This window comes from Sphingomonas trueperi, from assembly GCF_011927635.1.
GTDB classification, from domain to species: Bacteria; Pseudomonadota; Alphaproteobacteria; order Sphingomonadales; family Sphingomonadaceae; genus Sphingomonas; species Sphingomonas trueperi.
The window spans coordinates 226,013-278,730 of record NZ_JAATJB010000005.1; the positions used below are offsets into that span (position 1 = coordinate 226,013).

67 protein-coding genes and 2 other RNA genes (2 of these 69 running past the window's edge) are annotated in these 52,718 nt (G+C 67.9%); 43 read left to right on the forward strand and 26 right to left on the reverse strand.

What is annotated here, in order from left to right:
- Positions 1-1,311, reverse strand: the 5' portion of a protein-coding gene (locus GGR89_RS10595; protein ID WP_125977356.1) for a sensor histidine kinase. 258 nt of this gene lie to the left of the window's left edge; 1,311 of the gene's 1,569 nt are visible here — the first part of the coding sequence; it begins with the start codon at positions 1,309-1,311; its stop codon lies off the left edge, out of view.
- A 12-nt stretch (positions 1,312-1,323) separates the two neighbouring features.
- Positions 1,324-1,494: a NepR family anti-sigma factor gene (locus tag GGR89_RS22785; protein ID WP_164521757.1), complete on the reverse strand. Its 171-nt coding sequence runs from the start codon at positions 1,492-1,494 to the stop codon at positions 1,324-1,326.
- Positions 1,495-1,767: 273 nt separating this feature from the next.
- Here GGR89_RS22785 and GGR89_RS10605 point away from each other — a divergent pair, with 273 nt between their 5' ends.
- From GGR89_RS10605 to GGR89_RS10640, 9 genes are all read left to right on the forward strand, one after another.
- Positions 1,768-2,565: a response regulator gene (locus GGR89_RS10605; protein WP_125977357.1), complete on the forward strand. Its 798-nt coding sequence runs from the start codon at positions 1,768-1,770 to the stop codon at positions 2,563-2,565.
- Positions 2,566-2,628: 63 nt separating this feature from the next.
- A complete protein-coding gene (locus tag GGR89_RS10610; protein ID WP_164521758.1) occupies positions 2,629-2,766 on the forward strand; it encodes a hypothetical protein in 138 nt (45 codons plus the stop codon).
- A gap of 96 nt (positions 2,767-2,862) precedes the next feature.
- Positions 2,863-3,513, forward strand: a complete 651-nt coding sequence (locus GGR89_RS10615; RefSeq protein WP_125977358.1) for a sigma-70 family RNA polymerase sigma factor — start codon at positions 2,863-2,865, stop codon at positions 3,511-3,513.
- An 80-nt stretch (positions 3,514-3,593) separates the two neighbouring features.
- The gene (locus GGR89_RS22665) at positions 3,594-3,722 is read left to right on the forward strand and encodes a hypothetical protein (protein ID WP_277600117.1); all 129 of its coding nucleotides are present in this window, start codon (positions 3,594-3,596) and stop codon (positions 3,720-3,722) included.
- Positions 3,723-3,768: 46 nt separating this feature from the next.
- An RNA gene (gene ffs, locus GGR89_RS10620) (signal recognition particle sRNA small type) lies at positions 3,769-3,866 on the forward strand.
- Positions 3,867-3,956: 90 nt separating this feature from the next.
- Positions 3,957-4,790 (forward strand): CPBP family intramembrane glutamic endopeptidase, encoded by an 834-nt coding sequence (locus GGR89_RS10625; RefSeq protein WP_125977359.1) that lies wholly within the window; start codon positions 3,957-3,959, stop codon positions 4,788-4,790.
- Positions 4,791-4,801: 11 nt separating this feature from the next.
- Positions 4,802-6,463: a DNA polymerase III subunit gamma/tau gene (locus tag GGR89_RS10630; protein ID WP_125977360.1), complete on the forward strand. Its 1,662-nt coding sequence runs from the start codon at positions 4,802-4,804 to the stop codon at positions 6,461-6,463.
- The gene (locus GGR89_RS10635) at positions 6,460-6,783 is read left to right on the forward strand and encodes a YbaB/EbfC family nucleoid-associated protein (protein WP_125977361.1); all 324 of its coding nucleotides are present in this window, start codon (positions 6,460-6,462) and stop codon (positions 6,781-6,783) included. The genes GGR89_RS10630 and GGR89_RS10635 overlap by 4 nt, the downstream gene beginning before the upstream one ends.
- 71 nt (positions 6,784-6,854) lie before the next feature.
- The gene (locus tag GGR89_RS10640) at positions 6,855-7,115 is read left to right on the forward strand and encodes a hypothetical protein (RefSeq protein ID WP_125977362.1); all 261 of its coding nucleotides are present in this window, start codon (positions 6,855-6,857) and stop codon (positions 7,113-7,115) included.
- 125 nt (positions 7,116-7,240) lie between these two features.
- Here the strand turns inward: GGR89_RS10640 and mtgA are convergent, their stop codons facing one another.
- From mtgA to GGR89_RS10655, 3 genes are all read right to left on the reverse strand, one after another.
- Positions 7,241-7,984, reverse strand: a complete 744-nt coding sequence (gene mtgA, locus GGR89_RS10645) for a monofunctional biosynthetic peptidoglycan transglycosylase (RefSeq protein ID WP_125977363.1) — start codon at positions 7,982-7,984, stop codon at positions 7,241-7,243.
- A gap of 61 nt (positions 7,985-8,045) precedes the next feature.
- A complete protein-coding gene (gene rpoH / locus GGR89_RS10650) occupies positions 8,046-8,951 on the reverse strand; it encodes an RNA polymerase sigma factor RpoH (protein WP_125977365.1) in 906 nt (301 codons plus the stop codon).
- A 60-nt stretch (positions 8,952-9,011) separates the two neighbouring features.
- Positions 9,012-9,968 carry an RluA family pseudouridine synthase gene (locus GGR89_RS10655; RefSeq protein WP_125977366.1) on the reverse strand — a complete coding sequence of 319 codons (957 nt, stop codon included), beginning with the start codon at positions 9,966-9,968 and terminating at the stop codon, positions 9,012-9,014.
- Positions 9,969-10,022: 54 nt separating this feature from the next.
- Between GGR89_RS10655 and GGR89_RS10660 the strand changes: the two genes are divergently transcribed.
- Positions 10,023-10,388, forward strand: coding sequence for a M67 family metallopeptidase (locus GGR89_RS10660; protein ID WP_125977393.1), 366 nt, complete (start codon positions 10,023-10,025; stop codon positions 10,386-10,388).
- A gap of 45 nt (positions 10,389-10,433) precedes the next feature.
- Here GGR89_RS10660 and GGR89_RS10665 read toward each other — a convergent pair whose 3' ends face one another.
- Both GGR89_RS10665 and GGR89_RS10670 read right to left on the reverse strand, forming a co-directional pair.
- Entirely contained in the window at positions 10,434-11,312 is an 879-nt protein-coding gene (locus GGR89_RS10665) for a hypothetical protein (protein WP_125977367.1), read from the reverse strand.
- An 85-nt stretch (positions 11,313-11,397) separates the two neighbouring features.
- Positions 11,398-12,048 carry a DsbA family oxidoreductase gene (locus tag GGR89_RS10670; protein ID WP_125977368.1) on the reverse strand — a complete coding sequence of 217 codons (651 nt, stop codon included), beginning with the start codon at positions 12,046-12,048 and terminating at the stop codon, positions 11,398-11,400.
- A 137-nt stretch (positions 12,049-12,185) separates the two neighbouring features.
- Between GGR89_RS10670 and GGR89_RS10675 the strand changes: the two genes are divergently transcribed.
- From GGR89_RS10675 to GGR89_RS10730, 12 genes are all read left to right on the forward strand, one after another.
- Positions 12,186-12,329 (forward strand): lmo0937 family membrane protein, encoded by a 144-nt coding sequence (locus tag GGR89_RS10675; RefSeq protein WP_121078233.1) that lies wholly within the window; start codon positions 12,186-12,188, stop codon positions 12,327-12,329.
- Positions 12,330-12,572: 243 nt separating this feature from the next.
- On the forward strand, positions 12,573-13,217 hold the full coding sequence (locus tag GGR89_RS10680) for a histidine phosphotransferase family protein (RefSeq protein ID WP_125977369.1): 645 nt from the start codon (positions 12,573-12,575) through the stop codon (positions 13,215-13,217).
- A gap of 80 nt (positions 13,218-13,297) precedes the next feature.
- Entirely contained in the window at positions 13,298-15,616 is a 2,319-nt protein-coding gene (locus GGR89_RS10685) for a chemotaxis protein CheA (protein ID WP_125977370.1), read from the forward strand.
- Complete coding sequence (locus GGR89_RS10690) at positions 15,616-16,044, forward strand: chemotaxis protein CheW (protein ID WP_125977371.1); 429 nt, start codon at positions 15,616-15,618, stop codon at positions 16,042-16,044. Before GGR89_RS10685 ends, GGR89_RS10690 begins: the two co-directional genes overlap by 1 nt.
- Before the next feature lie 76 nt (positions 16,045-16,120).
- Positions 16,121-16,486, forward strand: coding sequence for a response regulator (locus GGR89_RS10695; RefSeq protein ID WP_125977372.1), 366 nt, complete (start codon positions 16,121-16,123; stop codon positions 16,484-16,486).
- 133 nt (positions 16,487-16,619) lie between these two features.
- Complete coding sequence (locus tag GGR89_RS10700; RefSeq protein WP_241218045.1) at positions 16,620-17,597, forward strand: chemotaxis protein CheB; 978 nt, start codon at positions 16,620-16,622, stop codon at positions 17,595-17,597.
- Complete coding sequence (locus GGR89_RS10705; RefSeq protein WP_241213408.1) at positions 17,594-18,445, forward strand: CheR family methyltransferase; 852 nt, start codon at positions 17,594-17,596, stop codon at positions 18,443-18,445. Before GGR89_RS10700 ends, GGR89_RS10705 begins: the two co-directional genes overlap by 4 nt.
- A 43-nt stretch (positions 18,446-18,488) precedes the next feature.
- Positions 18,489-19,190, forward strand: a complete 702-nt coding sequence (locus GGR89_RS10710; protein ID WP_125977396.1) for an N-acetylmuramoyl-L-alanine amidase — start codon at positions 18,489-18,491, stop codon at positions 19,188-19,190.
- 81 nt (positions 19,191-19,271) lie between these two features.
- Positions 19,272-19,853: a hypothetical protein gene (locus tag GGR89_RS10715; RefSeq protein WP_241213409.1), complete on the forward strand. Its 582-nt coding sequence runs from the start codon at positions 19,272-19,274 to the stop codon at positions 19,851-19,853.
- Between the two features lie 41 nt (positions 19,854-19,894).
- Positions 19,895-20,273: RNase P RNA component class A (gene rnpB, locus GGR89_RS10720), an RNA gene on the forward strand.
- A 58-nt stretch (positions 20,274-20,331) separates the two neighbouring features.
- Positions 20,332-20,868 carry a J domain-containing protein gene (locus GGR89_RS10725; protein WP_125977374.1) on the forward strand — a complete coding sequence of 179 codons (537 nt, stop codon included), beginning with the start codon at positions 20,332-20,334 and terminating at the stop codon, positions 20,866-20,868.
- Positions 20,865-21,164 (forward strand): (2Fe-2S) ferredoxin domain-containing protein, encoded by a 300-nt coding sequence (locus GGR89_RS10730; RefSeq protein ID WP_125977375.1) that lies wholly within the window; start codon positions 20,865-20,867, stop codon positions 21,162-21,164. The genes GGR89_RS10725 and GGR89_RS10730 overlap by 4 nt, the downstream gene beginning before the upstream one ends.
- 178 nt (positions 21,165-21,342) lie before the next feature.
- Here GGR89_RS10730 and GGR89_RS10735 read toward each other — a convergent pair whose 3' ends face one another.
- The 9 genes from GGR89_RS10735 to pspA all read right to left on the reverse strand — a co-directional run bounded on the left by GGR89_RS10735 (position 21,343) and on the right by pspA (position 24,911).
- On the reverse strand, positions 21,343-21,747 hold the full coding sequence (locus GGR89_RS10735) for a SufE family protein (RefSeq protein WP_125977376.1): 405 nt from the start codon (positions 21,745-21,747) through the stop codon (positions 21,343-21,345).
- A gap of 149 nt (positions 21,748-21,896) precedes the next feature.
- Positions 21,897-22,145 (reverse strand): hypothetical protein, encoded by a 249-nt coding sequence (locus GGR89_RS10740; RefSeq protein ID WP_125977377.1) that lies wholly within the window; start codon positions 22,143-22,145, stop codon positions 21,897-21,899.
- 24 nt (positions 22,146-22,169) lie between these two features.
- Positions 22,170-22,448 (reverse strand): hypothetical protein, encoded by a 279-nt coding sequence (locus GGR89_RS10745; protein ID WP_125977378.1) that lies wholly within the window; start codon positions 22,446-22,448, stop codon positions 22,170-22,172.
- Between the two features lie 197 nt (positions 22,449-22,645).
- Positions 22,646-22,915, reverse strand: coding sequence for a hypothetical protein (locus GGR89_RS10750; protein WP_125977379.1), 270 nt, complete (start codon positions 22,913-22,915; stop codon positions 22,646-22,648).
- A gap of 10 nt (positions 22,916-22,925) precedes the next feature.
- Positions 22,926-23,255, reverse strand: a complete 330-nt coding sequence (locus GGR89_RS10755) for a hypothetical protein (RefSeq protein WP_125977380.1) — start codon at positions 23,253-23,255, stop codon at positions 22,926-22,928.
- Between the two features lie 17 nt (positions 23,256-23,272).
- Positions 23,273-23,563 (reverse strand): hypothetical protein, encoded by a 291-nt coding sequence (locus GGR89_RS10760; RefSeq protein WP_125977381.1) that lies wholly within the window; start codon positions 23,561-23,563, stop codon positions 23,273-23,275.
- 30 nt (positions 23,564-23,593) lie between these two features.
- Positions 23,594-23,965, reverse strand: a complete 372-nt coding sequence (pspC, locus tag GGR89_RS10765) for an envelope stress response membrane protein PspC (protein WP_125977383.1) — start codon at positions 23,963-23,965, stop codon at positions 23,594-23,596.
- A gap of 1 nt (position 23,966) precedes the next feature.
- The gene (gene pspB / locus GGR89_RS10770) at positions 23,967-24,239 is read right to left on the reverse strand and encodes an envelope stress response membrane protein PspB (RefSeq protein WP_125977384.1); all 273 of its coding nucleotides are present in this window, start codon (positions 24,237-24,239) and stop codon (positions 23,967-23,969) included.
- Between the two features lie 3 nt (positions 24,240-24,242).
- Positions 24,243-24,911 carry a phage shock protein PspA gene (gene pspA, locus GGR89_RS10775; protein WP_125977385.1) on the reverse strand — a complete coding sequence of 223 codons (669 nt, stop codon included), beginning with the start codon at positions 24,909-24,911 and terminating at the stop codon, positions 24,243-24,245.
- Between the two features lie 221 nt (positions 24,912-25,132).
- Here pspA and GGR89_RS22670 point away from each other — a divergent pair, with 221 nt between their 5' ends.
- Positions 25,133-25,264, forward strand: a complete 132-nt coding sequence (locus GGR89_RS22670) for a hypothetical protein (protein WP_277600119.1) — start codon at positions 25,133-25,135, stop codon at positions 25,262-25,264.
- Positions 25,265-25,315: 51 nt separating this feature from the next.
- On the forward strand, positions 25,316-26,362 hold the full coding sequence (gene pspF / locus GGR89_RS10780) for a phage shock protein operon transcriptional activator (protein ID WP_125977386.1): 1,047 nt from the start codon (positions 25,316-25,318) through the stop codon (positions 26,360-26,362).
- Positions 26,363-26,424: 62 nt separating this feature from the next.
- Here pspF and GGR89_RS10785 read toward each other — a convergent pair whose 3' ends face one another.
- A complete protein-coding gene (locus GGR89_RS10785; protein ID WP_164521759.1) occupies positions 26,425-27,210 on the reverse strand; it encodes an alpha/beta hydrolase family protein in 786 nt (261 codons plus the stop codon).
- Between the two features lie 289 nt (positions 27,211-27,499).
- Here GGR89_RS10785 and GGR89_RS10790 point away from each other — a divergent pair, with 289 nt between their 5' ends.
- On the forward strand, positions 27,500-28,567 hold the full coding sequence (locus GGR89_RS10790; protein ID WP_125977389.1) for an extracellular catalytic domain type 2 short-chain-length polyhydroxyalkanoate depolymerase: 1,068 nt from the start codon (positions 27,500-27,502) through the stop codon (positions 28,565-28,567).
- 9 nt (positions 28,568-28,576) lie between these two features.
- Here the strand turns inward: GGR89_RS10790 and GGR89_RS10795 are convergent, their stop codons facing one another.
- Positions 28,577-28,978: a winged helix-turn-helix transcriptional regulator gene (locus GGR89_RS10795; protein WP_125977390.1), complete on the reverse strand. Its 402-nt coding sequence runs from the start codon at positions 28,976-28,978 to the stop codon at positions 28,577-28,579.
- 102 nt (positions 28,979-29,080) lie between these two features.
- On the opposite strand from GGR89_RS10795, the gene GGR89_RS10800 reads away from it, so the two are divergent.
- Positions 29,081-29,857, forward strand: a complete 777-nt coding sequence (locus GGR89_RS10800) for an SDR family oxidoreductase (RefSeq protein WP_125977398.1) — start codon at positions 29,081-29,083, stop codon at positions 29,855-29,857.
- Between the two features lie 291 nt (positions 29,858-30,148).
- On the opposite strand, the gene GGR89_RS10805 is transcribed toward GGR89_RS10800, so the two are convergent.
- Both GGR89_RS10805 and GGR89_RS10810 read right to left on the reverse strand, forming a co-directional pair.
- Positions 30,149-31,228, reverse strand: coding sequence for a 1,9-bis(guanidino)-5-aza-nonane synthase (locus tag GGR89_RS10805; protein ID WP_125977391.1), 1,080 nt, complete (start codon positions 31,226-31,228; stop codon positions 30,149-30,151).
- 201 nt (positions 31,229-31,429) lie between these two features.
- The gene (locus tag GGR89_RS10810; protein ID WP_125978408.1) at positions 31,430-32,656 is read right to left on the reverse strand and encodes a type III PLP-dependent enzyme; all 1,227 of its coding nucleotides are present in this window, start codon (positions 32,654-32,656) and stop codon (positions 31,430-31,432) included.
- Between the two features lie 154 nt (positions 32,657-32,810).
- Between GGR89_RS10810 and GGR89_RS10815 the strand changes: the two genes are divergently transcribed.
- The 4 genes from GGR89_RS10815 to GGR89_RS10830 all read left to right on the forward strand — a co-directional run bounded on the left by GGR89_RS10815 (position 32,811) and on the right by GGR89_RS10830 (position 35,246).
- Positions 32,811-33,779 (forward strand): threonine ammonia-lyase, encoded by a 969-nt coding sequence (locus GGR89_RS10815; RefSeq protein ID WP_125978406.1) that lies wholly within the window; start codon positions 32,811-32,813, stop codon positions 33,777-33,779.
- Positions 33,751-33,963 carry a hypothetical protein gene (locus GGR89_RS10820; RefSeq protein ID WP_125978404.1) on the forward strand — a complete coding sequence of 71 codons (213 nt, stop codon included), beginning with the start codon at positions 33,751-33,753 and terminating at the stop codon, positions 33,961-33,963. Before GGR89_RS10815 ends, GGR89_RS10820 begins: the two co-directional genes overlap by 29 nt.
- Positions 33,945-34,133, forward strand: coding sequence for a hypothetical protein (locus GGR89_RS10825; protein ID WP_125978402.1), 189 nt, complete (start codon positions 33,945-33,947; stop codon positions 34,131-34,133). The genes GGR89_RS10820 and GGR89_RS10825 overlap by 19 nt, the downstream gene beginning before the upstream one ends.
- Before the next feature lie 225 nt (positions 34,134-34,358).
- Positions 34,359-35,246 carry an alpha/beta hydrolase gene (locus tag GGR89_RS10830; protein WP_125977432.1) on the forward strand — a complete coding sequence of 296 codons (888 nt, stop codon included), beginning with the start codon at positions 34,359-34,361 and terminating at the stop codon, positions 35,244-35,246.
- Between the two features lie 13 nt (positions 35,247-35,259).
- Here GGR89_RS10830 and GGR89_RS10835 read toward each other — a convergent pair whose 3' ends face one another.
- Entirely contained in the window at positions 35,260-35,916 is a 657-nt protein-coding gene (locus GGR89_RS10835; RefSeq protein ID WP_125977433.1) for an alpha/beta hydrolase, read from the reverse strand.
- Between the two features lie 92 nt (positions 35,917-36,008).
- Between GGR89_RS10835 and GGR89_RS10840 the strand changes: the two genes are divergently transcribed.
- From GGR89_RS10840 to GGR89_RS10850, 3 genes are read left to right on the forward strand one after another with little or no spacing between them, the layout of a single operon-like run.
- Positions 36,009-37,085: a cysteine desulfurase family protein gene (locus GGR89_RS10840; protein WP_125977434.1), complete on the forward strand. Its 1,077-nt coding sequence runs from the start codon at positions 36,009-36,011 to the stop codon at positions 37,083-37,085.
- Complete coding sequence (locus GGR89_RS10845) at positions 37,082-38,200, forward strand: cysteine desulfurase family protein (protein ID WP_125977435.1); 1,119 nt, start codon at positions 37,082-37,084, stop codon at positions 38,198-38,200. The genes GGR89_RS10840 and GGR89_RS10845 overlap by 4 nt, the downstream gene beginning before the upstream one ends.
- Positions 38,197-38,529 (forward strand): 2Fe-2S iron-sulfur cluster-binding protein, encoded by a 333-nt coding sequence (locus tag GGR89_RS10850; protein WP_125977436.1) that lies wholly within the window; start codon positions 38,197-38,199, stop codon positions 38,527-38,529. Before GGR89_RS10845 ends, GGR89_RS10850 begins: the two co-directional genes overlap by 4 nt.
- Positions 38,530-38,532: 3 nt before the next feature.
- Here the strand turns inward: GGR89_RS10850 and GGR89_RS10855 are convergent, their stop codons facing one another.
- Positions 38,533-38,715, reverse strand: a complete 183-nt coding sequence (locus GGR89_RS10855; RefSeq protein WP_125977437.1) for a hypothetical protein — start codon at positions 38,713-38,715, stop codon at positions 38,533-38,535.
- Positions 38,716-38,814: 99 nt separating this feature from the next.
- Here GGR89_RS10855 and GGR89_RS10860 point away from each other — a divergent pair, with 99 nt between their 5' ends.
- The 8 genes from GGR89_RS10860 (at position 38,815) to GGR89_RS10895 (ending at position 46,099) form a co-directional block, all read left to right on the forward strand.
- Positions 38,815-41,490: a bifunctional [glutamine synthetase] adenylyltransferase/[glutamine synthetase]-adenylyl-L-tyrosine phosphorylase gene (locus GGR89_RS10860; RefSeq protein ID WP_241218055.1), complete on the forward strand. Its 2,676-nt coding sequence runs from the start codon at positions 38,815-38,817 to the stop codon at positions 41,488-41,490.
- Between the two features lie 13 nt (positions 41,491-41,503).
- A complete protein-coding gene (locus GGR89_RS10865; protein WP_125977438.1) occupies positions 41,504-41,974 on the forward strand; it encodes a peroxiredoxin in 471 nt (156 codons plus the stop codon).
- A complete protein-coding gene (locus GGR89_RS10870) occupies positions 41,971-42,774 on the forward strand; it encodes a ferritin-like domain-containing protein (RefSeq protein WP_206431153.1) in 804 nt (267 codons plus the stop codon). Before GGR89_RS10865 ends, GGR89_RS10870 begins: the two co-directional genes overlap by 4 nt.
- Positions 42,775-42,897: 123 nt before the next feature.
- The gene (locus tag GGR89_RS10875; protein ID WP_125977439.1) at positions 42,898-44,073 is read left to right on the forward strand and encodes a M23 family metallopeptidase; all 1,176 of its coding nucleotides are present in this window, start codon (positions 42,898-42,900) and stop codon (positions 44,071-44,073) included.
- A gap of 40 nt (positions 44,074-44,113) precedes the next feature.
- On the forward strand, positions 44,114-44,458 hold the full coding sequence (erpA, locus tag GGR89_RS10880; protein WP_125977440.1) for an iron-sulfur cluster insertion protein ErpA: 345 nt from the start codon (positions 44,114-44,116) through the stop codon (positions 44,456-44,458).
- A 10-nt stretch (positions 44,459-44,468) separates the two neighbouring features.
- On the forward strand, positions 44,469-45,239 hold the full coding sequence (gene xth, locus GGR89_RS10885; protein WP_125977441.1) for an exodeoxyribonuclease III: 771 nt from the start codon (positions 44,469-44,471) through the stop codon (positions 45,237-45,239).
- Between the two features lie 222 nt (positions 45,240-45,461).
- On the forward strand, positions 45,462-45,740 hold the full coding sequence (locus tag GGR89_RS10890) for a hypothetical protein (RefSeq protein WP_125977442.1): 279 nt from the start codon (positions 45,462-45,464) through the stop codon (positions 45,738-45,740).
- Between the two features lie 95 nt (positions 45,741-45,835).
- Positions 45,836-46,099: a hypothetical protein gene (locus GGR89_RS10895; RefSeq protein WP_125977443.1), complete on the forward strand. Its 264-nt coding sequence runs from the start codon at positions 45,836-45,838 to the stop codon at positions 46,097-46,099.
- A 48-nt stretch (positions 46,100-46,147) separates the two neighbouring features.
- Here GGR89_RS10895 and GGR89_RS10900 read toward each other — a convergent pair whose 3' ends face one another.
- Entirely contained in the window at positions 46,148-47,305 is a 1,158-nt protein-coding gene (locus GGR89_RS10900) for an N-acetyltransferase (RefSeq protein ID WP_125977444.1), read from the reverse strand.
- 152 nt (positions 47,306-47,457) lie between these two features.
- Here GGR89_RS10900 and GGR89_RS10905 point away from each other — a divergent pair, with 152 nt between their 5' ends.
- Together GGR89_RS10905 and GGR89_RS10910 are read left to right on the forward strand one after the other, a co-directional pair.
- A complete protein-coding gene (locus GGR89_RS10905; protein WP_125977445.1) occupies positions 47,458-48,564 on the forward strand; it encodes a fatty acid desaturase family protein in 1,107 nt (368 codons plus the stop codon).
- Between the two features lie 125 nt (positions 48,565-48,689).
- A complete protein-coding gene (locus GGR89_RS10910; RefSeq protein ID WP_125977446.1) occupies positions 48,690-49,475 on the forward strand; it encodes a polysaccharide deacetylase family protein in 786 nt (261 codons plus the stop codon).
- A gap of 6 nt (positions 49,476-49,481) precedes the next feature.
- Here the strand turns inward: GGR89_RS10910 and GGR89_RS10915 are convergent, their stop codons facing one another.
- The 3 genes in view from GGR89_RS10915 to lptF are tightly spaced (at most 38 nt apart) and all read right to left on the reverse strand, a layout consistent with a single transcriptional unit that may run on beyond the window.
- Positions 49,482-50,576 carry a hypothetical protein gene (locus tag GGR89_RS10915; protein WP_125977447.1) on the reverse strand — a complete coding sequence of 365 codons (1,095 nt, stop codon included), beginning with the start codon at positions 50,574-50,576 and terminating at the stop codon, positions 49,482-49,484.
- 38 nt (positions 50,577-50,614) lie between these two features.
- Positions 50,615-51,712 (reverse strand): LPS export ABC transporter permease LptG, encoded by a 1,098-nt coding sequence (gene lptG / locus GGR89_RS10920; RefSeq protein ID WP_125977448.1) that lies wholly within the window; start codon positions 51,710-51,712, stop codon positions 50,615-50,617.
- On the reverse strand, positions 51,709-52,718 hold the 3' portion of the coding sequence (lptF, locus tag GGR89_RS10925) for an LPS export ABC transporter permease LptF (protein WP_206431154.1). 202 nt of this gene lie beyond the right edge of the window; the window shows 1,010 of its 1,212 coding nt (coding positions 203-1,212); its start codon lies beyond the right edge, outside the window; it ends in the stop codon at positions 51,709-51,711. The genes lptG and lptF overlap by 4 nt, the downstream gene beginning before the upstream one ends.

The window sequence follows — 52,718 nt, forward strand, 5'->3', positions numbered from 1 at the left end:
GGTGAGCAGGAAGGAGACGGCGATCGCCACGTCCTGCGTGACGAGCAGCGATTCGACTTCGAGCGTGATGCCCATCCCGCGCGCCTGCTCGGAGGCGGTGGCGCGCAGATTGGCGGCGAGCTCGCCGATTACCGAGCGCAGTTCCAGCCCGCGATTTTCCTCCATCTCGGCATAATGGTGGCGGTGGACCACCGCGAGCGCATCGACCCGGCGCTGGATCGAGGCATAGGCGTTGGCTGCCTCCTCGCCGCGGGCGGCGCGGGCGTGGAAGTTGATCAGGCTGGAGATCACCTGGAGGTTGTTCTTCACCCGGTGGTGGACCTCGCGGGTGAGGCGGGTCTGCTGCACGAGGCCCTTGGCGAGGTCGGCCTCGTGCGCCTGCACGGTGCGGCTGATTTCGCTGAACGTGTCGCCCAGCTCGCGGATTTCCTGCGCGGGGATGGGCCCCAGCCGCTCGGTATCGATCACGTCGCCCGGCTGATAATTGGCGACGCTGCTGCGCAGCTGGCGCAAGGGGCGGATCAGCAGGATGTCGACGACGAACCAGCCGATCGCGGCGGCGGCGATCCACATCACCACCAGCAGCACGGTCGCGATCACCAGCGGCGAGGTGATCGGTGCGCCGGGCATGGTGGTCTCGAGCGCGAGATCGTCGACGCCGAGGTTGCTGCGCACGCTCTTGCCGCGATCGAGCGGGCCGTTGTCCTTGAGGGCGCGGAGCGTCAGCCGGTCGCCATGGCCGATCAGCGCCGCGCCATATTCGGGGACGAAGCCGCTGGGGCGGGCGAGGCCGGCGAGCAGGTCGCGGGGATAATAGGCGGTGGCGGTGGCGCCGTCGCCACCGCTGATCCGGAGCAGCAGGCCGCCGGGCACGATTCGTGCGGCGACGTCGCTGCGGGGGGTGTCTACCATGCGGATCTGCTCGAACGCACGGCCGCACAGCGTGCGCCCTCGACGGTCGAGCACGACGAAATGCGCCCGGCCCTGCGCGGCATAGGTGCCGGCCAATCGGGTGCAGCTGGGGGCATCGTTCGGATCGCGTTCGAGCGCGGCGAGCGCCTCGCCGAGCTGCGCGACGTGATTGGCGAGCAGATTTTCGAGATTGCCCGCGCTTTCCTGCGCGGTGACGCTCAGCCGCTCGCGTGCCTCGTCATCGGCGCTGCGGGTGGTCTGCAGCGTAGTGAACAGCGCGATGAGCGCCAGCGGCAGCAGCGCGCCGACCAGAATCAGGAAAACCTTGGCGCCGGTGGGCAATCGCCCGAGCGCCGCCGAGAAGCCTCGGCCGCGGAGCGGAGAATCCAGGCCGTTCATGGGTGGATTCGTTTAATCGAGCTTCTTCAGCAGGTCGAGCAGGTCATCCGGCACCGACTCGTTCAGCGTCTCGTCATATGTACGGCGCAATACGTCACCCACATCGGCGCTGGGGCGCGGCTTCTTGTCGCTCCCCCGCTCCGGCTGCGGCTGCTTGCCCTGATCATCTTTAGCGGAATGCACCAATTCCCCCCTAAGGGTCCGGAAAATGTCCGGACACCCGGACGAATGAACGATGTGACCGCTACCGCGAATAGTGATAACGACGCCGAGTGCAAGCACCCGGCGTCGCGATAACCATCCACGCGGTCCGGACGATGAAACCAAAGAGCGCCTCGATTGTTCCACCACCGATGCGAAATCCGGGGAGGGGCTTCTTCGGGTGACGGAATCGATTGAAATACCGCCCGTCGGGGCCGACAAAGGCTCCCGAACCTGATGGAGAAAACACAGCTCATGTCGCTTGGTCAGCAACTCGCGCCGCACCTTCCGCTCCTGCGGCGCTATGCCCGTGCGCTCACCGGCAACCAGGCCGAAGGCGACCGCTATGTCCGCGCCGCCCTCGAAGCGATCGTCGAGGCACCCGATCAGTTCCCGCGCGACGTCGATGCGCGGCTCGGCCTCTATCGCACCTTCCAGGTGATCTGGCAGTCGAGCCAGTGGGACGACAGCATCGACGCGGTCGAACAGGGCAGCGATGCGGAATCGATCGCGCGCAAGCGGCTCGCGCGCCTCACCCCGCTGTCGCGCCAGGCGCTGCTGCTGACGACCGTCGAAGGCTTCCCGCCCGAGGACGCCGCCTATCTGATCGGCGAGCAGCCCGCCCGCGTATCCGATCTGGTCGCCGAGGCGGTGGCCGAGATCGAGCGTCAGACGCGTACCCGCGTGATGATCATCGAGGACGAACCGCTGATCGCGATGGATCTCGAGCAGATCGTCCGCGACCTCGGCCATGACGTGACCGGCGTCGCCGTCACCCGCGACGAGGCGGTTGCGCTCGCCATGGAGGACCGCCCGGGCCTGGTGCTCGCCGACATCCAGCTGGCCGACGACAGCTCGGGCATCGACGCGGTGAAGGACATCCTCGCCGAGTTCGCGGTGCCGGTGATCTTTATCACCGCCTTCCCCGAGCGTCTGCTCACCGGCGAACGCCCCGAGCCGACCTTCCTGATCACCAAGCCGTTCCAGCGCGAGACGGTGAAGGCGACGATCAGCCAGGCGCTGTTCTTCGACGAGGCGACCGTCCCCGCCTGAGGCTAAAAAGGGCGGGTTCCACCCGGTACGGACCTAAAACGGTTTTCGGGTGTTTAGCATGTTATGGCTGAGCAAGACGAACCCGCCCACCTTTCCACGGATCGTGCCCGCGCCGGCACCACCCCTGGAGTGACGCGCTACGTGCTGATCATCGGCACGCTGCTGGTTATTGTGATTTTTGCTGTTATCTTGTTGGTTTGACGAGAAATGCTGCACAGCACGGTGCTTGACATCAAGCCGTCCGACCCCAGCTTGCCAACGAACCGCGACGCCCTGCGCGCTAACGATCGGGATTGCATGACCGAAGCTACCCACACGGATCACGACGAACCGGGCACGCCTGCGGCCCCGGTGGAACATGTTTCGCTGTCGGATCCCGAATTCAAGACGCAGCTGGCACAGGTGATCCCGCACCTCCGCGCGTTCGGTCGCTCGCTGTCGGGCAGCCGCGATCTCGCCGACGATCTGGTGCAGGAAACGCTGCTCAAGGCATGGGCCGCGCGCAAGCGCTTCCAGGCAGGCACCAACATGCGCGCCTGGACCTTCATCATCCTGCGCAACCTCTATCTCAGCCAGATGCGCCGCGCGCGCTTCAAGGGGGAATGGGACGATCTGGTCGCCGATCGCCTGCTGGCGGCGCCGGCGAGCCAGGATCGCCATGTCGAGCTGGCCGACATGCAGCGCGCGCTGCTCCATTTGCCGCAGCCGCAGCGCGAGGCGCTGATCCTCGTCGGCGCGGGCGGCTTCGCGTACGAGGAAGCCGCCGAAATCTGCCAGGTGGCGGTCGGCACGATCAAGAGCCGCGTCGCCCGCGGCCGCGTCGCGCTCGAAGCGCTGATGTCGGAAGGGCAACTGCCTTCGCGCCGCTCGACCTCCCTTAACGAGGATGGCCGCACCGCGCTCGACACGATCATGGGCGAAGTCGAAGACCTCAGCCGCGAACGCTGAGACGCGCCTTCCGGCTCCGGAAGGCTACGGATATCCATAAAAGCCTCCGCGTGACACGCTCCTGTCATACGGAGGCTTTTATGCGACTCGACCGCTTCGACGACCACCAGACCGGCTTCGGCCCCTGCGTGGCGACCATGATGGCGCTGCTGGCGATCGGCGCGCTGGTGGGCGGCATTCTCGCCCGACTGGCCGTGCTGACCCACTAAGCATCGCAAGGCTCTTGCCACCCGCCTGCGCTTCCCCCATATGCGCCGCGGGAGTCGGGCGGACGGGATCGTCGCCAACCCGGTCAGGTCCGGAAGGAAGCAGCCGTAACGATTTCGTCCCGGGTCGTTCCGGCTCCCACCCATCACCCTGTATCGATGCATCCGTGAAGCTCCCGATGGCGCACCTGCGCCCTGGGCCGCTAAAGCCGTGCGTGCGGCAGCGGAGGGGCGGGCATGCTACGATCGAGCGGCGACATCGGGCGGTTCCTGCTGCTGGCATTCGGCTTTTCCTGGACGATCTGGATACCGATGGCGCTGCTCGGCGTGGTCGTGCGGCCGGGCACGCTGCCGACGCACTTCGGCGGCCTGCTCGGGCCCTGGGTTGCCGGCAGCGTGTGCATGCTGGCCTCGGCACCGAAAGCCGCGCGCGCGGCGTGGCTCCGCCGGCTGATTCGCCTGCCCCAGGGATGGTGGGGCTGGATGCTGGCGCTGACGCCCTTCCTGCTGATCGCCGCGTTTTTGGTTGCCGCTGCGTGGACGGGCCATCCGATCGCGCTGGGCGCGCTGCTGCGGTTCAGCGGGCTGCCGGTCCTCTCGCCCTTGGCATTGTTCGTGATCGTGCTGGTGGTGAACGGCTATGGCGAGGAGGCGGGGTGGCGCGGCACTCTGCTGCCGCGCCTGCAGGCACGCTATGGTGCGATCGGCGGCGTGCTGGCGCAGGCCATACTCTGGATCGCCTGGCACGCCCCGCTGTTCTGGATCGTCGCGACCTACCGCGGCATGGGGCCGGCGATGCTGGTGTTCGGCTTCGGCTTGGGGCTGGTGCTTGGCGGGTTCGTGCTGGCGCAGGTCAGCGCCGCCTCGCGCGGCAGCGTGCTGGCGGCGGCCTTGTGGCATACCGGCTATAATTTCGGCACGGCGACCGAGGGCGGGGCGCTGCTCCAGGCCGGGCTTTCCGCCATTGTGATGGTCTGGGGCGCGGCGCTGCTGCTCTGGGCGCTCGCCTCGCCCGCCGGTCGCCGCGCGATCACCGTGCCGGACTTCGACAAACGCCGCGCGGGACCCTAGATAGGATCGTGATGTCCGATTCCCTGCTTGGCCTCGAAGAACCGCCGCAGCCTGCGAAGGCCGAAGCCTATCGCGTGCTCGCCCGCAAATACCGGCCGCAGACGTTCAGCGCGCTGATCGGCCAGGATGCGATGGTCACTACGCTGGGCAACGCGATCCGTCGCGACCGGCTGGCCCACGCCTTCCTGCTGACCGGCGTGCGCGGGGTGGGCAAGACCTCCACCGCGCGGCTGATCGCCAAGGCGCTCAACTGCATCGGCCCGGACGGGCAGGGCGGTCCCACGATCGACCCGTGCGGCGTCTGCGAGCCGTGCCGCGCGATCGCCGAGGGGCGCCATATCGACGTGATCGAGATGGACGCCGCCAGCCATACCGGCGTCGACGACGTGCGCGAGATCATCGAGGCGTCGCGCTATGCGGCGGTTTCGGCGCGCTACAAGATCTACATCATCGACGAAGTCCACATGCTGTCGAAGAACGCGTTCAACGCGCTGCTGAAGACGCTGGAGGAGCCGCCGGGGCATGTGAAGTTCCTGTTCGCCACCACCGAGGTGAACAAGGTGCCGGTGACGGTGCTGTCGCGCTGCCAGCGCTTCGACCTGCGCCGCATCCCGGCCGAGCTGCTCGCCGAGCATTTCGCCAGGGTGTGCGCGGCCGAGCAGGTCGAGGCGGAGCCCGAGGCGCTGGCGCTGGTCGCCCGCGCGGCGGAAGGCTCGGCGCGTGACGGGCTGTCGATCCTCGACCAGGCGATCGCGCATGCGGGGCTGGAAGGCGAGGGGGTGAAGGCCGAGGCCGTGCGCCAGATGCTCGGCCTGTCCGATCGCGGCGCGAACCGGGCGCTGTTCGGCACGCTGGTCGAGGGCCAGGCACAGCAGGCGCTGGCGGGGCTGCGCGCGCAATATGATCTCGGCGTCGATCCGCTCGCGGTGCTCCGCTCGCTGCTGGAGACGGTGCACGGCGTGACGCTGGTCAAGCTCGGCACGCACCGCCTCGCCGGCCAGTCGACCGAGGAGCGCGAGGCGATGGAGGGCTGGGCGAGCCGGCTGTCCTTCCCGGCGCTGCACCGGCTATGGCAGCTGCTGCTGCGTGGGCATGACGAGGTCGCCAAGGCGGCGCTGCCGATCGAGGCGACCGAGATGGCGCTGCTGCGGGTGATCCACGCAGCGCAGCTCCCCGATCCGGGCGAGCTGGCCAAGCAGATCCTCAGCGGCAGCATCGCGGTGCCCGCCGGTGCGCCGGCCGCAGCTGCGCCTGCCGAGCCTACCGCGCCGGCGCCCGCGACGGTGCAGGAAACCGGGCCGGTGCTGCCGACCAACCTCGCCGAACTCGCCGAGCATCTCGAGGCGCATCGCCGCCTCCAGCTCGCGATGTTCGTCCGCGATTACATGCGGCCGGTGCGCTTCGAGGGCAGCGAGATCGATTTCGGCGCGGCGCGGCCGCTACCGCAGGATTTCGTGCGCGAACTGGGCGGGGCGCTCAAGGACAGCACCGGCGTGCACTGGAAGGTGACGCTGGTCGAGGGTGCCACCGCGCGGACGTTGCGCGAAGAACAGGCGGCGGCGGAAGCGGCCGAGCGCGAGGCGGTGCTCGCCTCGCCGATCGTTGCCGCGGCGATGCATGCTTTTCCTGAAGCCGAGTTGATCGGCTGGACCAAGACCGGGAGTGACGGATGAAGAGTCTCGAAGAAATCATGGCCATGGCGCAGAACGTCCAGGCCGAACTGACCAAGGCGCAGGCCAATCTCGACACGGTCGAGGTCGAAGGCGTGTCCGGCGGCGGCCTGGTCAAGGTGAAGGCCAGTGCCAAGGGCCGGATCATCGGCATCGCGATCGACGATTCGTTGGTCAACGTCGCCGAAAAGGCGATGCTGGAAGACCTGCTGGTCGCGGCGTTCAACGATGCACGCGTCAAGGCCGATGCGGCCTCGTCGGAAGCGATGAGCAAGATGACCAGCGGCCTGCCGCTCCCGCCGGGCTTCAAGCTCCCGTTTTGAGACAAGGGGTTAGGGAACCATAACTTCGTCCCCTCGGTTGCTGTCGCCAGACGAACCGAGGAGAGATGATCATGGCCGAACGTATCGTTGAAGACGGCGTGGCGACCGACCGCGCGAGCCACACCACGGTGATCGAGCGCCGCAGCGGCGGCGGTGCCGGCATGGCACTGATCGGGCTGGCGGTGCTGATCGCCGTGGTGATCGGCGCCTTCTACCTGTTCAACCAGAATGCCCGCGAGAACGCCAAGACCGACGCGGTGACCAGCGCGGCGAGCAGCGTCGGCGATGCCGCGAAGGATGTCGGCGACGCAGCGAAGGATGCGGCGAAGTAGGGGCTACCCCAACACTCGTCATCCCGGCGGAAGCCGGGATCCATTGGCTTCACCGCTACGGCTCATGCTGCTTCGGAGTGGCGAATGGATCCCGGTTTTCGCCGGGATGACTGCTTAGATGGCGCTCACTTCAGGCAGCGATCCAGCCCGTTCCCCGCCACCACGTTGATCCGCGCATTGATCTTGTTGCCATAGCGCCGGGTGAACCCGCGCGGGTCGATCGCGGCGCGCTTCTTGGGCAGCGGCAGCACCGCGGCGATCAGCGCCGCCTCGCGGTCCGAGAGCTGGGATGCGTCGTGGTGGAAGTAGCGCATCGCCCCGGCGTTGACGCCGTAGGTGCCGATGCCGGTCTCGGCGACGTTGAGGTATACCTCCATGATCCGCCGCTTCCCCCAGATATTCTCGATCAGCACGGTGAACCAGGCCTCCAGGCCCTTCCGGAAATAGCCGCCGCCCTGCCACAGGAACACGTTCTTGGCGGTCTGCTGGCTGATCGTCGAGCCGCCGCGAATCTTGTGCGTGCCTTGGGCATTGCGCTGATAGGCCTTCTCGATCGCGGCGAAATCGAAGCCGTTGTGCTGGCAGAAGCGTGCGTCCTCCGCCGCGATCACGGCCCGGGCCATGCTCGGATCAATGCGGCTCAGTGGCATCCAGTCCTTGGTCACGCCATGCCCGGCGAACACGTCGCCGATCATCGTCCAGGTGATCGGCGGCGGCACGAAGCGATAGACCGTCACCATCAGCAGCGACAGCAGCACGAAGCCGAAAACGAACTGGACCCCCAGCACGATCAGCCGGCGCCACCAGGGCTTGCGCGGGCGGGCCGAGGAACGGCGGGGGGAAGAGGGGCGGGCGCGATTCTTGCTCACGTACCCGCCATGCCCCAGCCGGGGCGGTTCCTGCAATCACCTGGCAGGAACCGCGGCGCGATCAGTGGGTGGCGAGCAGGCGGCGATCGCCCGCGAGGCGCATCATCGCCTTTTGCAGCTTCTCGAACGCACGCACCTCGATCTGGCGGACGCGCTCGCGCGACACGCCATAGACCTGGCTCAGCTCCTCGAGCGTCTTGGGATCGTCGGTCAGGCGACGCTCGGTGAGGATGTGCTTCTCGCGCTCGTTGAGGTCTTCCATCGCCGAGACGAGCATGTCGTGGCGGACGTCCGCCTCCTGCGCCTCGGCGACGGCCTCATCCTGCAGCGGGCCTTCATCGGCCAGCCAATCCTGCCACTGGCTCTCGCCATCCTCGCGCATCGGCACGTTGAGCGAGGTATCCCCGCCCATCGCCATGCGGCGGTTCATCGAGGTGACCTCTTCCTCGGTCACGCCCAGATCGGTGGCGATCTTGGCGAGGTTCTCCGGGGAGAGATCGCCATCCTCGAACGCGTCGAGCTTGGCCTTCATCCGGCGCAGGTTGAAGAACAGCTTCTTCTGCGCGGCGGTGGTGCCCATCTTCACGAGCGACCAGCTGCGCAGGATGAATTCCTGGATCGAGGCGCGGATCCACCACATCGCATAGGTGGCGAGGCGGAAGCCGCGATCGGGCTCGAACTTCTTCACGCCCTGCATCAGGCCGATATTGCCCTCGGAGATCAGCTCCGAGACGGGCAGGCCATAGCCGCGATAGCCCATCGCGATCTTCGCGACGAGACGCAGGTGCGAAGTGACCAGCTGGGCCGCCGCATCGGTGTCGCCATGCTCCTGGAAGCGCTTGGCGAGCATATATTCCTGCTCGGGGCTCAGGATCGGAAATTTCTTGATCTCGGCCAGATAGCGATTGAGGCTCGCCTCGCCGCCGAGCGCGGGAATCGTCGCGGGGACGTTGCTGCCGCTAGCCATGATCGTTTCTCCCTTTCCAACGGGCGCCGGTCCGAACGGGGGGACTCGGGCGCCCAAAACTCATACGAGAAGCTGGTTGAACAGTTCCTGCATGTCTGCAGGCATTACGCTATCGAACGCCAAAGCGTTACTTTTGATCGGGTGGATGAACCCGAGACGTGCCGCATGCAAGGCCTGGCGCTGGAAACCCAAGCTTGCCAGAAGTCCGCGGTGCGCGGAACGCATACTTCCATATAGAGGATCACCCACCAGCGGGTGGCCGATCGACGCCATGTGCACGCGTACCTGGTGGGTACGTCCTGTCTCCAGCCTGCATTCGATCAACGTCGCATCGCGAAGCTGGTTCAATCTTGTCCAGTGCGTGATCGCATGTTTGCCGTGGCCGGGCGCGCAGACCGCGATCTTCTTGCGGTTGCTTGGCGAGCGGGCGAGCGGCGCGTTGACCGTGCCCGAGGCGGCGAGCACCCGGCCGCTGGCGATCGCCTGGTAGCGCCGGTCGATGCTGTGCGCCTTGAACTGGGCGGCGAGGCCGACATGCGCGCGATCGGTCTTGGCCGCGACCATCAGGCCCGACGTGTCCTTGTCGATCCGGTGGACGATCCCCGGCCGCGCGACGCCGCCGATGCCCGAAAGCTGGCCGGCGCAGTGGTGAAGCAGCGCGTTGACCAGCGTGCCGTCGAGATTGCCCGCCGCCGGATGGACGACCAGCCCCGCGGGCTTGTCGATCACGATCAGATGCTCGTCCTCGAACACCACGTTGAGCGGGATGTCCTGCGCCTCGTTGTGCGCGGGCGCGGGATCGGGCACCACGACCTGGAAGACCGCACCGCCCACCGCCTTGCGGGCGGGGTCGCGGGCGAGCGCGCCGTCCGCGCCGGTGACGGCGCCGGAGGAAATCAGCGCCTTCACGCGTTCGCGCGACAGCGTCGGCAGCGCATCGGTCAAGGCACGGTCGAGCCGCCAGCCATGCGCCTCGTCCGCGATCCGCGCTTCTAAGATGGAAACCCCCTGCTTCATGTTTTACCGGAAATGGGCATGGGCGTTATGATTTCAAGATCTATACTGGCCGGTATGAAAAAAGCTGCGACGGCTGCGGCGCCGCGGGAAGCGTGCGGGCTGTTGCTGGGGGCAGGAGGCAGGATCGAACGCTTCACCGAATGCGCAAACGTTTCCGATGCGCCCGAGATCCGCTTCGAGATCGATCCCGCCGCGCTGTTCGCCGCGCTGCGGGCGGAGCGGGCGGGCGGGAATGCGCTGCTCGGCTATTGGCATTCGCATCCGAGCGGGGATGCGGCGCCCTCGCGCACCGATGCGGCGATGGCGGCGCCGGACGGGAAGCTGTGGGTGATCCTCGGCGGGGAGGACGTCACCTGCTGGCGGGCCGGGGATGCGGGCCGGTGGGACAAGTTCGCGGAAGAGGCACTGATCCTCGTTTAGAATCGGGAAGCGCCGCGTCCTCCCCCTGGCGTGGGGAGGATACGGTCAAGCGAGTTCTGGAGCGTGCTCCCCCGCTGCCAGCCCCGCAAGCACCAGCCGTCCGCAGGCGACCATCTCGCTGAGATGCGCGGCATAATGGTAGCGGATCGTCGGGAAGCCCTCGGGGTGGAACGCCCGCCGGCTAGGGCCGACGTGGAGCAGGAAGCGGTTCGCCTCGGCGCGCTTGAGCAGCCGGCGGACGTGCGGCTGCGACACGCCGAAGCGCCGGGCCAGTTCGGTGAGCGGCACGCTTGCGCCCGCGATCGGCACGAACGCATCGTCGGTGCAGGTCAGGGCCAGCGTGTGGAGGATGGCACAGCCGGCCAGCGGGTGCAGGAACGAGGCGCGGAGGCTGGGGAAGGGATCGGGCTCGCTCGCCAGCGCATAGAGCCGGCTCGCCTGGACACTGAGGAAATGCTGATAGTGCTTGGGGTCTTCCAGTGCTTCCGCAATGGCTGCCAGCGCCGGATCGAGCATCGCGGCGGGCTCCAGCGCTGCCTGGATGTGCCGGCACCAGGCGCGCTGGAAGGCGGGTGTCGTCCGGTACCCATGGTCGGCGGCGGGGGCGAGCACGCCGATATGCTGCATGAAGTCGATCAGCGCGGCGGCGCGGTTGGCGGTCAGCAGCCCGGTAGCTGCGCAGATCTGTCGGAGCAGGGTAAGGGTGAGGCCGCCGCGGGTGTCGAGATAGGCCGCCGACATCGCCGTTACATAATGGCCGGCATCCTTGAACACCGCGGCCAGCGTGCGATCGGACTCCGCAACCGCGAGGATGTTAGCGGCAAAACACCGCGCAGCTCTTCCGAAGTCCGGGTGCTGGGCGACCTCGATCCAGTGCGGGGGCAACGCCCCCGGATCCGTTGTTGCCGCCTGAAGCACCGTCATCGACCCTCAAATCTAGGTTGCACCCGCTAGCATGCGACTTTCGCCAAAAACAATTCGATTCCGTAACAAATTCGGGTTTTTCGCGTCAGTGCGCCTCTGCCGCGATCTGACGTAGTGCCTGCTCAAAGGCTTCCGGTGGCTGCCCACCGGAAATCAGGTAGCGCTGGTCGATGACGATGGCGGGCACCGACTGGATGCCGCGCGACTGCCACAGCGCCTCCTCGGCGCGCACTTCCTCGGCATAGCGGCCCTCGTCGAGCACGCGCGCGGCCTCCACCGCATCGAGCCCGGCCTGTTCGGCGGCGGCGAGCAGCACGTTCCGGTCGCCGGGGTTCTTGCCCTGGGTGAAATAGGCGGTGAACAATGCCATCTTCAGTCCGCGCTGGTCGCCGACCAGCCCGGCCCAGTGGAGCAGCCGGTGCGCGTCGAAGGTGTTGTAGATCCGGGACTCGTCGCCCATCGCCATGGTGAAGCCGAGTGCCGCGGCCCGCTCGCGGATCATCGCGCGGGTGCCGGCGGACTGTTCGGGCGTCGCGCCATATTTGCGGCCGATATGCTCGACGATGTTCTCGCCCTCGGGCGCCATTGCCGGGTTGAGCTCGAAGGGATGGAAGCGGATCTCGGCGGTGACCGCGTCGCCCATGCGGGAAAGCGCTTCCTCCAGCCCCTTCAGGCCGATCACACACCAGGGGCAGACGATGTCGGAGACGAAGTCGATCGTCAGGGTTCGGGCCATTGATGCGCGCTCCTGCAAGGCTGACGTTCGGCGCTAGACCAGACCGAAGCGTCTGAAAAGTCTGCGGTTGGCGCGCGCAGCCGGAACGATCCAGGCCTTCCTCACGTTAACCGGTCCGAATTTCAGGGAGAGATACAATGCTTTGGACGCTCGTCGTAATCCTGGTCATCCTGTGGTTGCTGGGCTTCTCGTTCCACATCGCCGGCGGGATCATCCACATCCTGCTCGTGATCGCGCTCGTGATCGGCCTGATCCAGCTGTTCACCGGTCGCAGGGTCTGACGCAGGGCCCGGCGGGACGCATCCGCCCCCGCCGGGCCGCCTAGGCGAAGAATACCGGGCCTCGCGCCCCCCCATGCTTTTCTACCCCGCCAGCAAGCGCAGCACTTTCGGCGCTTTGTATCGCGACTGCAGCGCACCCCTAGTCGTCCGACGAACGCCACCGATCGCGTGAGGATGCCGCCACGATGCTTGCAGCTTCCCATCCGCTGCGCCAAAGGGGATCCACAGCTGGAGCCTCAGAACTTGAATATCAGCCCTACCGAATTCGCGAGTCTGCTTTGTTCGCGCCTGTGCCACGACTTGCTGAGCCCCGTGGGTGCGCTCAACAACGGGCTGGAACTGCTTGCCGACGAACATGATCCGGAGATGCGCGCCCGCTGCCTGGAGCTGCTGGCGGAGAGCGCGCGGGCAAGCGCCAACAAGCTGAAGTTCTTCCGCCTCGCGTTCGGCGCCGCCGGCGGATTCGGCGAGACGGTCGACACGCGCGAGGCGCAGGCCGCGCTCGAAGGGCTGTTCGGCGACAATCACCGGGTGAAGATCGGCTGGATGGTCGAGGAGCCGGTGATGGCCAAGCAGGCGATCAAGGTGCTGCTCAACCTCGCGCTGATCGGCGGCGACGCGCTGGTCCGCGGCGGCCAGCTCGACATCGGCGCCGAGACCACCGAGGGCACGATCGAGATCGTGATCCGCGCCGACGGCCCGCGCATCGTGCTCGACCCCGAACTGCGCGGCGCGCTTGCCGGCGGCCGCGAGGAAGTGCCGATCACCCCGCGCGCGGCGGCGGCATTTCTCGCGCACGAACTGGTCGTCCAGCATGGCGGCCAGCTCCAGGTGAGCCCGCCCGATTCCGAAGTGCTGCTGTTCGGGGCGTCCTTCCCCGTAGGCTGAGCCGGGAAGGATCGAGCTCCATAACCGGGTATTAACCCTCGACCGCCATGGTGGCCCCCGGAAATTTCCACCGGGGCCCCATGGACGACCTGCTGCAGGACTTCATCGCCGAGACGCGCGAGACGCTCGAGGCGCTTTCGGGCGAGATCGTCGCCTGGGAGTCGCAGCCCGACGACCGGGCGCGGCTCGACGCCATTTTTCGCTTCGTCCACACCGTGAAGGGCAGCTGCGGCTTTCTCGACCTGCCGCGGCTGGAGCGGCTGGCGCACGCCGCCGAGGACGTGCTGGCGCAGGTGCGCGACGGCGCGCGGGTGCCCGATCGCGCGCTGGTCAATGCCGTGCTCGCGGTGGTCGACCGGATCGGCGAGATCGTCGAGGCGATCGATGCCGGCGCCGCGCTCGACGACAGCGGCGAGGAGTTGCTGATCGCCGCGCTCGCCGAGGGATCGGAGGAGATCGTGCTGCCGTCGCCGGTCGCGCAGCGGGCGCCCTCGCGCAGCGTGCGGCTGGGCGTGGACCTGCTCGACCGGATGATGAGCGGCATGTCCGAGATGGTGCTGGCGCGCAACGAGCTCGCCCGGCGGCTGCGGGTCGGCGAAATCGATCCGGCGGTCGAGGCGGCGCTGGAGCGGCTGTCGCTCACCGTCGGCGAGATGCGCGACACCGTCACCCGCACCCGCATGCAGAAGATCGACGCGCTGTTCTCGCCGCTGCCGCGCATGGTGCGCGATACTGCGGCGGGGCTCGGCAAGTCAGTGGCGCTGCAGATCGAGGGATCCGACGTCGAGCTCGACCGCGAGATGATCGAGGTGATGCGCGATCCCTTGGTCCACATCATCCGCAACGCGATCGACCATGGCATCGAGGCACCGGCCGAGCGCCGCGCCGCGGGAAAGCGCGAGGTCGGCCGGCTGTGCGTGTCGGCGCGGCAATCGGGCAACCAGATCATCATCGAGATCGCCGATGACGGGCGCGGGGTAGATGTCGCGCGGCTGGTCCAGAAGCTCGCGGCCAGCGGCATCCGCAGCGAACGCGACCTGCACGCGCTGAGCGACGCGGCCAAGCTCGAGCTGATGTTCCATCCGGGCCTGTCGAGCAAGGACATCGTGTCCGAGGTCAGCGGCCGCGGCGTCGGCATGGACGTGGTCAAGGCGAGCATCGACCAGATCGGCGGCCGGGTGGAGCTGGACAATGTCCCCGGCAAGGGCCTGCGCATCGCCATCCATGTGCCGCTGACGCTGTCGATCATCTCGGCGATCATCGTCGGCGCGGGCCAGCAGCGCTTCGCTATCCCGCGCCAGTCGATCGAGGAGATCGTCAGCGAGCGCGGCGAGGCGATCCGCATCGATCAGCTGGGCGGCACCCCGATCGCCACCGTGCGCGAGCGGCGGATGCCGCTGCTCGACCTTGGCCATCTGCTGGAATTGTGCCCGGACCGCGAACGGCATGGGCCGCGCATGCTCGTGATCGTCGGCGCGGGGGCGGGGAGCTATGCACTCGCCGTCGACGAGGTGCACGACAATGAGGAACTGGTCATCAAGCCGGCCTCGCCCGCGGTGATGGCGACCGGCATCTATGCCGGCCAGACCTTGCCCGATTCCGGGCTGCCGATGCTGTTGCTCGACAGCGCGGGCATGGCGCGGGTGGGCGGCCTCGATTTCAGCCGCGACCTGAGCGCCGCGTTCGGAGACGTCATCGAGGAAGCCGCGGTGCCCGGGCTGCCCGCGCTGCTGTTCGACGACCTCGACGGCGTCCGCCGCGCGGTGCCGCTGGCGGCGGTCGATCGCGTCGAGAAGGTGTCCGCCGCGCAGGTGCACCTCGCGGCGGGAAGTCACCGCCTGGCGATAGACGGGCGGATCGTGCCGCTGGCGATGCAGGGCGCGCTCGACGGGCGCGAGCGGCTGAGCGTGCTGCGGCTCAAGGACGAGGATGCCGAGGTCGCCTATGCGATCGACGAGGCAATCGAGATCGTGACCTTGCCGGCCGAGATCGCGCCGGCCCGCGCGCCGGGTGCGGCGATGGGGGTGGCGCTGGTCGAGGGCGAACAGATCGAGGTGCTCGACGTGCTGTGGGTGTTCGACATGCATGTCGACCGTGTCGCCGCCGAGGATGCGCCGCTCTGCCTGCTCGCCGGCGACAAGGACGGCTGGCTGGCGACCTTCGTCCGCCCGCTGCTGGAGACCGCCGGCTACCGCGTCGCCGCGAGCCTCGCGCCGGGGGAGATCCCGGCGGTGGTGCTCGCCGCCGATGCGGCCGATCCCGGTACGCCCGCCGCGCCGGTGGTCCGCCTGCGCCGCAAGCGCCAGGCCGAGCCGGGCGACGACAGCGTCTATCGCTATGACCGTGCAGGCCTGCTCTTCGCGCTCGAAGCGCGGGTCGGCGCGCGGGGAGGGTGTTGATGGCCGAGCAGCTCTATCTGATCGCCGAAGTGGCGGGCCGTACCGTCGCGATCGATTCGGACCAGGTCGAATCGGTGGTCGACATCGGCGAGGTCACCGCGGTGCCGCGCGCGGCCAGGGCGGTGCGCGGGCTGGCGGCGCTGCGCAGCCGCGTCGTCACCGTCGTCGATACCGAGGCGGCGCTGGGGATGAACGGCTGCACGCTGGCCCGGCGCGCGGTGATCACTGCGATCGACGGGCATCATTATGCGATGCTGGTCGACACGCTGGAGGATGTGGAGCCGTTCGAGCTGCGCCCCCTCGCCGGCGGCATCGCGCTCGAGGGAAATTGGCGGAATGCGGCGCGCGGGCTGGTCGAGCGCGACGGTGAGCCGATCCTGGTCGTCGACCTCGCGGCCTTGGTCCCCGCATCGGCGCTGCTTTCCTGAACGCGGATTAACGCGAAGCTTACACCTTGCAGGTAAAGTGGAATTTCAAAGACACCTGCCAGGGGATCAGGGACCGATGAAGACGTGCCTCGTCGTGGACGATTCGAAAGTGATCCGGAAAGTCGCCCGGCACATTCTCGAAACCCTCGATTTCGAAGTCCGCGAGGCCGGCGACGGGCGCGAGGCGCTCGATTCCTGCCTGGCCGCCACGCCCGACGTGGTGCTGCTCGACTGGAACATGCCGGTGATGAGCGGCATGGACTTCCTGCGCGCGCTCAAGAATTCGGGGCTGGAGAAACGCCCCAAGGTGGTGTTCTGCACCACCGAGAACGGCATGGCCTATATCCGCGCGGCGATCGAGGCCGGCGCCGACGAATATGTGATGAAGCCGTTCGATCGCGAGACGCTGGAAAGCAAGCTGCAGATCGTCGGCGTCGCCTGACCTCCTCCCGCCGGAGCGCGCCCGCGTGACGAGCCAGTCCTCCCCGCTGCCGGTCGATCCGGCGCATGCCCCCACCACGGGCCGCGTGCTGATCGTCGATGATTCGGTCGTCGCGCGCTCGGTGCTGAGCCGGATGATCGAAGGCACGCAGCGCTTCCGCGTGACGGCGGCGCTGAGCGAAGCGCGCGCGGCGCTCGACTATCTGGCGCGCGAGACGGTCGACATCATCCTGCTCGACATCGCCATGCCCGGGATCGACGGCCTCACCGCGCTGCCGGACGTGGTCACCGCGGGCCGGGGGGCGAAGGTGCTGATCGTCTCTTCCTCGGCGGACGAAGGCGCGGCGACCACGCTGCAGGCGCTGGCGCTGGGTGCTGCCGACACGCTGGTGAAGCCTGGCGTCGGCGCGTTCGGCGGGCGTTTCGCCGAGGTGCTGGAAGAGCGGCTCGCCAGGTTGTTCGACTTGCCGGGCGAGCCGGTCGCCGCCTGTCCGCCGGCCCCGGCGCCGCGGCCCGCGAACGCGAGCGTCCAGCTCGATGCCTTCCAGATCGTCGCGATCGGTGCCTCGACCGGCGGTATCCATGCGCTCAGCCAGTTCTTCCGGCAGATCCCGGCGAGCTTCCAGCTGCCAATCCTGGTCACCCAGCATCTGCCGGCGAGCTTCATGACCTATTTCGCCACCCAGCTCGCGGTGCTCGGCAGCCGGCCGTGCGACGTCGCGACCGATCGGATGCGGATCCGCCCCGGCCGGATCGTGATCGCGCCCGGCGACGCGCACATCAAGGTGGTGCGTACCTCCGAGGGGGCGGCGATCCGGCTGAGCACCGAATGGGCGCGGAGCGGCTGCATGCCCTCGGTCGACCCGATGTTCGAAAGCATCGCCGAGGTGTTCGGCGCGCGGGCGCTGGGCGTGGTGCTGAGCGGCATGGGCCGCGATGGCTGCGAAGGCGCGGGGCGGATGGTCGAGGTCGGCGCCAAGGTGCTGGTGCAGGACCAGGCCAGCTCGGTCGTCTGGGGCATGCCGGGCGCAGTGGCGACGGCGGGACGGGCGAGCGCGGTGCTGCCGCCCGACGAAATCGGACGGCTGATCGGCAGGGGAGGGTCGCGATGATCGACCATATGGCGCCAAGCGGCGGGGCGATGCAGCTGATCGGGGCGCTGCTCGAACAGCGGACCGGCCAGCAGATCGCCGCCAATCGGGCATGGCGGATAGAGACGGCGCTGAAGCCGGTGCTGCGCGAGCGCGGGCTGCCGAGCCTCGATGCGCTGGTCGGGCAGCTGCTCGGCGCGCGCTCGGGCGAGCTTGCCGACCAGGTGGTGGACGTGCTGCTCAACCAGGAAACCAGCTTCTTCCGCGACGTGGCGGTGCTGGATCAGATCGCCGCGGCCGCGGTGGCGACGCAGGCGGCGATCGGCAACCGCCGGCTGCGCATCTGGTCGGCCGGCTGCTCCACGGGCCAGGAGCCGCTGTCGCTGGCGATGCTGTTCGACGAAAAGGCCGACGCCTTCCCGATGCCGCCCGAGATCGTCGCCACCGACGTGTCCGCCGCGGCACTCGCCCGGGCACGGGCGGGGCGCTATTCGCAGTTCGAGATCCAGCGCGGGCTTCCCGTGCGCCGGATGGTCCAGTGGTTCGATACCGAGGGCGGCGACTGGGTCGCGCGGCAGGAACTGGTCCGCCGCGTCCAGTTCCGCCAGCAGAACCTCACTGCGGATGTGCCCCCGCCGGGCAAGTTCGACATCATCCTGTGCCGCAACGTGATGCTCTATTTCTCGCTGCCGCTCCGCCGCCAGGTGTTCGACCGGCTGGCGACTGCGATCCAGCCCGGCGGGCTGCTGGTGCTCGGCGCGGGCGAGACGGTGATCGGGCTGACCGAGCATTTCACCCCCAGCGAAGCCTTTCGCGGCTTCTATCGCACCGCCGATGCCGAGTCCGCGCCGGTTGCGGCAGCTGGTTGAGCCGGGCGGATTGTCAGCGCCGATGCGTGCAGTAGAAGAATGCATGACCAGCGGCCTCGACATCCTCGACGCGCCTTCGCCCAATTTCGGCGAGCGCCTCTCCCCCGTCTCGATGATCGTGCTTCACTACACGGGCATGGAGAGCGGGGAGGCCGCCCTGGCGCGGCTGCGCGATCCGGAGGCGCAGGTCTCGGCGCATTATCTGATCGAGGAGGATGGCCGCATCTTCCGCCTGGTCGACGAGGGCAAGCGCGCCTGGCACGCCGGCCGCGCGCACTGGCGCGGGATCGACGACGTCAACTCTGCCTCGATCGGCATCGAGATCGTCAATCCCGGCCATGAATTCGGCTACCGGCCCTTCACCCCCGAACAGATGAGCTCACTGATCCCGCTGGTCGCCGACATCAAGGAGCGGCACGGCATCACCCGCGGCAACGTGGTCGGCCATTCGGACGTGGCGCCGGCGCGCAAGCAGGATCCCGGCGAGCTGTTCAACTGGCACGCGCTCGCCCGCCTGCGGCTGGCGCTGCCGCGACCGACGCGCAACCTGGTCGATCCCGGCTGGCCCGATGGCGGCTTCATGCTGGCGCTGGAGCGCTTCGGCTATGACGTTACCGATCCGGTCGCGGCCGTGACCGCCTTCCAGCGGCGGTTCCGCCCGGAGATGATCGACGGCGAGATCGACATGGAGTGCCGCTGCATCCTGCTCGCGCTGCTGCTGCCGCGCCCGCAGGGAGAGGACTGACGCGAATCGATACCCGCTAACCATGTTTGGTTACGGAATTCTAAGCGGAATTTGATTGGGTGCACGCCGGAGGTACGAACGGTGAGCAACTCGATTCGCGCTGCAATGGCACCCATGGGCCCGGTGCATGTCCGCCTGACCAGTTTCGTTCGCGGCGACGCGAAGGGGCCCGGCATCGGCATCATGAACGCGCCTACCGCTGCCGAGGCGAGGGCCGAGCTGCACCGGGTCGCCCGCGTCGCCGGCGCGGACAAGGTGGTGAGCGTTGCCGCCGACTATCGCCGTGCCGCGCTCGCCGGCGGGACCACCAGCACCCAGTGGCGCATCGACGTACAGGCCTGGGGCACCGCGATGGCGCCGGTCAAGGTCGAGCCGAGCGAGCAGCCCGAGGAACAGCGCGCACAGGACGCCGACAAGACGAAGGATCAGGCCAAGGACCAGGACGCCGCCAGGAAGGCGCAGGACGCCCGCGGCGATGCGCAGGATACGGCCGAGCAGGCCAAGTCGCGCGAGGTCGCGGCGGTCGAGCAGGCCGCTGCGCCGCGTGTCGAGGCGGCACCGCAGCCGGCCGCGCCAGCATCTGCGCCCAGTGTAGAAACCGCATCGGTGACCACCACCCAATCCGCGCCCGCGCCGAGCGCGCCGCCCGCCGCGCAGCGCTGAACCGCTTGCGCAGCGGCGCGAAGCCGCTAGAGCGGACCGCGCCAGAGGGTCGGGCGGCCGCCGCCTGCTGCAAAGCAGGGGGAGGAAAGTCCGGGCTCCACGGAACGACGGTGGCGGGTAATGCCCGCCGGGGGCGACCCCAGGGAAAGTGCCACAGAGAGCAGACCGCCCACTGCCCCGGTTCGCCGGGGTAAGGGCAAGGGTGAAAGGGTGCGGCAAGAGCGCACCGCGCGACCGGTAACGGAAGCGGCTTGGTAAACCCCACCGGGAGCAAGACCGAATAGGGACGGCACATGCGCCTCGTTCCGGCGCGTCGTCCGGGTTGGTTGCTGGAGCGGCGGAGCGATCCGTCGCCTAGAGGAATGGTCGCCTATCCCCGTATGGGGTGGACAGAACCCGGCTTACAGACCCTCTGGCATTTTGCTTCCGGCGCGCGGGCACTGGCCAAGGCTGGACCGCGCCCCTATTTGGGCGGGCTATGGCGCGACACACGCGATCGATGGACTGGGGCTTTCCCCGCTGGCGCGAGTACGGCTCCGAGCGCGAGGCCGCGCGCGTGCGGCTGTGCGACCGCGACGGCTGCGAAAAGCCGGGCGACCGGCCCGCGCCCAAATCCCCCAACAACCCGGACCGCTGGTATTTCTGCGAGGAACATGCCGCGGAATATAACCGCAACTGGGACTATTTCGCCGGGCTCACCGCCGAAGAAGCGGCGCAGCGCGAGGCCAATGAGCGCCGCACCGCCAACGGCTATGCGCATTCGGCGACCAACAGCTGGGCCGGCCCCGGCGACGGCAGCCGCTCGCGCGACGAGATGAAGGCGCTGGAAGTGCTGGAGCTGGAGGTCGACGCGAGCTTCGAGGCGGTGCGCGGCGCCTGGCGCCGGCTCGCCAAGGAATATCATCCGGACGTGCGGCCGAACGATAGCGCCGCCGCCAGGCAGTTCCAGGCGATCCAGGCGGCCTATGACGTGCTCAAGACCGCCGAGGACCGGCGCCAGTGGAAGCCGCAATGAGCCAGCTGGTCGCCTCCAACTGGGGCAATGCGGTGCTGGTCTGCGGGAAATGCTCGAAGAAGCTCGGCGGCGGCTTCGGCCCCAAGGGCAAGACCTCGCTCGCCAAGGTGCTGCGCAAGGAGTTCGGACTCGGCAAGGGGCGCAAGGCCGAGGTCGGCGTCGTCGAGACCAAGTGCCTCGGCGTTTGCCCCGGCGGCGCGGTGACCGTGGTCAACGGCGCGCAGGCGCGGGAATGGCTGATCGTGAAGAAGGGCGCGGACCTCGAAGAGGTCGGGCGCGAACTGGGGCTTTCCTGAGGCACTGCCCCTCCCGAGCGCTGTGTCGGGAGGACCACCGCACTTCTTGTTCGTCATCCCGGCGAAAGCCGGGATCCATTCGCCACTCGGTTTCAGCAAGAGCGGACATCTAGCCCCCAATAGATCCCGGCTTTCGCCGGGATGACAGTTCACGGGACGCGGAGTTCCTCGTGCGGGATCAGGCGTACCGCCCCGCCGTTTCGCGGATCAGCGCGATCATGTTGGGGATGCCCTGGGTCCGGTTCGAGCTGAGCTGGTTCTTCAGGTCGAACGGCGCCAGCGCGGCTTCGATGTCTGTCGCCAGGATCTCGGCGGGGCTGCGATCCTGCACGGTCAGCAGCACCAGCGCGATGATGCCCTTGGTGATCGCCGCGTTCGAATCCGCCAGGAAGTGGAGCCGTCCGTCGTCGGTTCGCGTCGGATAGATCCAAACCGAAGCCGAGCAGCCGCGCACCAGCGTCGCATCGGTCTTGAGCGGGTCGGGCATCGGCTCGAGCGCCTTGCCGAGATCGATCAGCAGGCGATAGCGATCGTCGGCGTCGAGAAACCCGTATTCTTCCTGGAGATCGTCGAGGCTGGTCATGGTCCCCGCGCTAGCGGGGTAGCGCGGGCTTTTCCAGCCTCGTGGTTACTTCGTCGCCGGGGCGTCGTAGCGCAGGCCGAGCCGGGGGCGGGGTGCCCGCGCCGGCGCCGGGGCGGGCTGGGCATCCGCCACCGGCGGGGTCGCCTGGCTCACAGGTCCACCCCGGCGGCGATCGCCTCGAGCTTGCGGATGCGTTCCTTGAGGTCGGCCAGCTCGATCCGCGAGGCGGGGCTGGGCATCGTGGTCGCAGTCGGCTCGGGCCGGCGGAGTTCGACCAGCTCGCGGTGCTTCAGCGCCAGCCAGCCGCGCCATCCGGACAGCGCCGCGGCGGTGATCATGCCCAGCCCGGCCAGGCCGGAGACGGCGAGGGTGATGGTGGTTTGCGGGTCGATGGTCATGGGGTTCGCTCCCAGAAACATGGCTCAGATCCGGTTCTTGTCGCGCAGCTTCTCGATCTCGTGGTCGAGCCGCAGGCTGTTTTCATTGTCGGTGATGACGCGTTCGAGCACCTGGACGCGCTCCTTGAGGGCGCGGATCTCGTCGCGAAGGCGGTCGGCCTCGAACTTCTCGGTCGGATCGCGGACGGCGAGGCCTTCCATTCGGTCGCCCCGGCTCGCCTTGACCACGCCGTAGCGCGCCTGGAGAACCTTGCCGATCGTGATCACGACGATGATGGCCACGACCATTTCGAACGGGTTCATTGCACCTTACTCCCCTGTACTGGCGCGTGTGGCGCCTCAATTTCCTGCTTGCGATGCCTGGGCGGCGCGGAGGGCGCGGCGGCGGGGGCGATCGCGGCTTTCGGCGAGGGCAATAGCTCCCCCGCACAGTGCGGCAAGCACTGCGAGCATGACAATCATCGAAATTTCCTTGCGTGGAAGAAGGTGAAAACGTTTCTTCAGTTCAGCGGCGCGTCGCGCAGCGTTTCGATTTCTTCGGCGAGACCCATGCCGCGATCGGTAATGATCCGTTCCAGCACCCGCACGCGCTGCTCCAGCCGTTCCGTCTGTGCGGCATATTGTGCCGCTTTCTCCGCCGTCTGGGCGTTGAGCGCCTGGGCCATCGCCTCCTTGTGCTTCAGCCAACGGCGGAACATGTCGCTGCCGACGCCGGCGACGACGGGGATGACCACCACGAGCGTGAAAAACGCGATCATGTTGAGGTTCATCGAAGCCTCCTCAGTTCGAGCGGTTGCGCAGTGCCTCGATCTCGCGATCGAGCTGGTGGGCGCCATCGGTCACGATGCGTTCGACATTGGCGAGCCGGTCCTTGACCGAACCGAGCTCGGCGCGCAGCTGGGCGTTCTCCTGACTGATCAGCTTGATCCGCTCGATCGCCTCGTCGTTGCGCTGCGGATACACTGCCTTGCCCCAGCTGTTTTCGAGCGGGTACCCGTTCTTGACGCGGAGCCAGGTGGTGAACAGCCAGCCGCCGACCCCCAAAAAGCCCATGGCGATTCCGGCCAGGATGATCCAGGGCATGAACGGGGCGAGTGCTACTTCGATCATTGTGCGTCTCCCTGAGCTCAGCGCAGCGCGTCGATGGCGCGGGCGGTGCGCTCGGCGGGATCGGTGGCGATCCGTTCGAGCACCGAAATTCGGTCTTCCAGTCGGCTGATCTGGCCTGCGAGCCGTTCGTTCTCGGCTGCGAGCAGGTCGATCTTGCGATTGGTGTGGGCGTCGATCTTGTCGATATTCTTGCCGTGATCGTCGCTGATCGAATAGCCGTGCTTGGCGCGGATCCAGTTGTTGGCCAGCCACCCGAAGGTGGAGATCGCCACCAGTGCGATCACGAAGCCGGGGCCACTCCAGTCCATCGTCGTGCCTCCCTGTTGGCAGCCTGCGCCTCAGCGCAGGCTTTCGATCTCGTCAGCCAGCCGGGTGTTGCGGCTGGTGTAGAACATCTCGATGTCGGCGAGCCGGCGATCGATGTCGCGGAACTTGGAGCGGACCTCCGAGGTCGAGCGCTTGGGGCTGGAGCGGACGCCCTGCCAGAAGCGTTCGTCTTCCGGCGTGTCGTAGAGGCCCACCGGCTTGGGGTTCGCGATCCAGGCGATCACGAAATACCCCAGGGCGCCCCAGCCGGTGGCCAGGGTGAGCAGCACGGTGGCCACGCGCACCCAGGTCACGTCGATGCCCGTGTAATCCGCCAGGCCGGCGCAGACGCCCATGAACTTGCGGTTCTGACGATCGAGATAGAATTTGGTGCGAGCGGACATCTCAGTTCCTCCGTGAAGGATCATATTGGCCCGGCTCGGGGCGCTGGGCCGAGAGCGGGCGATAGTCGGGGTTGTCGGCGGCGATGATGCGTTCGACCGTCATCAGCCGGTCTTCGAGCATGCGCGCCGTGCGATACAGGTCATCGAGCAGGTTCTCGTCTTCCCGGGTGATCGTTCCTGCCTGCTTCCACTTCGTGACGTAGTGGAAGACGATCCAGGGAAGACCGAGGAAGAGTATCGCGCAGACGAAGACCGGAATGATGATTTCGTCCACCGGTTATGCTCCCTTGTTCAGCCGTGCCTTGAGCGCCTCGAGTTCGGCATCGACCTTTTCCGACGAGCGGAGTTCGGCGATTTCCTCTTCGAGCGTCTTCGGGTTGCCGCCCAGGCCCATCGCATCGGCACGGCCTTCGGCCAGATCGACGCGGCGTTCCAGGATGTCGAAGCGCGAGAAGGCGTCCTGCATCTTCGACCCGTTGGTCATTTCCCGCAAGCGGGCGCGGTTGTTGGCGCTTTCCAGGCGGGCGACGATCGAGTTCTGCCGGGTGCGCGCCTCGCGCAGCTTGTTCTGCAGCTTGTTGATGTCCTCTTCCGAGGCGCGGAGCGCTTCGTCGAGCACCGCGATCTCCTGCTGCAGCTGGTCGCACATGTCGGCGGCCTTCTGGCGTTCGACCAGGGCGGCCTTGGCGAGGTCCTCGCGGTCCTTGGACAGGGCCAGCTCGGCCTTTTCGGTCCAGCTTTCCTGGAGCTTTTCGAGCTTCGCGATGTGGCGGCGCATTTCCTTCTGATCGGCGATCGTCCGGGCGGCGCTGGCGCGAACCTCGACCAGCGTTTCCTCCATCTCGAGGATGATCATGCGGATCATCTTTGCCGGATCTTCAGCCTTGTCGAGCAGGTCGGTAACGTTGGCGGCGATGATGTCGCGGGTTCGCGAGAAGATACCCATGATATTGCGCTCCTTCGTATGTTCTTTGGGGGTGCCGCCGGAAGGGATGGGGGCCCTTCCGGCGGCCCCGGCACTACCGAGGGAGGCAGTGCCGGGGAGACCTCGTGTGCCCGCCTCAGGCGATCGCCGGGGCCACCGCGCCGGCGGTGAGAACCACGCTGGCGAGGAAGGCGAAGGAAACCGCCACGAAGGCGTTGCGGAGGGTGTGGATCTGGTTGGTCATGATCGTGTTCCTGAACCTTGGCAGGTTGATGTTGCTGCCCGTCATCGGGCTTGCCTCCATCTTTGCAGGAGGCGTGCCAATTTTTGAAAATGGCGGAAAACTGACGTTTCCGGGTCGACTACAAATGTAGTTACGCAAATTGCACTTGCTAATAGTTGGGAAAATTCGCCAAGCTTGGGGAATGGAGCGGATCACCCAGGTCATCGGCCAGTCTTCGGCCTTTATCGACGCGCTGGAACAGGCGAGCCGGGCGGCGGCACTCGATCGCCCGGTGCTGGTGATCGGCGAACGCGGGACCGGCAAGGAACTGGTCGCCGAGCGTCTCCACCGGCTGAGCCCGCGCTGGGACCAGCCGCTGGTCACGATGAACTGCGCCGCACTTCCCGAGACGCTGATCGAGGCCGAATTGTTCGGGCACGAAGCCGGTGCCTTCACCGGCGCCACCAAGGCGCGCACCGGCCGCTTCGAGGAGGCCGATGGCGGCACGCTGTTCCTCGACGAACTCGGCACGCTCTCGATGGGCGCGCAGGAGCGGCTGCTGCGCGCGGTGGAATATGGCGAGATCACGCGGATCGGCTCCTCGCGCCCGGTGCGCGTGGACGTCCGCATCGTCGCGGCGACCAACGAACATCTGCCGTACCGGGTGGAGAAGGGGACCTTCCGCGCCGATTTGCTCGACCGGCTAAGTTTCGAGGTGGTGACATTGCCGCCGCTACGTCACCGCGGTGGTGACGTGGAGGTGCTGGCGGAGTTCTACGGCCGGCGCATGGCCTCCGAACTGGGCTGGCAGGATTGGCCCGGCTGGGGTCCGCATGCGCTCGACGCGCTGCTGTCCTACGACTGGCCCGGCAATGTCCGCGAGCTGCGCAACGTGGTGGAGCGCGCGGTCTATCGCTGGGACCGCGGCGGGCCGATCGACCGTATCGAGATCGATCCGTTCGCCTCGCCCTATCGACCGCGGCCGATGGCCTCGTCGATGCGCCCGGTGGACAAGCCTGCCGAGCCGGCGGCCCCGGCTGCGGCCGCACCCGCTGCCGCGCCCCCGGCGCCAGCGGATCTGGGCGGGGATTTCAAGACGCGGGTTTCGCGCTTCGAGAAGCAGCTCCTGTCGCAGGCGCTGGCCGAGCATCGCTTCAACCAGCGCGCGACTGCCGAGGCGCTGGGACTGACCTACGACCAGCTTCGCCATGCCTTGCGCCGGCACGATCTGCTGGGGGCAGGGGGCTAATTATTGCGAACCGTTCGCGATATTATTGCGAGCGGTTAGCGATAAGGGGCGCCAGGGCCCCGCTACTCCCCGAACGCCTGCGCCGCGATGAAATCCGCGACCTGCTTGCCCTGCGGCGTGGCGGGCGCGATGACGTTGCGGTGGTCTGCCCCGCCGGGGGCGAGCTTCACCACCGTGTCGCCCGAGGCAAGCGCGGCCTGGACATAGGGCGCCATCTCCGCGCCCAGCGCGCCGACGACGATCAGCTGATGGACGCCGAGCGGCAGATGTCCCTGCGGGCTGGCGAGCGCATAGGCTTCGGGCTTTTCCGCCGGCGTGCCGCCCATGAAGCGGGTGGCGGCGGCCTCGCCACAGGCCTGCGCAGCGGCACCGAGTAGCGGGCCAAGCGTACCCGGCCCGTCGATCGCGACGGCGGTCACCGGGCGTACCGCCATCGCGCCCGCGATCGGGTTCCCGAGCCTCGGCCGGGCGGCAACCCAGAGTGCGAGTTGTGCGCCGGTATCATGTCCCACCACGGCGACATGGTCGAGATCGAGCGGCTGGGTGCGGGCGAGTACCGCGAGATGGTCGGTCGCGGCGGCCACGTCCTCGAAGGTGCCGGGCCAGCCGCCCCCCGGAGTGCCGGCGCGCCGATATTCGATGTTCCAGGTCGCGATGCCACGCGCCGCCAGTGCCTCCGCGAGCGGCGCGGTGTCGCGCAGTTCGCCCTGCGTCGCGTCCCAGCAGCCGCCATGAAGTACCACCGCGACGGGGAAGGGGCCCTTGCCGTTGGGAAGGCGCAACTCGCCCAGCTGCAGCGGATCGGCGCCATAGCGGGCGACCAGCGTCGCTGGGGAGGGCGCCGCCAATCGTCCGGAAGATTCGTCTTGCGCGCGAGCGGGAACCGCTATGGTTAACAATAGCAGCGGAAGCAGCGAGCGAAGCATCAGGCGATCCTGGTCATGATGGCGTACAGGGGAAACTGCGGTCAGGCGCTATAGCCTTGCCATGCGCGACTGGCGAGGGGGCGCGGGAGGCCCCGTTTTGTCTTCGCGGACGCGGCGAATCATGGTAGAAGCGCGTAAGGTCGCAGCTGCGTCCAGCGATTGCCGGGGAGCCGTCGCGGCGTGGATTCTCATGGTCACCGGGGGGTGAACGATGCGCGCCTTTTCCATGCTGCTTTCGCTGCTTGCATTGTGTTGGGCACCTTTTGTCACTGCGCAGGAACTGCCGGCGCTGGGGGCGGATCGCACGCAAGTCTCCGTCTCGGGACTTTCCTCCGGCGGCTTTATGGCGGTGCAATATTCGGTTGCGTGGTCGAGCGAGGTCATGGGCGTCGGCGTCGTGGCGGGCGGGCTCTACAATTGCGGTGCACGGTTCGCGCTTTCGGGCGCCCAGGCGGTGGTCGCGAACTGCATGGACCGGCCTTGGTCTGCCGAGGACAGCTGGCGGGCGGTAACCGGATTCGCACGTGACCGGGTGATCGATCCCGTTTCCGACATCGCCCGCCAGCGCGTCTATCTGTTCAGCGGCAGCCATGACTCGGTCGTCGTGCCCGCCGTGATGCGCTCGGTATTCGATTTCTACACGCTCGCCCGGGTGCCCAGGTCCGCGCTGCGTTATGTCGATGCGCTGCCGGCCAGCCATGCCTTCGTCTCCGCCGAGGTGGGGGGGCGATGCGAGGACAAATCGCCCGTTTATGTCGTGCAGTGTACCGAGAATGGCCGACCCTATGATCAGCCGCATGCAATTCTGGATCACATCTATGGGTTGAAGCGCGAAGCGGCGGCGTCGCTTTCGGCCAGGCCGTTCGCGTTCGACCAGCGCCGCTATGGCAGCGGTGCGGCCGCCATGGCGAACACGGGCTATGCCTATGTGCCCGCAGACTGCAGCGCGCGTCCGGGATGCCGCGTACACGTCGTCTTTCACGGTTGCGTGCAGAGCGTCAATTCGCTCGGCGGCAGCGACGTGATCTACGCGCAGCTCGGCTATAATCGCTGGGCCGACACCAACCGGATCATCTTGCTCTACCCGCAGGTCGACCGATCGGCGACCTGGTGGAACATCCCGGTGGAGCAGGGCGGCATCCCGCTGACCTGGCAGGCCAATCCGTTCGGTTGCTGGGACTGGTGGGGCTACAGCCAGACCTTCGGCTTCCAGCTCCGCCACGGGCTGCAGATCGACTCGGTGCGGCGAATGGTCGCGCGGCTGGAGCAGCAGCCCTGAGCCGGAAGGTTACGCCTTGGCGGTGCGCGCGTCGAACGCTGCCCGCGCTGCCTCGATCCGCTCGAGATGGGTCGCCGCCCAGATCCACACGCCACAGAACGCCTCGGCCAGCGTGCCCCCCAGATCGGTGAGCCGATAGTCGACCCGCGGCGGGATCACGGCGTGGATGGTGCGGGTCACCAGCCCGTCGCGCTCCATCTGGCGCAGCGTCTGGGTGAGCATCTTCTGGCTGATGCCGGGCACCGCCTTGCCGATCTGGGTGAAGCGCAACTCGCCCTGCTCGGTCAGCGTTTCGAGGATGAGCATCGTCCATTTGTCGGCGACGCGGCCGATCACCTCGGTGACCAACGCTTCCACGCGCGGGTCGAGATCCGGATAGTCGGCATGGGGTGTGGCAGCGGGGGCAGGCATCGAGTCACTCTCTTTTGGGTGGGTATAAATCTTTCGGGTGCCTTCTTTCGTTGGGAGCCTAGCGGCGTACATCGCCGCCAGCAATCAGCACTGGAGGCGATGATGAAGACCCAAGGCAACACCATCCTGATCACCGGCGGCGGCTCGGGCATCGGCGCGGCACTCGCGCACCGGTTCCACGACGCCGGCAACACCGTGATCGTCGCGGGGCGGCGGCGCGAGGCGCTGGAGGCGGCCTGCGAAGGCCGGGCCAACATGCACGCGCTGACGCTCGACGTGGAAACCGCCGAGGGCGTGGCGGACTTCGCCGGCCGGCTGCTGGCGGCACATCCCGCCGTAAACGTCCTGATCAACAATGCCGGGATCATGCGCTTCGAGGCGCTCGACGCCAAGCGCGACCTCGCCGATGCGGAGGCCACCATCGCAACCAATCTGCTCGGCCCGATCCGGCTGATCGACGCGCTGATCGAGCATCTCGCTGCCACCCCCGATGCGGCGATCGTCAACGTCACCTCGGGGCTGGCCTTCGTGCCGCTGGTGACGACCCCGACCTACAACGCCACCAAGGCGGCGATGCACAGCTACACCGTGTCGCTCCGCGCGGTTCTGGAGGGCAAGGTCGAGGTGATCGAACTCGCGCCCCCGGCGGTGCAGACCGAGCTGACCCCGGGGCAGAGCCAGCGGCCGGGCTACCAGCCGCTCGACGACTTCGCCGACGAAGTGATGGCGCTGTTCGGGAAACAGCCGACGCCGAAGGAGGTGCTGGTGGAGCGGGTGAAGTTCCTCCGCGATGCCGAGCGCGAAGGCCGGTTCGACGAGACGCTCGCGCAACTGGCGGCAATGACCAAGGCAGCGCGCGAAGCGGTGGAGACTTCTTAAGTCCCTCCTCCTCCTCGGAGGTGGGGGTGGAGGGATTCCAGAACCTCTGCTGGTCTCGGTGAGACACTTCCCCACCCCAACCCCTCCCCTGAAGGGGAGGGGCTAGAGCATTTTCAAGTTGACCGTATACGGTCAACGACTCGGAAAATGCGGCAAACAAACATCTAGAGCGTCTTCACCCATGGTGAAAACGCTCTAGGAGTGCGACCTCGGTGTCGAGTTCCTTAGCCCCTGAAAATGAAACGGCCGGGGATCGCTCCCCGGCCGTTCCGTTTGTCGGTCCCGAAAGGCTCAGGCGAACAGCTTCGCCCAACCGCGCTTGGCGCGATCCTTCCAGTAGCCGCGGTGATAGGCGTCGGACGCCAGCAGCGGCATCACCGAACCGGCTTCCGCGAACACCATCTGCTCGATGCCGGTGTTCACCTTGCCCCAGCTGGCGGCTTCCTGCAGCGTCGAGGACGAGCAGGCGCCGTCGCGCACGTCGGCCACGGTGATCTGCACCGCGTACTTGTGCACTTCCACGTCCTCATGGCCGAGGATCTCGGCGCAGACGACGGTGTCCTGGATGAAGTTCTTCGGCACGCCGCCGCCGATCATCAGCAGGCCGGTGGTGCCCGCCTGGATCTTGATCTCGGTCAGCTCGCGGAAGTCCGCGACCGCGTCGATCATCAGGTAGGGCTTGCCCGCCTTCATCTGGTCGACCTGGTGCTTGACGAGGCCGAAGCCGGCCGAGCTGTCGACGAACGCCGGGCAGAAGATCGGCACGTCATGCTCATAGGCGAGCTTGACCAGGCTGTTTTCCTTCTTGCCGTGCTCCGAGAGGTACTTGCCCATCTCGCGGATGAAGGCGCGGCTCGAATAGGCGCGCGGCTCCAGCTCGTTCGCGATCTTGTTGATCGTGAAGTCGCAGTCCTGGAGCTGCTCCTCGTCGATGTAGGTGTCGTAGATGCGGTCGATATAGAGCGAGCGCAGCGTGTCGTCGTCGGGGATCTCCAGCGCCTGATAGTGCTTGTGGCCCAGGCCCTCGAAGAAATCCATGTCGACGATGGTGGCGCCGGTGGCGACGATCACGTCGACCATGTTGTTGCGCACCAGATCGGCATAAAGGTCCATGCAGCCGCCGGCCGAGGTCGAGCCCGCGATCACGAGGCAGACCGTGCAGTCCTTGTCGGCCAGCATGTCGTTATAGATCTTGGTGGCGCGGCCGAGATCGCGGCTGGTGAAGCTCATATCGGCCATCGCGTCGACGATCGGGCGCGCGTCGAAGCTCTTGATGTCGATGTGCTTGACCTGCTTGGAAAGCAGTTCGGCCTTGCGGGTGTCGTTGATCGGGGCGTTGGCCGCCGCGGTCTTGGTGAGGCTGTCGGTCATGGGAACTCCCATTTTCACATGGCCGCCGTCATTCAAAGGGGACGCGGAAACCCGTTCTTGCTCCCCCTCCCGCGTGCGGGAGGGGGCCGGGGGGTGGGCGCCCGCTCGCCACCGGCGATCCGGTGCGAGGATGGCGGGGGCCCACCCCCAGCCCCTCCCGCATGCGGGAGGGGAGTGCCTTTCGTCGCTACGAGTGCAGCGTTACAGCTTGACGACGTTCGAGGAAACCTCGGCCGTCTCGTCTTCGCCGGTATAGAGCGAGACCATCGGCTCGTCGTCGACGATCACCGTGTCGCCGGCGGTGAAGCCGTTGAAGCCGGTGCGCATCGCGGCACCATAGGCGCCGAGCATGCCGATCTCGATATAGTCGCCCGCCTGGATGTCGGCCGGCAGCTCGAACGGGCCCGCCATGCGATCCATGTCGTCGCAGGTGGGGCCGTAAAAGCTGAAGCCCATGTCCTTGGCGTTCGAATCCGGCTCGCGGAGGAGGCGGACCGGGAAGCGCCAGCCGATATGCGCCGCATCGAACAGTGCGCCATAGGCACCATCATTGATGTACAGTTCGTCGCCGCGACGACGCTCGACGCGTACGATCAGCGAGCTGTATTCGGCGCACAGCGCGCGGCCCGGCTCGGCCCACAGCTCTGCCGAATAGGAAATCGGCAGGCTTTCGAAGGCGCGATGGATCGTCGCGAAATAGCGCTCGAGCGGTGGCGGCTCCATGCCGGGATAGCTGGACGGAAACCCGCCGCCGACATCGACGACATCGACCGTAACGCCCGCCTCGACGATGGCGGCGCGGGCGCGCTCCATCGCATTGGCATAGGCTTCCGGCGACATCGCCTGGCTGCCGACATGGAAGCAGATGCCCAGGGCATCCGCCACCTGGCGAACCGCGATCAGCAGGTCCTTGCTCTCGCCCGGGCCGACGCCGAACTTCGACGCGAGGCTGAGCTTCGAGTGATCCGACGAAACGCGGAGGCGTACGCACAGCGTGAGATCGGTGGCGCCCTTGGTGGCACGCACGATCTTGTCCAGCTCTTCCATGCTGTCCAGGCTGAATACGCGAACGCCATGCTCGAAATACGCCTCGGCGATGGCTTCCTCAGCCTTTACCGGGTGCATGAAGCACAGGGTTGCTTGCGGCGCGACACCGGCAACGAGGCGAACCTCGGCGATCGATGCGACGTCGAAATGCGTGATTCCGCTCTCCCACAGGATCCGGATCAGATCCGGCGAGGGATTGGCCTTCACGGCATACATCGAGCGACCCGGGAACTTCTCTGCGAAGAACCGGGCCGCACGCGATGCGGCGTGCGGGCGGACGAGCGTTACCGGCTGGACCGGACGAAGCTTAGCGATATCGGCAACACGGGTGGTGCCGACGAGGGTGGTCGCTAACCCCAGCGCGCGATGATGCTTGTGCAACTCAAGGGACCTCCAAATGCCGTGAGGCAAACATTGACGAAAAGCTGCCTTGCGGTTGGAAGTCCCATGGGGCAGCGGAGGAGCGCACATATGCGCGTCGGTCCCCCGTGTAAAGTGATTCTGGGGTAGGTTTTTCTACGGCGAGGGATGTTCTGTGACGATTTTGCGACAGCCTACCCGTGCAGGGGTCCGCGATGCCGCCGCCAAGGTGGCGGCGATCCTGCCGCCGACCCCGCTGCTCGTGCAGGAGGTGCGTGGCGTGGCGGTGGCGTTCAAGGCGGAAAGCCTGCAGCCGATCGGCGCGTTCAAGATCCGTGGCGCCTGGCACCGGCTGACCGCATTGGACGCGCGGGTGCGGGACAAGGGCGTGGTCGCCTTCTCCTCGGGCAATCATGCGCAGGGCGTCGCCTGGGCGGCCAAGCGGCTGGGCATTCCTGCGGTGATCGTGATGCCGGCCGACGCGCCCAGGGTGAAGCTGGAGGCGACGCTGGCGCTGGGGGCCGAGGTGGTGCGCTATGACCGCGCCACCGAAAGCCGCGAGAAGATCGCCGAGCAGCTCGCCCATGCCCGCGGCGCGGCGCTGGTGCCGAGCTTCGACGACACCTGGATCATCGAGGGGCAGGGGAGCGCCGGCATCGAAGCCGCCAGGCAGATGGCCGAGGCGGGGCGGGAAGGCCCCGCGCGGGTGCTGGTGCCCTGCGGCGGCGGCGGGCTTTCGGCCGGGATTGCGCTGGCGCTGCCCGAGGCGGAGATCTTCCCCGTGGAGCCCGAAGGCTGGGACGACATGCGCCGGAGTCTCGAAGCGGGTTGGATCGAACCGGTTGGGGACAATCCGCCCCCCACGGCGTGCGATTCACTGCAGACTCAGCGGGTTTCGTCGCTTACCTTCGACGTGCTTGCGCGGCGTGGTGCGACCGGCATCGCGGTGAGCGAGCGGGAGATCAGAATCGCACAACGCTGGGCGGCGGCAAAGCTGCGCCTGGTGGTGGAGCCGGGCGGGGCGGCGGGAATCGCCGCGTTGCTCGCGGGCAAGATACCGGCGGAACCCGGAACGCTGGTGATCGTTTCGGGCGGCAATGTCGACCAGGAGGACTATGCGCGGACGCTCGGGGGCACGGAATGATCGCGGGAATCCGGTCGGCGGGGCCATCGCCCAGGTCGCCAGCATCGGCACGCTGGCGCTCGGCCATTTCCTCTGGTTCACGCTGCGCATCGCCTATCGCAGTGATCCCAAGCTGGCGGCGGCCGCGGCCTGCGGCTGCGTCTGCGTCGTCACGGGCGTGACCGTATGGGCGGTGGTGACCTGAGCGCGCTTTCGGGCCTGTATCCGCTGACCATGGGCCTCGCCATGCTGGCGGTGCTGGCGCTCGGCTGGGGTGGGGTGACGGTGCTCCGCCGCGGCGATCGCCAGCGCGGCGTGCTGATGCTGGTATGTGCGCTGGTGATTTTGGCCAACGTGTTGATCTGGACGGTGTAGGGCTGCGACCTCGCAAGCTGCGCTCCCCTCCCGCTTGCGGGAGGGGGCGGGGGGGGGGGATGGCCGAAGCGTTGCTATTCCCTCCACGTCGGTCCCTCCCCGAGCCCCTCCCGAAAGCGGGGAGGGGCGCTCACGGGCGCGGGATCGTTACATCTTGCGACCTTTTCCGAGTCGACCCACCCGGCACCCACGCGATATCCTGCCGCTCGCAGCAGGAGAGCCAGGATGCGCGCGATCGGGTGGGTGGTAGCCGGACTGTTCCTCGCGGGCCCGCCCGTGCTCGCCCAGCAGCAAGTCGCACCCGCGGCGCCCTTGGCCTCCGCACCGAAGCACAACCTCGCCTACGGCACCGCGCCCGAGCAGACGCTCGACTACTACCCGCCGACCGTCTTCACCCGCAGCGCGCCGCCGCTGATCGTCTTCGTCCATGGCGGCGGCTGGGAGCATGGCGCGAAGGACAATGCGACCGGGGCGGCCAAGATCCGGCATTTTACCGGCAATGGCTATGCCTTCGCCACGATCGACTATCGGCTGGTGCCCGGCGCCACCGTGGAGCAGCAGGCGCAGGACGTGGCGACCGCACTCGCCTGGCTGGTGGCGCATGCGCGCGACCTCGGCTTCAACCCGAACCGCATGGTGCTGATGGGGCATAGCGCCGGCGCGCATCTTGCCGCGCTGGTCGCCACCGATCCGCGCTACATGCACGCGCAGGACCTGATGCTCGACCAGCTGCGCGGCGTGGTGCTGCTCGATGGTGCGGCCTATGACGTGCCCGCGCAAATGGCCGAGGCCGGGCGCTTCATGCGGCCGATCTATACCAAGGCGTTCGGCACCGATCCGGCGCGGCAGCGCGCGCTGTCGCCGGTCGCGCATAGCAAGGGGCCGAACGTGCTGTCGTTCCTGATCCTCCACGTCCAGCGCGAGGACGGCACGCGCCAGTCCGAAGCGCTCGCCAGGGCGCTGCGTGCGGAAGGATCGAAGGTGGAGGTGCAGGGCTTTGAAGGCCGGGGCCTGCGCGGTCATGTCGCGATGAACCGGCAACTGGGCGAGGCGGACTATCCCGCCACCGCCGTGGTCGATCGCTGGCTCAGCGCGACGTTCGCGCCGCGCTGAGCCGCCAGGATCCTCAGCGGATCGGGCAGTTGGGGTCGAGCCGCATGTCGAGATAGCGGTCGACCGAGCCCATCAGCTGGTCCATCTCGTGCTCGAAGAAATGGTTCGCGCCGGGCACGGTATCGTGGTGGATGGTGATGTGCTTCTGGGTGCGCAGCTTGTCGACCAGCTTCTGCACCGCGCCGGGGGTCACGACCTCGTCCTGCTCGCCCTGGATGATGATGCCCGAGCTGGGGCAGGGTGCGAGGAAGGTGAAGTCGAACATGTTCGCCGGCGGCGCGACCGAGATGAAGCCGCGGATTTCCGGGCGGCGCATCAGCAGCTGCATGCCGATCCAGGCGCCGAAGCCGAAGCCCGCGACCCAGGTGGACGACGCCTCGGGGTGGAAGCTCTGCACCCAGTCGAGCGCGCTCGCCGCGTCGGAGAGTTCGCCGATGCCGTTGTCGAAGGTGCCCTGGCTCTTGCCGACGCCGCGGAAGTTGAAGCGCAGCGTCGCGAAGCCGCGGCGCTGGAAGGTCTTGTAGAGATCCTGGACGATGCGGTTGTTCATCGTGCCGCCCGCATTGGGATGCGGGTGGAGGATCATCGCAACCGGTGCGCGCGGGCGCGGCGCGGGAGCGAAGCGGCCCTCGAGGCGGCCTTCGGGTCCGGGGAAAATGACTTCGGGCAAGGCGGATCCTGTTCAATAGGGAGATGCGCGGTGGAGCGCAGGAACATGGTCGCTATATAGGCAGCGGGTCCCTTCACGCAATTGGAACGCCATTGGCCGCTCGACTCTATCTGGATCATGCCGCGACGACCCCGATGCTGCCGGAGGCAGTGACGGCGGTGACGGAGGGGATGGCACACTGGGCCAACCCGTCCTCGCCGCATGGCGACGGGCGGGCGGCGCGGGCGGCGCTGGAGGATGCGCGGCGGCGGATCGCCGCGGCCTATGGCTGGGCGCACGAACTGCTGCTGACCAGCGGGGCGAGCGAATCGCTGGCGATCGCGATGAATCGGAGCGTGGCCGCGCGGCGGCTGATCACCGCGGTGGAGCATGATGCGGTGTTGCGGCTGGGCGAGGGCGCGGCCTTGCTGCCGGTGACGGCGGGCGGCTTGCTGGATCTGGAGGCCCTGGCGGGAGCGCTGCAAGGCGGAGGCCGGACGCTGGTCTGCGTGCAATGGGCGAACAGCGAGACCGGGGTGCGCCAGCCGACCGCGGCGATTGCGGACATCGTCCACGGCGCGGGCGGGCTGCTGCTGGTCGATGCCGCGCAGATGCCCGCGCATGCCGATGCCGAGGTGCTGCGCCATGCCGATCTTGTCGCGGTCTCCGCCCACAAGCGCGGTGGGCCGCCGGGCGTCGGCGCGCTGCTGGTGCGCGATCTGGGCGTGCTGCTGCCGACCGGCGGACAGGAAAAGGGCTATCGCGCGGGCACCGAGAATTTGCCGGGCGCGCTCGGTTATGCCGCCGCGGTGGAGATGCCGGAGGATCTGGCGGAAATGGCCCGGCTGCGCGCGCGGTTGGAGGCTGCGATCCTCGGGGCTGGCGGCGAAGTCGTTGGGGCGGAGAGCCCGCGCAGTCCGCTGATCGGGGCCTATCGGATGCCGGACGTCTCCTCGGCGGCGCAGCTGATCCGCTTCGATCTGGCGGGCGTGGCGGTATCGGCGGGCAGCGCCTGCTCCTCGGGCAGCATGCGGCCCAGCCATGTGCTGACCGCGATGGGTTGGGCCGAACCGGCCTTGCGCGAAGTCGTGCGGGTCAGCTTCGGGCGGAGCACCACGGAGGGCGATGTCGATCGCTTCGCCGCGCTGTGGCGGGCGACCTTTGCCGAGGCGCGAGCGCGGGCGGCATGATCTATCTCGACTATCAGGCGACCACGCCGCTCGCCCCGGAGGCGCTCGCGGCGATGCTCCCCTGGCTCGAATCGCAGCACGCCAATCCGCATTCGCCCCACACTGCGGGACGGGCGGCGCGGGCGGCGGTGGAAGTCGCGCGGGCGCAGGTCGCGGCGCTGCTGCCGCCGGGCGGCACGCTCGCCTTCACCAGCGGCGCGACCGAGGCGCTCAACTGGGCGATCAAGGGCACCAGCGGATCGATCGTCACCCTCGCCACCGAGCATGCGGCGGTGCTGGACACCGTGGCGGCGACCGGGCGGCCGGTGACGGTGCTGCCGGTTGGTCCTGACGGGCTGGTGGATCTGGAGACCGCCCGAGCGGCGATCGTGCCCGGCACCGGGCTCGTCGCGGCGATGCTGGTCAACAACGAGATCGGCGTGCTCCAGCCGATCGCGGAACTCGCGGAGATCGCCCACGAGGCGGGCGCGCTGTTGCTGTGCGACGCGGTGCAGGGCTATGGCCGGGTGCCGATCCCGCCGGCGTGCGACCTGGTCGCGATCTCCGCGCACAAGATCCACGGACCCAAGGGCATCGGCGCGTTGTGGGTGCACGACGGCGTGACGCTGGCGCCGCTGCTGCATGGCGGCGGGCAGGAGGCGCTGGGGCGATCGGGGACGCTGTCGCCGGCGCTGTGTGCGGGGTTCGGGGCTGCGGCGAGGGCGGCGGCAATGCGGCGCGCAGAGGATGCGGCGCATGTGGCCCGATTGTTCGGACTGGCCGCCGAGCGCCTTCAACTATCCCCCCTCCCTCCCGCAAGCGGGAGGGGAAATTTGGGCTGGACCCTCAACGGCGCCGCCACCCACCGCTACCCCGGCAACCTCAACCTCCGCCGCGAGGGCCTCGACGTCGCCCGGCTGATGTCCGACCTGCGCGACATTGCCTTTTCCGCGGGTTCGGCCTGCGCCAGCGGCTCGGGCCGGCCGAGCCATGTGCTCCGCGCACTGGGGCTTTCCGACGCACAGGCGCGTTCCAGCATTCGTATCGGCTTCGGCCGGATGACCACCGAGGAGGAATTGATGACCGCACTCGACCGACTCTGCGCCGCCGCCGACGCCCAGCGGGTGGCCGCATGATCCGGGTGCGGTTCGAGGCCGTTGGCGGTGCGGTGCAGGAAGTGGAGGCGCCGCCCGGCGCGCGGCTGCTCGAGGTGGCACAGAATGCGGGTCAGCCGCTGGAGGGCACGTGCGAGGGCCAAATGGCGTGTTCCACCTGCCATGTGATCGTCGCGCCCGCCGATTTCGATCGGCTGCCCCCCGCGAGCGAGGCGGAGGAAGATATGCTGGATCTCGCGATGGGCGCGGTGCGGACCAGCCGTCTCGCCTGCCAGATCCTGCTCACCGACGCGCTGGACGGTCTGACTGTACGAATGCCGAGCGCCCACCGGGACATGCAGGGGCGGTGACGCCTACCAGTGGCAGCGGGGATCGCGGTCGTTCAGCTTGGCGAGCAGCATCGCCATGTCCTGCGGCAGGCCGAGTTCGCGCGCATAGGCATTGGCGATCGCCCGACCGATCCCGTCGCATGCCCGCGGCGGCTCGATGCGACAGGGAGTCGCGATATCTGCCGCCAGGGCCTGAGAGGGTGTCATCTGAACCACGCTCCCCAAACGGCCATGGGTCGGTTTCGTTGCCTGCGATAGTTGCAATCCATCGCAGATTTTCGGTTTTTGGGCGATAAGGTGTTTCCGGTGGGCGAACCTGGCTTTTCCGACGCGCTGGCGCGGATTTCCGAGCATTCTCCGTTTCTTGGGCTCGTCTTGGGGCGCGAGGGCGACATCGCGGCCGACCCCGCGGCGGCGATTGCCGATCCGATCACTGTCTCGGCCGCCCCGACCCGGGACATGGTCGAGCCGCGGGCGCTGCGCATCCAGCGGCGGCGGCTGGCGCTGATCGCGGCTATCGGCGACCTGTCCGGCGCCTATGATTTCGGCCGCACCACAAGGTTGCTCAGCGACTTTGCCGATGAGGCGCTCGACCGCGCGATCCGCGCCGCGATCCGCGGGCGCACCCCCGATGCCGAACCGCAGGGTTTTGCGGCGATCGCACTCGGCAAGCAGGGCAGCCGCGAGCTCAATTACTCGTCGGACATCGACCCCATCCTGATCTTCGACCCCGCGACGCTGCCGTGCAAACCCCGCGAGGCGCCCGAGGAAGCGGCGGTGCGGATCGCGCGACGGGTGCTGGAGATCCTCCAGGCGCGCGACGGCGACGGCTATGTGCTGCGCGTCGACCTGCGGCTGCGCCCTTCGCCCGAGGTGACGCCGATCGCGCTGCCGGTCGAGGCCGCGATCAGCTATTATGAAAGCCAGGCGCTGCCCTGGGAGCGCGCCGCCTTCATCCGCGCCCGCGTTGCCGGCGGCGACGGCGCGCTGGGCGAGAGCTTCCTCGACGCGATCCGCCCCTTCGTGTGGCGGCGCGCGCTCGACTATGGCACGATCCGCGAGATCCAGGAAATCTCGCGCCGCATCCGCGATCACTACCAGCAGGGCCAGCGCTTCGGCCCAGGCTACGACCTCAAGCGGGGCAGGGGCGGCATCCGCGAAGTGGAGTTCTTCGCGCAGATCCACCAGCTGATCCATGGCGGCCGCGATCCGGCGCTGCGGGTGCCCGCCACCCGCGATGCGCTCGCGGCGCTGGCGGCGGCCGGGCGGATCGATGCGGGCGAGGCGGCGGCGCTCGACAAGGCCTATGTGCTGCTCCGCACGATCGAGCATCGCCTGCAGATGATCGACGATCGCCAGACGCACACGCTGCCGAGCGACCCCGCCGCGCTTGACCATGTGGCGCGGCTGCATGGGCTGGAGGAAGGCGCTGCGCTGATCGCGCTGCTCCAGCCGCATGTCGAGCGGGTCGGCCGCATCTATGATGCGCTGGCCGAGGCGGGCGGCAGCGGGCTGCCGAGCGATCCCGACACGCTGGGCGCGCGGCTGGCAGAGGCGGGGTTTCCCGACGCCGAAATCGCCCGCCGCGTGGTGGAGGGCTGGCGCGGCGCTACCTACCCGGCGCTGCGCAGTCCGGCGGCGCAGAGCGCGCTCGAGGCGGTGCTGCCCACGCTGATGAGCGGCTTCGGCGGTGCGCCCGATCCGCAACATGCGATCACCCGCTTCGATGCGATGCTCAAGCGGCTGCCGAGCGCGGTCAACATCTTCCGCCTGCTCGAGGCACAGCCGGCGCTCACCCGGCTGCTGAGCGCGATTCTCAGCCATGCGCCGACATTGGCCGAACAGCTCGGTCGCCGCGCGGAGCTGCTCGACGGGCTGATCGATGCGAGCGCCTTCGCGCCGGTGGGTGACGTGCCCGAACTGATGGCGGCGATGGCCGCCGAGGAGCGCGGCGCGGACTATCAATGGCGGCTCGAGCATGTCCGCCGCATCGTCAACGAGAAGCGCTTCGCCCTCGGCGCGCAGATCGTCGCAGGGGCGAGCGACCCGCTCGACGTGTCCGCCGGCTATGCGCGGGTTGCCGAAGCCGCGATCGAGGTGCTGACGGCGGCCACGGTGGAGGAGTTCGCCAGCCAGCACGGCCATGTGCCCGGCAGCGAGCTGGTGATCCTCGCGCTCGGGCGGATGGGCGGCGGGGCGCTGACCCATGCCTCGGACCTCGACCTGATCTACCTGTTCACTGGCGACTATGCGGCGGAATCGGACGGGCGGCGGCCGCTCGGCGCGGTGACCTATTACAACCGGCTGGCCCAGCGGGTGACGGCGGCGCTTTCGGTACCCACCGCCGCCGGGCCGCTCTACGAAGTGGATACCCGGCTGCGCCCTTCGGGCACCCAGGGACCCTTGTCGGTCTCGCTGGAAGGCTTTGCGACCTATCAGGAAAAAGACGCCTGGACCTGGGAGCATATGGCGCTGACCCGCGCCCGGCCGGTGTTCGGCTCGGCGGAAGCCCGCGCGCAGGTGCAGGCGATCATTATCCATGTGCTCCACGGCGCCCGGCCCGAGCGCGACATCCTCGCCGATGCCGCCAAGATGCGCGCCGACATGGCCGCGCACAAGCCGCCGGCGGGGCCGCTCGATGCCAAGCTGCTCGACGGCGGGCTAGTCGATCTGGAGTTCGCGGTGCACGTCCAGCAGCTGTGCCACCGTACCGGCTTCGATCCGCAGCTGGGCAAGGCGATCGACGCACTGGTGGGGCAGGGGATCGTGCCCCCGGCGCTGCGACCGGCGCACGACTTCCTCACCCGGCTGCTGGTGACGCTGCGGCTCGTCGCGCCCGATGCGCAGCCGCCGGGCGAGCGGACCCGCGCGCTGATCGCCCGCGCGCTCGGCCTGCCCGATTGGGAAGCGGTGGTTGCGACGCTGGGCGCAACGCGGCAGGAGGTGCGCGACTGCTGGGCCGCGATCCAGGCCGGCAACTGACGGAGACCAGACGATGAGCATCGAGCAGGGCGACGCGCTCCCCAAGCACGCGCTGGTGGCGGCGGACGGCAGCGCGATCGCGCTTCCCGAATGGGGCGCAGGCGCGCCGTTCGTCCTCTATTTCTATCCCAAGGACGATACCTCGGGCTGCACCCGCGAGGCGCAGGACTTCACCGCGCTGATGCCGGAATTCGAGGGGCTCGGCGTAAAGCTGCTCGGCATCTCCAAGGACCCGCCCGCCAAGCACCAGAAGTTCACCGCCAAGTACGACCTCGCCGTCCCGCTTGCCACCGATGAGGACGGCGCGCTGATGGAAGCGCTGGGCGTGTGGGTGGAGAAGTCGATGTACGGCAAGAAGTATATGGGCATCGAGCGCTCGACCTTCCTGTTCGACGCCGCGGGCACGCTGGTCCGCGCCTGGCGCAAGGTGAAGGTGCCCGGCCATGCCGCCGAGGTGCTGGACGCGGCAAAGGGGCTGGGGTGACCGAAGGACGCAGCGTGGGCGCGGCGGTGCGGGCGGTGCTCGACGCCGCCGATCCGACCGCCAAGGTGATGCGGGCCCGCGCCGCCGCGCGCGACTGGCGGCTCGGGCGGCTCGACTTCCGCTTCGACGTCGCCATGCCCGATCGCCCCGCGCGCCCCGATGCGCCCGAGCTGCTGCCGCCCAACCGCATGCCCAAGCGCGGACGCGGTGGCTCCGAGCGCGGCCGGATCGCGCTGATCCATGCGCTGGCGCATATCGAGTTCGTCGCGATCGACTTGGCGTTCGACCTGATCGGCCGCTTCGGCGCGCAATTCCCGACCGGCTTTACCGACGACTGGATGCGCGTCGGCGCCGACGAGGCGATGCATTTCGCGCTGCTCGACCGGCGGCTGCGCAGCCTTGGCAGCCACTATGGCGCACTGCCTGCGCATGACGGGCTGTGGGACGCGGCGACCGAGACCGCGCATGACGTCAAGGCCCGGCTTGCCGTGGTGCCGATGGTGCTCGAGGCACGCGGGCTGGACGTGACGCCCGCCACGATCGAGCGGTTCGACGCGGCCGGCGACGCGGTCACCGCCAGGATTCTGACGCGCATCGTCACCGATGAGGTACGGCACGTAAGGGCTGGTACGGAGTGGTTTGAGTCGGCCTGCAAGGCCGACGATTGCGCACCCGAAACGACCTGGCAGGCGCTTGTCCGAACCCATTTTCGGGGAGCCGTTAAGCCGCCGTTCAACGACTCGGCGCGCGAAGCAGCCGGTCTGACGCGCGATTACTACCAAGCGCTTGCCGCGGGCTGATTATCCTCCAAAAGAGTCCCCAAGCGGGACGGCGAGGTCAGGGGCTGCCCAATCCGTCCGCATCATCCTGAAGTAGAAGGTCGGGTCGCACCGGCTTTGCTTCCATGAATGCGCCGGGGACTCATGGCTGTACCGTCTGAACGCAAGAACGACGAATTCGCACGCAAGTTCCGGGACTTCTTCACCACCCGCGATGTGATTCTCCACGAGGGCGGCAAGCTGCGCCGCTTCAGCGTGGGCGGCCGTTCGCAGGCGCTGTTCGCCTCCGCCGCGACGTTGACCGTGCTCTTCTCCGGCTATGGCATGTCGCAGGCGATGGCCGGCGCGATCGCCTATACCGCGCCGGCGGCGGGGTCGCTCGAGGCGCAGGTCGCCGCGATGCGCGCCGAGGTTGCCCATATGCGCGCCGAAGTCGCCGCCGCCAAGGAAGCCGCCAAGCTCCAGGCCGCCAAGATCGAGCAGCGCCAGGCGGTGCTCAACGCCGTCGTGTCGGGCAAGGCCGATCGCTCGGTGCTCGAAGCCGATCTCAAGGCCGTCCCGCAGCAGACCAGCGCGCTGACCGACGAAATCGTCGCGCCGCTGCGCAAGGTGGAGGCGCGCCAGGTCGCGCTCGCCGTGCAGGCGCAGAAGGTCGGCGAGGCGCGGGTGCGCCAGGCTGCGGCGCACATCCAGCATCTCGGCCTCGCGCCAAATCGCTTCGTCAAGGTCAACGTCGCCATGGGCGGCCCGTACGAGCCGGCGAGCGACGAAGATGCCGCGGCTGCGACCACCGCCGATGCGGATGCGCAGTTCCGCACCCTGTTCGAAACGTGGAAGAAGCTCGACTCGATCGAATCGAGCACGATTTCGATCCCGTCGATGCAGCCGGTGCAGCATGTCAGCTTCACGTCGCATTTCGGCGTCCGCTCGGACCCGTTCCGCGGCACCGCGGCGATGCACGCCGGCGTCGACATTCCCGGCCAGATGGGCACGCCGATCTACGCGACCGCGGACGGTATCGTCTCGCACGCCGGGCGCCTGGGCGGCTATGGCAATCTGGTCGAGATCAACCATGGTCGCGGCATGGAAACGCGCTACGGCCACCTCTCGAAGATCCTGGTGGCGGACAATACCCGTGTCCGCCGCGGCCAGATCATCGGCTTGATGGGTTCGACCGGCCGCTCGACCGGCACGCACCTCCATTACGAGGTCCGTCTCGACGGTCGCGCGATCAATCCGATCCCGTTCATCCAGTCGGGCGAGTATATCGCGCAGGCGCCGGCTTCGGGCGGCGTCGGCGGTCCGCGCGGCCAGCGCTGAGCGCATTGCCGGACGGGCATGGGCGCATTATCTGACGCCCATGACGACAACCATCGACCAGCCCACCATCGCGCTGACGCCTGCCGCCGCGGCGCGCGTCGCCGCGATTGCCGCCAAGCAGGCCAAGCCCGCCATCCTGCGGCTTTCGGTGGAAGGCGGCGGCTGTTCGGGCTTCCAATATCGCTTCGACCTGGCCGAGGGCGTGGAGGCCGATGACAGCGTCGCCGAAGTCGACGGCGTGCGGCTGGTGGTCGACTCGGTGAGCCTCGACCTGGTGCGCGGCGCGCAGGTGGATTTCATCGACAATCTCGGCGGCGCCCACTTCGCGGTGACCAACCCCAATGCGGCATCCGGTTGCGGCTGCGGCACCAGCTTCTCGATCTGAGCGCAACCCTTTGAAAATCGTCAGCTACAACGTCAACGGCATCAAGGCGCGGATCGACCGCCTGGTCGAGTATCTCACCGAGCAGCAGCCGGACATCGTCTGCCTGCAGGAACTCAAGAGCTCCGACGACACGCTGCCGGTCGCCGCGATCGAAGCGGCGGGCTATGGAGCGGTGTGGCACGGACAGAAGGGCTTCAACGGCGTCGCCATCCTCGCCAGGGGCCAGCAGCCGGTCGAGCGCCAGCGCGGACTGGCGGGCGATCCCGAGGACGCGCACAGCCGCTATATCGAGGTGGAGGTCGGCGATCTGATCGTCGGCGGGCTCTATTTGCCCAACGGCAATCCCCAGCCGGGCCCCAAGTTCGACTACAAGCTGCGCTGGATGGACCGGCTGTACGACCGCGCGGCGCAACTGCTCGCCGAGGAGCGGCCGGCGGTCCTTGCGGGCGATTTCAACGTCATCCCCAATGACGACGATACCTTCTCGGTCCGCGCCATGGCCGAGGACGCGCTGATGCAGCCCGAATCGCGCGAGCGCTACCGCATGCTGCTCGCGCATGGCTGGACCGACGCGCTGCGCACCCGCTTCCCCAAGGGCGGCGTGTGGACCTTCTGGGACTATCAGGCGGGCGCCTGGCAGCGCGACGCGGGCTTCCGCATCGACCATCTGCTGCTCAGCCCGCAGGCGGCCGACCGCTTCACCGGCGCCGGTGTCGACAAGGACTATCGCGGCCGCGAAAAGGCCAGCGACCACGCACCGACCTGGGTGACGCTGCGCTAGGCGCGGCGTAGCTGGCATTCTTTTTTCGGAAGTGGCGAGGGTGTTGGCGTATGGCGCCAACCCTTGGTCATCTGTGCCGTATTATGGCACCATGACACTTCGGTGAATTCTGCTAAGTAGTTGAAAACAAACTCTGGTGGAAACTGGCACGGGTCCTGCAGAACATCGAGGTACCGGCGAAAGCGAAGGAGCGTCGGCCCTTAAAGCAGACAGGAACCTGACATGAGCCCAATTCGCACACCCAAAATCCTCGGCCTGATACCGGCCGCCGTGCTGCTCGCCACCACCCTGACCGCGGCTGCATCGGCCCAGGCTGCATCGGAGCCCGAGCAGACCAAGGCGGCCGCGAAGAAGGACCTTCGCACGCTGGACCCGATCGCCCGACGCCTCGTCTGGTGCGTCGAGCGCAAGGCGGCCGACGGCTCGGAGAAGAAGATCAAGCAGTGCAAGACCCGCGAGGCCTGGATCCGCGAAGGCAACGATCCCTTCCGCGAATACTGATCGCCCGTACCCACCTCTGACATTTCACGAAGCCTACCAACCCCCGCATCGCGTGCGGCGGAACGATCCCGCACGCCTTTTTCAGGAGAAGAGACATGACCAAGTTCGTTCGTACCGCTCGCATCGGCGCCACCCTGTTCGGCGCGTGCGCCCTGGTGGCCGTCGCCGCAGTTCCCGCCAGCGCCGCATCGGAGAAGTCAAAGCGCGCCGAAAGCGCCCTGACGGCCGAGGCCGGTTCGGTTCGGGTGTGCGTGAAGTTCGAGGCGCCGACTGGTACCCGCATTGCACCGCCGCGCCAGTGCAAGACCCGCGATCAGTGGATCAAGGATACCGGCGTCGACCCGCTCGCGACGCGCTGAACCCTGGCCGGCAGCGGGTGGGAGTACCGCCCGCTGCCACCGCCAGGATCACAGCGCCTTCTGGTAAATCAGATACTCGCGGTTGATCTTGCTTTCGATCGCATCGGCGATCGCGATCATCCCCTGATTGTCGTCCAGGATCCAGCCGATCTCGCCCCGGCTCGCGCCGTAATGGGTCACCGACGCGCGGCGGATATATTCGATCATCATGAAGGCCAGCTGGCTCGCCATGCGCGAGCTCTGCAGCCGCTTCACCACCCCCATCAGCGGCACGCGCATCGTCCGCGCCTTCGGGCGACGCAGCCACAGCAGCAGCTTGGCCCAGCCGAAGGGCAGCAGCGAACCCTTGAGCGGCTGCAGCGGCTCGTTGAGGTCGGGCAGGGTGACCATGAACGCGACGGGTTCGCCGTCATATTCGGCGATGCGGATCAGGTCGTTGAACACCAAAGGCTTCAGCTTCTTGCCGACATCGTCCACCTCGGGCTGGGTGAGCGGCACGAAGCCCCAATTGTCCCCCCATGCATCGTTGAGGATGGCGAGGATGATCGCGGCTTCCTCGGCGAACTTGGCCTTGTTGACCTCGCGAATGCGGATGCGGGTGTTCTTCTCGCCGGCGGCGACGATGCGCTGCACGATCGGCGGGAATTCCTTGCTGATGTCCAGCTCATAGGTGACCAGCTTCTTGGCCGGGCCATAGCCCTGCGCCTCGATCCAGCCCTGGTAGCGCGCCGGATGGTGGCCCATCAGCACCGTTGGCGGATGGTCATGGCCCTTCACCAGCAGGCCTGGTTCTTCCCAGATCGACAGGCTCACCGGGCCCAGCGTCCTGGTCATGCCCTTGCCACGAAGCCAGTCCTCGGCCTGCGCGATCACCGCAGCGGCGACCTCAGCATCCTCCGCCTCGAACAGCCCCCAGAAGCCGGTCCCGGGGCCGAAGCCCTGCTCCGGCGGCATCTGCAGTGCCAGCGTGTCGATATGCGCCGAGATGCGGCCGACCACCTTGCCCCCGCGCTCGGCGAGGAACAGCTGCCCCTCGGCATGGCTGAACCAGCCATTTTTCTTCGGGCTGATTGTGGCGGCCACTTCCTCGCGCAGCGGCGCGACCCAGTTGGGATCGTCGCCGTTCAGGCGGTAGGCGAGTTCGATGAACGCCTTGGTATCGGCCTTGCCCGATACGGGCCGGACCTTGAGATCGGCACTAGCCACGTGGAGTATCCCCAGAAAAACTTGATACGGCGCAATGCAGTCTTGCGTCCGAGAGCGCCTGTCAAGCGCAGGCATGCAGTGCAGCGAAACGGCCCCATGGGCGCCCTGTAATGCCACCTTGTAGCCACTATCTAAGGCCAATGGCACTACCCATGACCCAATCGCTAGCCTTCGATCATCCGGACGCCCCGGACGCCGAAATCTCGGCGACGATCGCGCGCATCCGCCTTTCGGGCGTTCCCGACGACCGTGCGATGCTGCGTGCCGCCGCGGAGCTGACCCGCGATCTCCATACGCCCAACAAGGCGATGTACTGGACCGACTGCTTCCTTTCGGCGGCGATCGGCTATGCCGGCATGGCGACCGCGATGTTCGCGGCTTCGCCCTGGGTGGCGGTGATCGGCGGCATCGTCGCGGTGCTCGCGCTGTACCGCGCCGAGCTGTTCATCCACGAGATCACCCATCTCAAGCACTCGCTGCTGCCGGGCTTCCGCACCGCGTGGAACGCGTTCGTCGGCGTGCCGCTGCTGCTGCCCTCGTTCATGTACGAGGGCATCCACACGATCCACCATGCGCGCACCCGCTACGGCACCGATCAGGATCCCGAATATCTGCCGCTCGCGCTGATGAAGCCGTGGACGCTGCCGCTGTTCCTGCTGGTCTCGGTGCTGATGCCGATCGGGCTGCTGCTCCGCTTCGCGGTGCTGTCGCCGCTGTCGCTCTTCTCGCCGAAGCTGCGCCGCCTCGTCGTGGCGCGCTATTCGGGGCTGCAGATCAACCCCAAGTTCGAGCGCCGCGCGCCCGAAGGCGAGTTCCGCCGCCAGTGGTTCTGGCAGGAGCTGGGCGCGAGCCTGTTCGCGATCACGCTGATCGGCATTACCGTGGCCGGAATCCTGCCGCTGCGCGCCTTCTTCGCCTACATCGCGATCGTCGCCTGCTCTGCGGTGATCAACCAGGTCCGCACGCTGGTCGCGCATCTGTGGGAGAACGAAGGCGAGCCGCTGACCGTGACCGCGCAGTATCTCGACAGCGTCAACGTGCCCGAGCCGGGCTTGCTGCCCTATCTCTGGGCGCCGGTGGGCCTGCGCTACCACGCGCTGCACCATCTGCTGCCGGCGGTGCCGTACCATGCGCTGGGCACGGCGCACCGTCGCCTTGTCGCGGCGCTGTCGCCCGACTCGGTCTATCACCAGGCCAATTACCCGACGCTCTCGGGGCTGGTGGTGAAGCTGGCACAGGGCACGATGCGCCAGCGCTGATCGGCGTGAGCGACAGGCAAGGGGCCGGGCACCAGGCGGTGCGCCGGCCCCTTTCTTTTTGGGCGCACGCCCTTGCGCACCTTCGGGCCGCAGCTAGGCTGGCGGCAGGATCGGAGGAGAGGGTGATGCGACGGCTTTTCGCAGCGGCGGTGCTTTGTGCGTGGATGGCGGTGCCGGCAGCGGCGCAGACTCGCTGGCCGAACGGCGCCAAGGCGGCGGTGGTGCTCACCTATGACGACGCCCTGGAGTCGCAGCTCGATCACGCGATCCCGGCACTCGACACCGCCGGGCTGAAGGGCACCTTCTTCCTGGCCAATGTGAAGGAAGCCGATGTCGAGCGCTGGCGCGCGGCGGCGAAGGGCGGGCACGAGCTCGCCAACCACACGATCTTCCACCCCTGCACGCACGACGTCTATCCCGCCGATCCGCGCTATGTGAGCGAGGCCTATACGTCTGCCAGCATGCTCCGCGAGATCGCCCAGCAGAACGTACTGCTCCGCGCGCTGGACGGCAAGGATCGCCACGGCTTCGCCACGCCCTGCGGGCAGAGCCTGGCGGGCGGCAAGGACTATCTGGAGGACCTGCGCAAGGTGGGCACCGTCACCTATGTACGCGGCGTGGTCGACACGCCGGCGAATGCCCGCGCGGATGTCGCCAAGGCCGATCCCATGCACGTCCCCGCACGCGGTTTTGGCGAAGGCGCGACGGCGGAGGAGATGATCGCCTATGCCCGCGAGGCCGAGCAGGGCGGCGGCTGGGCCGTGTTCCTGTTCCACGGCGTCGGTGGCGACTATCAGGCCGTGCCCGATGCCGAGCACCGCGCCTTGCTCGCCTGGCTGGTGCAGCACCGTAGCGAGGTGTGGGTGACGACGCTGCAGGGCGCGCTCGACTGGGCCAAGGCGCACCCCTGAGGTGCGTTAGGGCCGCTCGCCCGGCTTCAGTCCCAGCGCGGACCAGGGGAGGATCGCCCAGTCCGGCGCGTCGCAGGCGCGCTGCACACGGGCGAAATAGGCGCCGAGCCACAGGCCTTTCTCGGAAAGCGCCCAACCGGGAAAGTCCCACACCTCCGGGTCCGAATAGTCGCAACCGTCCTCGTCGCCCTCGGCCGGTTTGGTCATCTCGTCGGGATGGTAGCGCTTGAGCAGCGCCACCACGCCCGGCGCGAAGCGCTTGCTGCGATAGCTGTACCAGCCGTCGCTCTCCTCCGCCGGAATCGGTGCCGGTCCAAAATGGAGCAGATCGTCGAGCTTGAGTTCGCGGCCGGTGCGCATGTCGAAGCTGTGGCCGGCGGTGGCGAAGTCCGGATGCGCGGTGCCGGCGCAGCTCCAGCTCGCATTCCACACATAGCTCATGTGATTCGCGCCCAGCCAGGGCCGCTTTGCCTCGGCCACGTCGGTGCCGGGGCCGCCCTCATAGCCGGTGCAGGCGAACCAGGCGGAGACGTCCTGCCACTGGTTGCGGGCGAGCGCGTGGTTGACCGCCGCCAGCGCCGGCGCCGCATAGCCGCTCTCGATGCGGAACAGGCGGATGCCGGAAAGGGGCTCGCGGTACCAGCGGATCGTCTTGCCGTTGACCGTCTCCGCCTGCTGCGCGGTCAGGCTGAGCCCGGTGAGATGCCAGCGTTCATAGCCGCTCAGCTTGGGCGGGAGGTCGGTCGGAAGCCCCTCCGGCGCGCCCGCCGGGCGCAGGCGGACCGGCAGGCGCTTCGCCTTGGCGGTGGTCAGCGTACCGGCGAGCGTCGCGCCGCTGCGGGTCAGGTGCAGCTTGTCGCCGGTCACCCGCGATTCGAGGTCGAGCGTCTGGCCGCGGACGCTGCCCGATAGGTCGATGTCGAGCCGCGAGCTGAAGTAGAAATATTGGCCGAAGACCTCGCCCTTGTCCTCGCTGAGCGTCATCACGATCCGCGCCGTGCCGACGGTGCCCTGGTAGAGCTGCTCCGGCCCAGCCCGTGCCACGGCAGGGGCAAGCGCCAGCATGGTGGCGGCGAAGAAGCGGGCAGTGGGTCGGAACATTTCAAAAGGCCTCAAGCGGGTGTTGCCGCGTGAATAGCCTATTCCTCGGTCCGCAGCAGCACCGCTTCGCCGATCATCAGGAACAGCAGGAACGGCGCCCAGGCGGCGAGGAAGGGCGGGTAGGCACCCAGATTGCCCATCGCCAGCGCGAAATTGTCGGCGACGAAATAGAGGAAGCCGAGCGCCATGCCGATCACCACGCGGACGAACAGCTTGCCCGACCGCGCCAGGCCGAATGCGGAGACGGCGCCGAGCAGCGGCATCAGGAAGGCCGAGAGCGGGCCGGACAGCTTGTGCCACAGCGAGCCTTCGAGCGCCTTGGTCGGGCGGCCCGCCGCCTTCAGCTCGCCGATCGCCATGCGCAGCTCGCTGAACGAGCTCGAATTGGGATCGACATGGGCGAGGGTGAACTGATCCGGGCGCACGCCCTGGCCGATGATCGTATCGGGGACCGGGGTCAGCGTAGCGCTGGCCACGTCGAAGCGCTTGACGTTGTCGACGCGCCAGCCGTCGCCCGCACGCACGCCGTGCTTGGCGGTGAGGATCGAGGCAAGCGAGCCCTTGTCGCGCTGATAGACGGTGATGTCGTACAGCTGGGCGGCATCGCCCTTCCCCTTGATCTGCTGCACGTTGATCAGGTTGCCGCTTGCCTGCACCCACACGTTGGCGCGGTCGCCGCGGTCGATGGGGAGTGGCGCGAACTCCACCTTCTTCCACTGCTCCAGCGTCGAGGTCGCGCGGCTGACGATGCGGTCGTTGAACGCGAAGGACAGGCCGGCGACGATCAGGCCCGAGAGCATCAGCGGCGCCAGCACCTGGTGCGCCGACAGGCCGCCCGACTTGAGCGCGATGATCTCGCTGTTCTGGTTGAGCTGGGCGAGCGTGAAGATCGCCCCGCCGAGCACCGAATAGGGCAGGAAGGTGGAAATGATCTGCGGCACCCGCAGCGTGGCGTAGCGCAGGATCTCGGCGTTGCCGTTGCCCGGATAGGCCAGGATGCCGGCGCTTTCGGTCAGCAGGTCGAGCGAGGTCAGCACCAGCACCAGCGCGCCGAGCAGCGCGAAGGTGCGGAACACGAACAGCCGCGCCATGTACAGCGACACGGTGGGCGAGGGAAACAGGCCGCGCAGGCTCATCGCGCCGCCTCCGCCTTGCGACGCCGTCGCTTGGCCCCCGGCAGCAGCCGGCCGATCAGCTTGGCGGTCTTGGCGAAGACGCGTTCCAGCGCGCCGATCGGCTGCCCGCCGGGCACATAGGCGACGGTATAGTACATCCAGACGGTAAGCCCCGCGAAGATCGAGAACGGTACCCACAGCGCGATGATCGGATCGATCAGCCCCAGGCTGCCCACCCCCTGCGCGTACTCGTTCACCTTGTGATAGGTCACGATCATCAGGATAGACAGGAACACGCCGAGCATCGAGGTGGAGCGCTTGGGCGGGATCGCCAGCGCCACCGCCAGCATCGGCAGCAGGAACATCGTCGTCACTTCCGCCATGCGATAGTGGAAGGCCGAGCGGCTGGTCTCGCGGTCGATCTCGGGGGCCGAGCGGTTGCGGCCGATCACCGCAAGCTCGGGCAGGGTGCGCTCGATATTGCTGTCGCCGCGCTTGCGGAACTGCTCGTATTTGGGGAGCGGGATCGGCAGATTGTGGGTGGTGAAGGTCAGCACCCGCGGCACCGGCGAGCTCTTGTCGTAATGGACGAGCGTGCCGTTGGTCAGGCGGAAGATGATCGTGTCGGGATCGTCCGAGCGGAGGAACTGGCCCTTCTGCGCGGTCACGGCCAGCGGGGTGCCGTCCTTGTTGGTCATCTCGACGAAGATGCCGCGCAGGTCGCGCCCTTCGTCCTGGCTCGATTCGATCCGCAGCGTCATCTTCGAGCCGAAGCTGGTAAATTCGCCGACCTTGATCGAGGCGCCGAGCGCGCCCGAGCGCAGCTCGAAGCGGAGCTGCTCGTAATTGTAGCGCGAGGTGGGCTGGACGAAGCCGACGATCGCGAAGTTCACCGCCGCCAGCACGATGGCGTACATGTACGGCACGCGCAGCAGCCTTGTGTAGCTGACGCCCACCGCGCGCAGCACGTCGAGCTCGGACGAGGTGGCGAGCCGGCGAAAGGCGAGCAGCACGCCGAGCATCAGCC

Excerpts from the sequence above, each read along its gene's own strand:
- GGR89_RS10605 (WP_125977357.1), top strand. The coding sequence starts at position 1,768 with ATGTCGCTTGGTCAGCAACTCGCGCCGCACCTTCCGCTCCTGCGGCGC.
- GGR89_RS10610 (WP_164521758.1), top strand. The coding sequence starts at position 2,629 with ATGGCTGAGCAAGACGAACCCGCCCACCTTTCCACGGATCGTGCCCGC.
- GGR89_RS10615 (WP_125977358.1), top strand. The coding sequence starts at position 2,863 with ATGACCGAAGCTACCCACACGGATCACGACGAACCGGGCACGCCTGCG.
- GGR89_RS22665 (WP_277600117.1), top strand. The coding sequence starts at position 3,594 with ATGCGACTCGACCGCTTCGACGACCACCAGACCGGCTTCGGCCCCTGC.
- GGR89_RS10625 (WP_125977359.1), top strand. The coding sequence starts at position 3,957 with ATGCTACGATCGAGCGGCGACATCGGGCGGTTCCTGCTGCTGGCATTC.
- GGR89_RS10630 (WP_125977360.1), top strand. The coding sequence starts at position 4,802 with ATGTCCGATTCCCTGCTTGGCCTCGAAGAACCGCCGCAGCCTGCGAAG.
- GGR89_RS10635 (WP_125977361.1), top strand. The coding sequence starts at position 6,460 with ATGAAGAGTCTCGAAGAAATCATGGCCATGGCGCAGAACGTCCAGGCC.
- GGR89_RS10640 (WP_125977362.1), top strand. The coding sequence starts at position 6,855 with ATGGCCGAACGTATCGTTGAAGACGGCGTGGCGACCGACCGCGCGAGC.
- rpoH (WP_125977365.1), bottom strand. The coding sequence starts at position 8,951 with ATGGCTAGCGGCAGCAACGTCCCCGCGACGATTCCCGCGCTCGGCGGC.
- GGR89_RS10655 (WP_125977366.1), bottom strand. The coding sequence starts at position 9,968 with ATGAAGCAGGGGGTTTCCATCTTAGAAGCGCGGATCGCGGACGAGGCG.
- GGR89_RS10660 (WP_125977393.1), top strand. The coding sequence starts at position 10,023 with ATGAAAAAAGCTGCGACGGCTGCGGCGCCGCGGGAAGCGTGCGGGCTG.
- GGR89_RS10665 (WP_125977367.1), bottom strand. The coding sequence starts at position 11,312 with ATGACGGTGCTTCAGGCGGCAACAACGGATCCGGGGGCGTTGCCCCCG.
- GGR89_RS10670 (WP_125977368.1), bottom strand. The coding sequence starts at position 12,048 with ATGGCCCGAACCCTGACGATCGACTTCGTCTCCGACATCGTCTGCCCC.
- GGR89_RS10675 (WP_121078233.1), top strand. The coding sequence starts at position 12,186 with ATGCTTTGGACGCTCGTCGTAATCCTGGTCATCCTGTGGTTGCTGGGC.
- GGR89_RS10685 (WP_125977370.1), top strand. The coding sequence starts at position 13,298 with ATGGACGACCTGCTGCAGGACTTCATCGCCGAGACGCGCGAGACGCTC.
- GGR89_RS10690 (WP_125977371.1), top strand. The coding sequence starts at position 15,616 with ATGGCCGAGCAGCTCTATCTGATCGCCGAAGTGGCGGGCCGTACCGTC.
- GGR89_RS10695 (WP_125977372.1), top strand. The coding sequence starts at position 16,121 with ATGAAGACGTGCCTCGTCGTGGACGATTCGAAAGTGATCCGGAAAGTC.
- GGR89_RS10700 (WP_241218045.1), top strand. The coding sequence starts at position 16,620 with ATGATCGAAGGCACGCAGCGCTTCCGCGTGACGGCGGCGCTGAGCGAA.
- GGR89_RS10705 (WP_241213408.1), top strand. The coding sequence starts at position 17,594 with ATGATCGACCATATGGCGCCAAGCGGCGGGGCGATGCAGCTGATCGGG.
- GGR89_RS10710 (WP_125977396.1), top strand. The coding sequence starts at position 18,489 with ATGACCAGCGGCCTCGACATCCTCGACGCGCCTTCGCCCAATTTCGGC.
- GGR89_RS10725 (WP_125977374.1), top strand. The coding sequence starts at position 20,332 with ATGGCGCGACACACGCGATCGATGGACTGGGGCTTTCCCCGCTGGCGC.
- GGR89_RS10730 (WP_125977375.1), top strand. The coding sequence starts at position 20,865 with ATGAGCCAGCTGGTCGCCTCCAACTGGGGCAATGCGGTGCTGGTCTGC.
- GGR89_RS10735 (WP_125977376.1), bottom strand. The coding sequence starts at position 21,747 with ATGACCAGCCTCGACGATCTCCAGGAAGAATACGGGTTTCTCGACGCC.
- GGR89_RS10740 (WP_125977377.1), bottom strand. The coding sequence starts at position 22,145 with ATGACCATCGACCCGCAAACCACCATCACCCTCGCCGTCTCCGGCCTG.
- GGR89_RS10745 (WP_125977378.1), bottom strand. The coding sequence starts at position 22,448 with ATGAACCCGTTCGAAATGGTCGTGGCCATCATCGTCGTGATCACGATC.
- GGR89_RS10750 (WP_125977379.1), bottom strand. The coding sequence starts at position 22,915 with ATGAACCTCAACATGATCGCGTTTTTCACGCTCGTGGTGGTCATCCCC.
- GGR89_RS10755 (WP_125977380.1), bottom strand. The coding sequence starts at position 23,255 with ATGATCGAAGTAGCACTCGCCCCGTTCATGCCCTGGATCATCCTGGCC.
- GGR89_RS10760 (WP_125977381.1), bottom strand. The coding sequence starts at position 23,563 with ATGGACTGGAGTGGCCCCGGCTTCGTGATCGCACTGGTGGCGATCTCC.
- pspC (WP_125977383.1), bottom strand. The coding sequence starts at position 23,965 with ATGTCCGCTCGCACCAAATTCTATCTCGATCGTCAGAACCGCAAGTTC.
- pspA (WP_125977385.1), bottom strand. The coding sequence starts at position 24,911 with ATGGGTATCTTCTCGCGAACCCGCGACATCATCGCCGCCAACGTTACC.
- GGR89_RS22670 (WP_277600119.1), top strand. The coding sequence starts at position 25,133 with ATGATCGTGTTCCTGAACCTTGGCAGGTTGATGTTGCTGCCCGTCATC.
- pspF (WP_125977386.1), top strand. The coding sequence starts at position 25,316 with ATGGAGCGGATCACCCAGGTCATCGGCCAGTCTTCGGCCTTTATCGAC.
- GGR89_RS10790 (WP_125977389.1), top strand. The coding sequence starts at position 27,500 with ATGCGCGCCTTTTCCATGCTGCTTTCGCTGCTTGCATTGTGTTGGGCA.
- GGR89_RS10795 (WP_125977390.1), bottom strand. The coding sequence starts at position 28,978 with ATGCCTGCCCCCGCTGCCACACCCCATGCCGACTATCCGGATCTCGAC.
- GGR89_RS10800 (WP_125977398.1), top strand. The coding sequence starts at position 29,081 with ATGAAGACCCAAGGCAACACCATCCTGATCACCGGCGGCGGCTCGGGC.
- GGR89_RS10805 (WP_125977391.1), bottom strand. The coding sequence starts at position 31,228 with ATGACCGACAGCCTCACCAAGACCGCGGCGGCCAACGCCCCGATCAAC.
- GGR89_RS10820 (WP_125978404.1), top strand. The coding sequence starts at position 33,751 with ATGCGCGGACGCTCGGGGGCACGGAATGATCGCGGGAATCCGGTCGGC.
- GGR89_RS10825 (WP_125978402.1), top strand. The coding sequence starts at position 33,945 with ATGGGCGGTGGTGACCTGAGCGCGCTTTCGGGCCTGTATCCGCTGACC.
- GGR89_RS10830 (WP_125977432.1), top strand. The coding sequence starts at position 34,359 with ATGCGCGCGATCGGGTGGGTGGTAGCCGGACTGTTCCTCGCGGGCCCG.
- GGR89_RS10845 (WP_125977435.1), top strand. The coding sequence starts at position 37,082 with ATGATCTATCTCGACTATCAGGCGACCACGCCGCTCGCCCCGGAGGCG.
- GGR89_RS10850 (WP_125977436.1), top strand. The coding sequence starts at position 38,197 with ATGATCCGGGTGCGGTTCGAGGCCGTTGGCGGTGCGGTGCAGGAAGTG.
- GGR89_RS10855 (WP_125977437.1), bottom strand. The coding sequence starts at position 38,715 with ATGACACCCTCTCAGGCCCTGGCGGCAGATATCGCGACTCCCTGTCGC.
- GGR89_RS10865 (WP_125977438.1), top strand. The coding sequence starts at position 41,504 with ATGAGCATCGAGCAGGGCGACGCGCTCCCCAAGCACGCGCTGGTGGCG.
- GGR89_RS10875 (WP_125977439.1), top strand. The coding sequence starts at position 42,898 with ATGGCTGTACCGTCTGAACGCAAGAACGACGAATTCGCACGCAAGTTC.
- erpA (WP_125977440.1), top strand. The coding sequence starts at position 44,114 with ATGACGACAACCATCGACCAGCCCACCATCGCGCTGACGCCTGCCGCC.
- GGR89_RS10890 (WP_125977442.1), top strand. The coding sequence starts at position 45,462 with ATGAGCCCAATTCGCACACCCAAAATCCTCGGCCTGATACCGGCCGCC.
- GGR89_RS10895 (WP_125977443.1), top strand. The coding sequence starts at position 45,836 with ATGACCAAGTTCGTTCGTACCGCTCGCATCGGCGCCACCCTGTTCGGC.
- GGR89_RS10905 (WP_125977445.1), top strand. The coding sequence starts at position 47,458 with ATGACCCAATCGCTAGCCTTCGATCATCCGGACGCCCCGGACGCCGAA.
- GGR89_RS10910 (WP_125977446.1), top strand. The coding sequence starts at position 48,690 with ATGCGACGGCTTTTCGCAGCGGCGGTGCTTTGTGCGTGGATGGCGGTG.
- GGR89_RS10915 (WP_125977447.1), bottom strand. The coding sequence starts at position 50,576 with ATGTTCCGACCCACTGCCCGCTTCTTCGCCGCCACCATGCTGGCGCTT.
- lptG (WP_125977448.1), bottom strand. The coding sequence starts at position 51,712 with ATGAGCCTGCGCGGCCTGTTTCCCTCGCCCACCGTGTCGCTGTACATG.